This is a genomic window from Wolbachia endosymbiont (group A) of Trypoxylon clavicerum, from assembly GCF_947251665.1.
In the GTDB taxonomy this organism is placed as follows: domain Bacteria; phylum Pseudomonadota; class Alphaproteobacteria; order Rickettsiales; family Anaplasmataceae; genus Wolbachia; species Wolbachia pipientis.
This window is the reverse complement of sequence record NZ_OX366374.1, coordinates 346,030-403,700: the sequence shown is the minus strand read 5'-3', so window position 1 is coordinate 403,700 and position 57,671 is coordinate 346,030. Positions and strand designations below refer to the sequence as shown.

Annotated in this window: 55 protein-coding genes, 1 tRNA gene and 4 pseudogenes (2 of these 60 only partly in view); 37 read left to right on the top strand and 23 right to left on the bottom strand. The window is 34.4% G+C overall.

Translation table 11 applies throughout. The annotated features are described in order from the left end of the window. The 4 genes from OPR60_RS02070 to OPR60_RS02055 all read left to right on the top strand — a co-directional run. Positions 1-245: the end of an IS5 family transposase gene (locus OPR60_RS02070; RefSeq protein WP_265039632.1), read on the top strand. Its footprint begins 508 nt before the window's first position; 245 of the gene's 753 nt are visible here — the last part of the coding sequence; its start codon lies beyond the left edge, outside the window; its stop codon occupies positions 243-245. A gap of 495 nt (positions 246-740) precedes the next feature. Next, positions 741-1,100, top strand: coding sequence for a ferredoxin family 2Fe-2S iron-sulfur cluster binding protein (locus tag OPR60_RS02065; RefSeq protein WP_265039884.1), 360 nt, complete (start codon positions 741-743; stop codon positions 1,098-1,100). A 2-nt stretch (positions 1,101-1,102) separates the two neighbouring features. Next, positions 1,103-2,143, top strand: coding sequence for a hypothetical protein (locus tag OPR60_RS02060; RefSeq protein ID WP_065094400.1), 1,041 nt, complete (start codon positions 1,103-1,105; stop codon positions 2,141-2,143). Continuing rightward, a complete protein-coding gene (locus OPR60_RS02055; RefSeq protein ID WP_065094399.1) occupies positions 2,127-2,504 on the top strand; it encodes a cytochrome c-type biogenesis protein in 378 nt (125 codons plus the stop codon). Before OPR60_RS02060 ends, OPR60_RS02055 begins: the two co-directional genes overlap by 17 nt. Before the next feature lie 544 nt (positions 2,505-3,048). Here OPR60_RS02055 and OPR60_RS02050 read toward each other — a convergent pair. Beyond that, positions 3,049-3,861, bottom strand: coding sequence for a transposase (locus OPR60_RS02050; protein WP_265040287.1), 813 nt, complete (start codon positions 3,859-3,861; stop codon positions 3,049-3,051). Between the two features lie 283 nt (positions 3,862-4,144). Here OPR60_RS02050 and OPR60_RS02045 point away from each other — a divergent pair, with 283 nt between their 5' ends. Together OPR60_RS02045 and OPR60_RS02040 are read left to right on the top strand one after the other, a co-directional pair. Continuing rightward, positions 4,145-4,897: an IS5 family transposase gene (locus OPR60_RS02045; protein WP_265039632.1), complete on the top strand. Its 753-nt coding sequence runs from the start codon at positions 4,145-4,147 to the stop codon at positions 4,895-4,897. Between the two features lie 19 nt (positions 4,898-4,916). Next, positions 4,917-5,105: pseudogene (locus OPR60_RS02040) on the top strand (IS110 family transposase); the annotation flags it as partial. 23 nt (positions 5,106-5,128) lie between these two features. On the opposite strand, the gene OPR60_RS02035 reads toward OPR60_RS02040, so the two are convergent. From OPR60_RS02035 to OPR60_RS02020, 4 genes and pseudogenes are all read right to left on the bottom strand, one after another. Continuing rightward, positions 5,129-5,500, bottom strand: a complete 372-nt coding sequence (locus OPR60_RS02035) for a phage tail protein (RefSeq protein WP_065095214.1) — start codon at positions 5,498-5,500, stop codon at positions 5,129-5,131. Between the two features lie 36 nt (positions 5,501-5,536). Beyond that, a pseudogene (locus OPR60_RS02030) lies at positions 5,537-5,668 on the bottom strand (MFS transporter); the annotation flags it as partial. Between the two features lie 135 nt (positions 5,669-5,803). Further along, positions 5,804-7,045, bottom strand: coding sequence for an MFS transporter (locus OPR60_RS02025; protein ID WP_265039881.1), 1,242 nt, complete (start codon positions 7,043-7,045; stop codon positions 5,804-5,806). Between the two features lie 75 nt (positions 7,046-7,120). Next, entirely contained in the window at positions 7,121-8,335 is a 1,215-nt protein-coding gene (locus OPR60_RS02020; RefSeq protein WP_065094844.1) for an MFS transporter, read from the bottom strand. A 234-nt stretch (positions 8,336-8,569) separates the two neighbouring features. Here OPR60_RS02020 and OPR60_RS02015 point away from each other — a divergent pair, with 234 nt between their 5' ends. Further along, positions 8,570-9,322, top strand: coding sequence for an IS5 family transposase (locus OPR60_RS02015; RefSeq protein WP_265039632.1), 753 nt, complete (start codon positions 8,570-8,572; stop codon positions 9,320-9,322). Then, positions 9,310-9,750: a hypothetical protein gene (locus OPR60_RS02010; protein WP_265039879.1), complete on the top strand. Its 441-nt coding sequence runs from the start codon at positions 9,310-9,312 to the stop codon at positions 9,748-9,750. The genes OPR60_RS02015 and OPR60_RS02010 overlap by 13 nt, the downstream gene beginning before the upstream one ends. 45 nt (positions 9,751-9,795) lie before the next feature. On the opposite strand, the gene OPR60_RS02005 is transcribed toward OPR60_RS02010, so the two are convergent. From OPR60_RS02005 to hemE, 3 genes are all read right to left on the bottom strand, one after another. Then, positions 9,796-10,989: a pyridoxal phosphate-dependent aminotransferase gene (locus OPR60_RS02005; protein ID WP_065094841.1), complete on the bottom strand. Its 1,194-nt coding sequence runs from the start codon at positions 10,987-10,989 to the stop codon at positions 9,796-9,798. A 120-nt stretch (positions 10,990-11,109) separates the two neighbouring features. Beyond that, positions 11,110-11,811: an IS5 family transposase gene (locus OPR60_RS02000; RefSeq protein WP_265039835.1), complete on the bottom strand. Its 702-nt coding sequence runs from the start codon at positions 11,809-11,811 to the stop codon at positions 11,110-11,112. Between the two features lie 100 nt (positions 11,812-11,911). Continuing rightward, on the bottom strand, positions 11,912-12,928 hold the full coding sequence (gene hemE, locus OPR60_RS01995) for a uroporphyrinogen decarboxylase (protein WP_265039877.1): 1,017 nt from the start codon (positions 12,926-12,928) through the stop codon (positions 11,912-11,914). A gap of 402 nt (positions 12,929-13,330) precedes the next feature. On the opposite strand from hemE, the gene OPR60_RS01990 reads away from it, so the two are divergent. Beyond that, entirely contained in the window at positions 13,331-14,149 is an 819-nt protein-coding gene (locus OPR60_RS01990) for a transporter associated domain-containing protein (protein ID WP_007549273.1), read from the top strand. A 71-nt stretch (positions 14,150-14,220) separates the two neighbouring features. On the opposite strand, the gene OPR60_RS01985 is transcribed toward OPR60_RS01990, so the two are convergent. Further along, positions 14,221-14,565, bottom strand: a complete 345-nt coding sequence (locus OPR60_RS01985; RefSeq protein ID WP_233395610.1) for a hypothetical protein — start codon at positions 14,563-14,565, stop codon at positions 14,221-14,223. Between the two features lie 14 nt (positions 14,566-14,579). Continuing rightward, the gene (locus OPR60_RS01980) at positions 14,580-14,873 is read right to left on the bottom strand and encodes a hypothetical protein (protein ID WP_065094839.1); all 294 of its coding nucleotides are present in this window, start codon (positions 14,871-14,873) and stop codon (positions 14,580-14,582) included. A 133-nt stretch (positions 14,874-15,006) separates the two neighbouring features. Here OPR60_RS01980 and purM point away from each other — a divergent pair, with 133 nt between their 5' ends. Continuing rightward, positions 15,007-16,044 (top strand): phosphoribosylformylglycinamidine cyclo-ligase, encoded by a 1,038-nt coding sequence (gene purM / locus OPR60_RS01975; protein ID WP_065094838.1) that lies wholly within the window; start codon positions 15,007-15,009, stop codon positions 16,042-16,044. Here purM and purC read toward each other — a convergent pair. Continuing rightward, positions 16,041-16,763, bottom strand: coding sequence for a phosphoribosylaminoimidazolesuccinocarboxamide synthase (gene purC, locus OPR60_RS01970; protein ID WP_265039874.1), 723 nt, complete (start codon positions 16,761-16,763; stop codon positions 16,041-16,043). The two genes, purM and purC, sit on opposite strands and share 4 nt — an antisense overlap. Before the next feature lie 74 nt (positions 16,764-16,837). On the opposite strand from purC, the gene trmD reads away from it, so the two are divergent. The 8 genes from trmD to OPR60_RS01930 all read left to right on the top strand — a co-directional run bounded on the left by trmD (position 16,838) and on the right by OPR60_RS01930 (position 25,605). Beyond that, on the top strand, positions 16,838-17,548 hold the full coding sequence (trmD, locus tag OPR60_RS01965; RefSeq protein ID WP_065094837.1) for a tRNA (guanosine(37)-N1)-methyltransferase TrmD: 711 nt from the start codon (positions 16,838-16,840) through the stop codon (positions 17,546-17,548). Then, on the top strand, positions 17,532-17,909 hold the full coding sequence (gene rplS / locus OPR60_RS01960) for a 50S ribosomal protein L19 (RefSeq protein ID WP_006279489.1): 378 nt from the start codon (positions 17,532-17,534) through the stop codon (positions 17,907-17,909). Before trmD ends, rplS begins: the two co-directional genes overlap by 17 nt. 221 nt (positions 17,910-18,130) lie before the next feature. Next, positions 18,131-19,381, top strand: coding sequence for a phosphate ABC transporter permease PstA (pstA, locus tag OPR60_RS01955; RefSeq protein ID WP_065094835.1), 1,251 nt, complete (start codon positions 18,131-18,133; stop codon positions 19,379-19,381). Between the two features lie 6 nt (positions 19,382-19,387). Next, the gene (locus tag OPR60_RS01950; protein ID WP_265039871.1) at positions 19,388-20,185 is read left to right on the top strand and encodes a phosphoribosylformylglycinamidine synthase subunit PurQ; all 798 of its coding nucleotides are present in this window, start codon (positions 19,388-19,390) and stop codon (positions 20,183-20,185) included. Positions 20,186-20,560: 375 nt separating this feature from the next. Next, entirely contained in the window at positions 20,561-21,313 is a 753-nt protein-coding gene (locus OPR60_RS01945) for an IS5 family transposase (protein ID WP_265039632.1), read from the top strand. Beyond that, positions 21,301-21,624 (top strand): TomO hydrophobic C-terminal domain-containing protein, encoded by a 324-nt coding sequence (locus tag OPR60_RS01940; protein WP_265039869.1) that lies wholly within the window; start codon positions 21,301-21,303, stop codon positions 21,622-21,624. The genes OPR60_RS01945 and OPR60_RS01940 overlap by 13 nt, the downstream gene beginning before the upstream one ends. 87 nt (positions 21,625-21,711) lie before the next feature. Next, positions 21,712-24,162, top strand: coding sequence for a type I DNA topoisomerase (topA, locus tag OPR60_RS01935; RefSeq protein ID WP_065094633.1), 2,451 nt, complete (start codon positions 21,712-21,714; stop codon positions 24,160-24,162). A gap of 138 nt (positions 24,163-24,300) precedes the next feature. Continuing rightward, positions 24,301-25,605: an ankyrin repeat domain-containing protein gene (locus tag OPR60_RS01930; RefSeq protein WP_265039867.1), complete on the top strand. Its 1,305-nt coding sequence runs from the start codon at positions 24,301-24,303 to the stop codon at positions 25,603-25,605. A gap of 70 nt (positions 25,606-25,675) precedes the next feature. On the opposite strand, the gene OPR60_RS01925 is transcribed toward OPR60_RS01930, so the two are convergent. After that, the gene (locus tag OPR60_RS01925; protein ID WP_265039632.1) at positions 25,676-26,428 is read right to left on the bottom strand and encodes an IS5 family transposase; all 753 of its coding nucleotides are present in this window, start codon (positions 26,426-26,428) and stop codon (positions 25,676-25,678) included. 66 nt (positions 26,429-26,494) lie between these two features. On the opposite strand from OPR60_RS01925, the gene OPR60_RS01920 reads away from it, so the two are divergent. From OPR60_RS01920 to OPR60_RS01910, 3 genes are all read left to right on the top strand, one after another. Beyond that, a complete protein-coding gene (locus OPR60_RS01920) occupies positions 26,495-28,414 on the top strand; it encodes a TomO hydrophobic C-terminal domain-containing protein (protein ID WP_265039865.1) in 1,920 nt (639 codons plus the stop codon). Between the two features lie 218 nt (positions 28,415-28,632). Beyond that, positions 28,633-29,385 carry an IS5 family transposase gene (locus OPR60_RS01915; protein ID WP_265039632.1) on the top strand — a complete coding sequence of 251 codons (753 nt, stop codon included), beginning with the start codon at positions 28,633-28,635 and terminating at the stop codon, positions 29,383-29,385. Then, entirely contained in the window at positions 29,373-29,531 is a 159-nt protein-coding gene (locus OPR60_RS01910; RefSeq protein WP_265039863.1) for a hypothetical protein, read from the top strand. The genes OPR60_RS01915 and OPR60_RS01910 overlap by 13 nt, the downstream gene beginning before the upstream one ends. A gap of 12 nt (positions 29,532-29,543) precedes the next feature. Here the strand turns inward: OPR60_RS01910 and trhO are convergent, their stop codons facing one another. Next, positions 29,544-30,371, bottom strand: coding sequence for an oxygen-dependent tRNA uridine(34) hydroxylase TrhO (gene trhO, locus OPR60_RS01905; protein ID WP_265039861.1), 828 nt, complete (start codon positions 30,369-30,371; stop codon positions 29,544-29,546). Positions 30,372-30,881: 510 nt separating this feature from the next. On the opposite strand from trhO, the gene OPR60_RS01900 reads away from it, so the two are divergent. Then, positions 30,882-32,480 (top strand): ABC transporter permease, encoded by a 1,599-nt coding sequence (locus tag OPR60_RS01900; protein WP_065095330.1) that lies wholly within the window; start codon positions 30,882-30,884, stop codon positions 32,478-32,480. Positions 32,481-32,493: 13 nt separating this feature from the next. Here the strand turns inward: OPR60_RS01900 and apaG are convergent, their stop codons facing one another. Beyond that, the gene (apaG, locus tag OPR60_RS01895) at positions 32,494-32,895 is read right to left on the bottom strand and encodes a Co2+/Mg2+ efflux protein ApaG (RefSeq protein ID WP_174525404.1); all 402 of its coding nucleotides are present in this window, start codon (positions 32,893-32,895) and stop codon (positions 32,494-32,496) included. A 99-nt stretch (positions 32,896-32,994) separates the two neighbouring features. On the opposite strand from apaG, the gene OPR60_RS01890 reads away from it, so the two are divergent. The 3 genes from OPR60_RS01890 to OPR60_RS01885 all read left to right on the top strand — a co-directional run bounded on the left by OPR60_RS01890 (position 32,995) and on the right by OPR60_RS01885 (position 35,306). Further along, positions 32,995-34,068, top strand: coding sequence for a 5-(carboxyamino)imidazole ribonucleotide synthase (locus OPR60_RS01890; RefSeq protein ID WP_065094629.1), 1,074 nt, complete (start codon positions 32,995-32,997; stop codon positions 34,066-34,068). A 486-nt stretch (positions 34,069-34,554) separates the two neighbouring features. Then, the gene (locus OPR60_RS06755) at positions 34,555-34,815 is read left to right on the top strand and encodes a hypothetical protein (protein ID WP_406829629.1); all 261 of its coding nucleotides are present in this window, start codon (positions 34,555-34,557) and stop codon (positions 34,813-34,815) included. Further along, positions 34,734-35,306 carry an IS5 family transposase gene (locus OPR60_RS01885; RefSeq protein ID WP_406829825.1) on the top strand — a complete coding sequence of 191 codons (573 nt, stop codon included), beginning with the start codon at positions 34,734-34,736 and terminating at the stop codon, positions 35,304-35,306. Before OPR60_RS06755 ends, OPR60_RS01885 begins: the two co-directional genes overlap by 82 nt. A 374-nt stretch (positions 35,307-35,680) precedes the next feature. Here OPR60_RS01885 and ispF read toward each other — a convergent pair whose 3' ends face one another. After that, entirely contained in the window at positions 35,681-37,000 is a 1,320-nt protein-coding gene (gene ispF, locus OPR60_RS01880) for a 2-C-methyl-D-erythritol 2,4-cyclodiphosphate synthase (RefSeq protein ID WP_265039857.1), read from the bottom strand. 86 nt (positions 37,001-37,086) lie between these two features. Between ispF and OPR60_RS01875 the strand changes: the two genes are divergently transcribed. The 7 genes from OPR60_RS01875 (at position 37,087) to OPR60_RS01845 (ending at position 43,656) form a co-directional block, all read left to right on the top strand. Beyond that, positions 37,087-37,983, top strand: a complete 897-nt coding sequence (locus OPR60_RS01875; RefSeq protein WP_265039855.1) for a PGAP1-like alpha/beta domain-containing protein — start codon at positions 37,087-37,089, stop codon at positions 37,981-37,983. A 49-nt stretch (positions 37,984-38,032) separates the two neighbouring features. Next, entirely contained in the window at positions 38,033-39,106 is a 1,074-nt protein-coding gene (locus tag OPR60_RS01870) for an AI-2E family transporter (protein WP_065094626.1), read from the top strand. Between the two features lie 129 nt (positions 39,107-39,235). Beyond that, the gene (locus tag OPR60_RS01865; RefSeq protein ID WP_065094625.1) at positions 39,236-39,871 is read left to right on the top strand and encodes a DnaA ATPase domain-containing protein; all 636 of its coding nucleotides are present in this window, start codon (positions 39,236-39,238) and stop codon (positions 39,869-39,871) included. 365 nt (positions 39,872-40,236) lie between these two features. Then, the gene (locus tag OPR60_RS01860) at positions 40,237-41,223 is read left to right on the top strand and encodes a tyrosine recombinase (RefSeq protein WP_265039851.1); all 987 of its coding nucleotides are present in this window, start codon (positions 40,237-40,239) and stop codon (positions 41,221-41,223) included. A gap of 55 nt (positions 41,224-41,278) precedes the next feature. After that, positions 41,279-42,004, top strand: a complete 726-nt coding sequence (locus OPR60_RS01855) for a lysophospholipid acyltransferase family protein (RefSeq protein WP_065094623.1) — start codon at positions 41,279-41,281, stop codon at positions 42,002-42,004. A gap of 51 nt (positions 42,005-42,055) precedes the next feature. After that, a complete protein-coding gene (rpsT, locus tag OPR60_RS01850) occupies positions 42,056-42,325 on the top strand; it encodes a 30S ribosomal protein S20 (RefSeq protein WP_012673338.1) in 270 nt (89 codons plus the stop codon). 80 nt (positions 42,326-42,405) lie between these two features. Beyond that, positions 42,406-43,656 carry a citrate synthase gene (locus tag OPR60_RS01845; RefSeq protein ID WP_065094622.1) on the top strand — a complete coding sequence of 417 codons (1,251 nt, stop codon included), beginning with the start codon at positions 42,406-42,408 and terminating at the stop codon, positions 43,654-43,656. A gap of 189 nt (positions 43,657-43,845) precedes the next feature. Here the strand turns inward: OPR60_RS01845 and OPR60_RS01840 are convergent. The 3 genes and pseudogenes from OPR60_RS01840 to OPR60_RS01830 form a co-directional block, all read right to left on the bottom strand. Beyond that, positions 43,846-44,310, bottom strand: a pseudogene (locus OPR60_RS01840) (IS4-like element ISWosp8 family transposase); the annotation flags it as partial. 17 nt (positions 44,311-44,327) lie between these two features. Then, complete coding sequence (locus OPR60_RS01835) at positions 44,328-45,080, bottom strand: IS5 family transposase (RefSeq protein WP_265039632.1); 753 nt, start codon at positions 45,078-45,080, stop codon at positions 44,328-44,330. Between the two features lie 1,155 nt (positions 45,081-46,235). Further along, positions 46,236-47,048 (bottom strand): transposase, encoded by an 813-nt coding sequence (locus OPR60_RS01830; RefSeq protein WP_265040287.1) that lies wholly within the window; start codon positions 47,046-47,048, stop codon positions 46,236-46,238. A gap of 403 nt (positions 47,049-47,451) precedes the next feature. Here OPR60_RS01830 and polA point away from each other — a divergent pair, with 403 nt between their 5' ends. After that, positions 47,452-50,028: a DNA polymerase I gene (polA, locus tag OPR60_RS01825; protein ID WP_065094661.1), complete on the top strand. Its 2,577-nt coding sequence runs from the start codon at positions 47,452-47,454 to the stop codon at positions 50,026-50,028. A gap of 49 nt (positions 50,029-50,077) precedes the next feature. Continuing rightward, entirely contained in the window at positions 50,078-51,208 is a 1,131-nt protein-coding gene (locus OPR60_RS01820; RefSeq protein WP_065094660.1) for a hypothetical protein, read from the top strand. A gap of 36 nt (positions 51,209-51,244) precedes the next feature. On the opposite strand, the gene OPR60_RS01815 is transcribed toward OPR60_RS01820, so the two are convergent. The 4 genes from OPR60_RS01815 to OPR60_RS01800 all read right to left on the bottom strand — a co-directional run bounded on the left by OPR60_RS01815 (position 51,245) and on the right by OPR60_RS01800 (position 53,610). Further along, positions 51,245-52,024: an exodeoxyribonuclease III gene (locus OPR60_RS01815; protein ID WP_065094659.1), complete on the bottom strand. Its 780-nt coding sequence runs from the start codon at positions 52,022-52,024 to the stop codon at positions 51,245-51,247. Then, positions 52,024-52,731 carry a uroporphyrinogen-III synthase gene (locus tag OPR60_RS01810; protein ID WP_182319620.1) on the bottom strand — a complete coding sequence of 236 codons (708 nt, stop codon included), beginning with the start codon at positions 52,729-52,731 and terminating at the stop codon, positions 52,024-52,026. The genes OPR60_RS01815 and OPR60_RS01810 overlap by 1 nt, the downstream gene beginning before the upstream one ends. A 253-nt stretch (positions 52,732-52,984) precedes the next feature. Then, on the bottom strand, positions 52,985-53,455 hold the full coding sequence (locus OPR60_RS01805) for a hypothetical protein (RefSeq protein ID WP_065095286.1): 471 nt from the start codon (positions 53,453-53,455) through the stop codon (positions 52,985-52,987). 70 nt (positions 53,456-53,525) lie between these two features. Continuing rightward, a tRNA-Leu gene (locus OPR60_RS01800) sits at positions 53,526-53,610 on the bottom strand. Positions 53,611-53,672: 62 nt separating this feature from the next. On the opposite strand from OPR60_RS01800, the gene tldD reads away from it, so the two are divergent. Further along, positions 53,673-55,091, top strand: coding sequence for a metalloprotease TldD (gene tldD, locus OPR60_RS01795; protein ID WP_265039845.1), 1,419 nt, complete (start codon positions 53,673-53,675; stop codon positions 55,089-55,091). Positions 55,092-55,377: 286 nt separating this feature from the next. Beyond that, on the top strand, positions 55,378-56,625 hold the full coding sequence (locus tag OPR60_RS01790) for an IscS subfamily cysteine desulfurase (protein ID WP_265039843.1): 1,248 nt from the start codon (positions 55,378-55,380) through the stop codon (positions 56,623-56,625). 55 nt (positions 56,626-56,680) lie between these two features. Here OPR60_RS01790 and OPR60_RS01785 read toward each other — a convergent pair. Then, positions 56,681-57,085: pseudogene (locus tag OPR60_RS01785) on the bottom strand (Rpn family recombination-promoting nuclease/putative transposase); the annotation flags it as partial. A gap of 73 nt (positions 57,086-57,158) precedes the next feature. Here OPR60_RS01785 and OPR60_RS01780 point away from each other — a divergent pair. After that, positions 57,159-57,671 carry the 5' portion of an IS5 family transposase gene (locus OPR60_RS01780; RefSeq protein ID WP_265039632.1) on the top strand. The gene runs 240 nt beyond the window's last position, so 513 of the gene's 753 nt are visible here — the first part of the coding sequence; the start codon lies at positions 57,159-57,161; its stop codon lies beyond the right edge, outside the window.

Below are 57,671 nucleotides of genomic sequence, written 5' to 3'. Positions count from 1 at the left end.
GCTACGATAGCAATGCCTTTGTTACAAGTCTTGAAGACAAGGGATGTACAGTAGTTATTCCGCCAAAACGGAATCGAAAAGTGCAAAGGTATTACGATGAGCATATCTACAAAGAACGTCATTTGATTGAGTGTTTTTTTGGTAAAATTAAAAATTTTAGGCGCATTTTTTCCAGATTTGATAAAACTGCTGAGGTTTTTATTGGTTTTCTCAATTTTGTTGGAGCTCTTGTATGGCTTCTCTAAAATTTTGTCCACAGAGCCTAGGGTTTCTTTTGCCTTTTTTTTTATTTGGTAAATTTCTTAATGTTTGTAGCTAAAGCAACTTAAGAGACCGAAAATGGTCAGTGCTCCTTTTTTTGTCATCCCAGTGCTCCTATGATGTCATTCCAGTGCTTGACACTGGAATCCAGTTTTCCATATAATCTCATTGAAAATGTTGTAACCACTTTCTGTGCTAGTTTGCTTGCTTACAAGCAAACTTTCCTGGATCCCAGTGTCAAGCACTGGGATGACATCATAGGGGCGTTGCCATCATAAAGGAACCAGTGTCAGCTACTTGGATGACAGGAGAAGGCACTAGCCTGACAACCGTCATCCCGCTGCTTGTTAGCGGGATCTATGCTAAAGGAGATACTTGGATAACAAGAAATATAGGTACTGGAATTGCAAAGAGTTTGCAAATATTAGTTATTACCTGTAGGATATAGAGAAATTAGTAAGGATTTTAATGGGGATAATATGCCATCTGTTACTTTTATTTTACCTGATGGGAGTAAGAAAAGCTATGAAGCTGCAGAGGGAGAAACTCTGCTTAATTTAGCCCACAGAAGTGATCCAGATCTGCTTGAAGGTGCATGTGAAGGCTCTCTTGCTTGTTCTACATGCCACGTGATTGTTGATCCAAAGTTTTATAATGCTGTAGAAACGCATAATCCCATATCTGATGAGGAAAACGATATGTTAGATCTAGCCTTCGGCTTAACGGAGACATCAAGACTTGGGTGCCAAATAAAAATCACAAAAGATATCGACGGCTTGTATGTAACCATACCAAGGGGTACAAGAAATATATCATTGGATAAACAGGGGAGTGATTAGCTATGCGTAAGATTTTTATCTATATTATCATCTCTTTACTTTTGTTTATTCCTGTAGCGTATAGTGGTTTTTGGTATTTTTCTGCATGTAAGGTAAAAAATCTTTTAGCTGAAACAATACTATACATTAACGACGAAAAGTTTGATATTTTACATGATTTTAGTGGACTTCCTTCTAACCTAATTTTCCGTGTGACAAACCCAAAATTTTCCAATGAGCAATTAACCATCTCATCTGATGCTTTATTGATAAAAAATAGATTGTTTGATAAATCAGTATATATCTACATACCAAGCAATGAAGTCAACATTGTTGTTCATGGTGATGAGAAAAAGAATATAAAATGCCACACAAATGATAGCAGCCACTTTGTTGTTAGACTAAATGATTTACCATCTTCATTGCGATTCAACAGAAATAGTACCGTGATAGACTATATAGATACACTTCGTTACGAAGATTATGGATTAAAATGTGATGTTTCAGAAAATCAGCAAAGTGTTATAACTGAAGTGAATGATAAAAGTAATTACATTCAATTTCACCTCGATAAAGAACCAAGTGGAAATACTAAACTAGGATTTGATTTTTATACTTATCGGTATAAAAATACTGCAAGTCCTGAAAGTTACCTTAGTATCGACACTAAATTTGATTACGAATTTGTAAACCACATCTCAGCTTCCAGAATTAATTTCAACATAGAGAAATTTTTAATTCAAAGTAATAATTTTTCTCTTGCTGCAGATGGTGGAGTGCAAAATTATAATTTGGTTACGTCTTCATTTAAAGACAAAATCAACGTGGCTATATCAAATTATAAAGAATTAATCTCGTTTATGATTGGTGACTCAAAAACTTCAGATGCGTTTGAAAAATTAATGTCTTCCTTATCAGAAAAAACAACTGATGACGGCATTCAATTTTCAATAAAGTACGATGATGATGTAGGGTCAAGCTTTATTGGAAAGTTATCCACTACTGATTTTATGAACCAACTCAGTAAAATAACCCAATTAACCAAGGATGAGAGCAGTAGTTAGTTTACTTTTCATATTGATATTTCACTCAGGCGTAAACGCTTTTACTCTGGATAATAAACTCAGAGATAAAAGCATGGAAAAACGAGCAACAAGTTTATTTGAAATAATAAGGTGTCCAATATGTTCTGGCGAATCATTGTCTGAATCTGGATCTCAGATCGCGTATGATATGCGAGGAGCAATTCGTAAAAAAATCAATGATGGATACACTGATGAAGAGATAATCTCAGAGTTAAAAAATTCTTACGGCAATTCAATTATAATCGTACCACCTAGCACTTACATTTTGTGGTTTATTCCACTTACAACTCTGCTTATTGGGTGTTTTTTAATACAAAGATACATCAATACAACCACTTAAACCTTTTATATATAGCTAAAGTGACTTAGGTTCTCTAATTGCACATAAGTCAACAATAATTTTCACACAAATCAAAACAGCATATCTTCTCCATAATCCTTGGTAATTTTACATAAGTTAAAAGTAGCATATGGTTTTCTCCGCGGTCTGAGATGACAATAAATTTGTCAAGCCGCATTATACTTGTTAGGCGGAAGTGGACGGCAACATATTTACCACGAAGTCTAACTAAGTTCTTGCTTGTCCCTTCCATCGGCATTGCTATCTTTATTTTCAATAAAATTATTGTCCTATGCTCTTTTGATGTTTATTGATAATAAAATTCTGTTTTATCAACCAACATCCTATGCATAATTACAGCTAATTTTCTTGCTACTGCTACAATTGCTTTTTTCATTCCTTTTTTCTTCGCAACCCCAGTTTTTTAATTTAAATGTCCTCTTGGTAACTGTAAGCATTGTTTGTGCAGCTTCATATAACATAAGACCTGCTGCGAATCAAGCGATAAAAAAAAGGAAAGGAGGGTGAATAAAATCAAGGTTAACTAAAAGGCGTGCTTAAGATTTACAATACCAGCAATAATATTGAACCTCAAGTTATATTTTTTCTGAAAATTGCGATAAACATTCGACATAATCTTAAATATCTTTATCTCTCGGATCTTATTTTCTACTCTCATTCTAAATGATGCTAACCTTCTATTATGCTCTTTCTGCTCTGGAGTTAATGGCTTTTTACGATACTTTTTATATGGAATTATAACATTGCTTTGCAATTTTTGCCAACCTTGATATCCAGAATCAGCATGTTTTATGCTATCAAGTGGTAAATATTTTTCTTGTTTCCTTATGCGAAAATCACTAATTCTACCACGGTATGACTTTGACACTGATAAAATTCTTCCTCCTTCTTCGATAATAATCTCAGTTTTCATAGTGTTGGTTCTTTTTTTTCCTGAATATGATTTCTTCCGTTTTTTACTATCTTCTGGCCTCTGTATTTGCTGTTCTGTAACATCAGCCAAAATCTTCAGTATTTTTTCTGGCGTCATACTTCTATCTTTTGTTATAGTCACTTTTTTGGCGAGTAATGGCTCTATTCTCTTAAGTAACCTACATACATTTGCGTTGTGCACATTGAATAGGCATCCTAAAAATCTATGTGTTATGTAAGTGCGATAGTACAAAATTACGCAAAACAACTTATCTTCCAGAGTTGGTAGTTTTGATCTTCTACCATGACACTTTTTCTGTTTTTCAAGTTTTTTCCATCCAGACCTCACTTTTTCTACTACTTTTTCGAACTCCTCTATACTTAAACCTGTTATATTACGAAAGTTTCTTGGGTGTTTTTTCATATTATAGTAACTAAAGCTCATTTTTTTTCCTTACTTGATCTGCTTATTCTTCTTCTACCCCTCTCACATCATTTTTTCAATCACCTTTTGCAGCAGGTCTATAATCTTTTTAAAAATAAATCAGCAAGAGAGTGAAAACAATGTGAAAGCTTTAACGGAAAACATGGATGAATTTAGAATGTTGCTTGAAGTTAATCAATCTAGGCTCTGTGGACAAAAAATATGAAAAGAGAGAAAAAGATGGTAGTTTAGCCTAATAGGTAAAAAATGGAGAAACTACCATATGCAATATTACATCAAAGAGGAAAATTGGAAACAAATTTTAGAGTTCATAAAAAGCGTAAAAGGAATGCACAGCAAAGATGAAAAACGTTTAAGAATATTCATAGAGGCAGTGTGGTACATAGTGCGAAGTGGTTGCCAATGGAGACTTTTACCAAAAACTTATGGTAATTACAGGAGTATACATAAGCGATTTAAAAGATGGTGTGAAAGAGATGTCTGGAAAAAATTGCTTGAATATACTAAACAAGAGCCTGATTTAGAAGTTGCTATAATCGACGGTACGATCATCCGAGCCCATCCATGTTCATCTGGATATACAAAAAACTCCAAGGATCAAGAAGCTTTAGGGAGGAGCAAAGGTGGCTTTACAACTAAAATACATGCGCTTGTCGATGCACTTGGAAATCCACTTAAATTTACTCTGACTCCTGGTCAAAGAAATGAAATTACGCAGGCACAAGTGTTGACCGAAAGTATCTATAACTCTACTGTAGTAGCTGACAAGGGCTACGATAGCAATGCCTTTGTTACAAGTCTTGAAGACAAGGGATGTACAGTAGTTATTCCGCCAAAACGGAATCGAAAAGTGCAAAGGTATTACGATGAGCATATCTACAAAGAACGTCATTTGATTGAGTGTTTTTTTGGTAAAATTAAAAATTTTAGGCGCATTTTTTCCAGATTTGATAAAACTGCTGAGGTTTTTATTGGTTTTCTCAATTTTGTTGGAGCTCTTGTATGGCTTCTCTAAAATTTTGTCCACAGAGCCTAAAAATCACAACCCTATTATTGTGATTTATTGCGAGAGGTTAAAAGAGAAAGGCAAGCATAATATGGCAATTGTGGGAGCTGCAATGCGTAAGTTACTTCATGTAGTTTTTGGTGTTTTAAGTTCAAAAAAGGCCTTTGATCCAGATCATATCAAGAACTATAGAACTAGGAGGTTGACTGAAGTTTAAAATCAAAAATTGAATGTAGTTGGTTAGTGAATATGTGTACCACTATAACTCTTTAAACTTAAACTAAATTCAACTTTTTTCGGCAGCCCACCAGGAAAAAAAGATATCTGTCTTTCCTCTAATTGTGTAATCACAAACTGTCCTAAAAAATTACCTAAACTATCTACTAAAGTGTGTGGGATCTGATCTTTTTCAGCTTCTTTCATATTCTTTAGTTGATTTAGCCCCTTAAGACTATTAAGGTAAATGGTTATTTCTAGCTCTATATTTTCTACTCCTTGTCCTATGTTTTGAAGTGACGGCATTACATCAATACATTCAATTACGCTCCAGCGATTCTTTTTGTTATACTTTAAACTTGTTGGAACAAACTTATATGGACCAAAAGATAACATTTTTATATTTTTCTCGTTGACTTACAAGACGGTATCTAAATCTGCAATGCTTATATTAAATTTTGTTATTAATACAGGCGCAATTATGTTTGGCATGACACGTAACACATACTGGTATGCATAGAAAAGAGATACTATCAACCATACAAAAAAATTACTTTTCGACATACCTACCACCTAATAAAACCCAATTACAATTAAAACAAAAATATCAAAGTAAAATAAAGTATTATATTTCATAATAACAAGAGCCTTAAATTAGTACATCTAACGATTTTATCATACGAGCCTTCGATAAATTATCTACTTATTACAATCAACTTCTCTAAAATCTTTATTTTTTAACCATAAGAGCCCAAAAACAGCCACCAGCAAACATACAGGAATAACTGATGTTGCTTTTATCAGCAATTCAGCACTATACACAGGATTTCCTTGTATCACTGTCCTATCCCAACACAAATCTATTATTTTTGCGATCCCAGTGTGAAAAAAATAGCCAAAAACCATGACTATCATATTTGACACAGCTGTAGCCAGACCTACCAAGTTATTATTCACATAACTTATCGCTTTGTAAATGGTAACCACCTGATATCCAGATGCGAAACCAATAACAAGGAGTGCCGGCAACGCAATATACAGACCGCCAACCTGCGTGAAAAGCAAGAGGAAACTGGCAATCATTGCAAAAGAACATGTAATAATTGCCTCGTAATGTTTATTTGGATATTTCTCTAGAAAGTAAGCCAAAAAGAATGATCCAGCTCCCATGCCTACAAACATGAGAGAAGGAAGTAAAGATGCTAGATCTGTGGTTATTTGATATACTTCATACAAGAACGTTTTTGCCCAAGCATCAGCAAAACCCTGCAATGGACCAACCATCAAGCCACCAAAAAAGCCGATTAGAATGACATGTTTGTTGAAAAGTACAGTTTTTAAATCCTGAAACATATTATCATTTACACTTACTTCTTTCTGGTCATTACTGCTTGGCGTTATAAAGAATAACAGTAAGGCAAGTAAACAACCAAATGCTGAGAAAGTGTAAATAACATAGTCCCAACCAAATTTATCGAGTAAGAAGTCCAGGGGTAATCCACCACAAGTAGCTCCTAATAACCCTATTATTATAGATAAGCTGGCCATTCTTGCTGATTTTTCTTGCGCAAAATACATGCTTGCAACTTTAAAAAGCCCAATTGCTGAAGCGGATGACCCAATTCCAACGACTATTCTGCCAAGTATTGAATAATACCACTCATCAAAGCATATAAGTGGTAATGTTCCGGTAAATGTTAAGATAATACAAATAGGCAAAACAAATTTTGGCCCGAATTTGTCAAGAGCAAGACCAATAGGTATGTGAGCCAGCGTATAGCCTACATAGTATAACCCGCCAAACTGGCCAACATCTGCAATACTTATATTAAATTTTGTTATTAATTCAGGTGCAATTATGTTTGGAATTACGCGTAATATATATTGGTATGCATAAAATAGTGACGCCAACAACCAGATTAAAAAATTCCTCTGCAACATGAATCTCAGCTAAAATTTAGGATTATAGATACTTTAGTTATAAAAAACAATACTATATTAATCATCTAAATCTGCTTAGCTCTTTTTACAGCTTATAACTTTAAGTAACCAAAAGCCTATCATTCCTATTAGTAGGCATATAGGTATTATTAACATAGACTTAACCATTACATCAGTTCCATAAAATGGCTTTCCATCAATAATTTCACCGTTCCAATAAAAATTCATTATATTTGCAATAATGACGTGAAAAAGATAACCAAAACTCATAACTATGGAATTACCTACAGATCCTGCACTTGCTACTGCTTCGTTTTTTACACAACTTACAACTTTAGCAGTAAAAACAATTTGGTATGCAGAAGCAAGGCCAATAATGAATAGTAATATACATGCCAGGAGTTCACTAATATTGCATATAAAAAGTAATAAGAACACAATTATCATGGCCATAGCACAAGAAATTATTATTTCATAGTGCTTGGTTGGATTTTTTGCTAATATGTAAGGAAGTAATAAATGCCCAAAGCCAAAGCCTATTAGTATCCATTTTGAAATGCTATATGCAATGTGTCTATCTATAGCGTACATCTCATGCAAGAATGTTGCGGACCACGCATCTGCAAAGCCTTCTAATGGTCCAACCATAAAACCGCCAAACAAACCTATCAATAAAATATCTTTATTAAATATAACTTTGCTTAAATTTTTAATATTTAATTCTTCGTCTGAGGTGCCAACTTTAGGTATAGATATAAAGGTAGTTAAAGCAAGCAATAATCCAAGCATTATACACACAGTAAATAAATAATCCCACCCAAACTTATCAAGTAAGACATGTAATGGTTTGGTGGCAAATACACCACCTGAAATGCCAATAATAACCGATATGCTGAACATCATGGCAAATTTTTCTCTATGGTAATAGATTCTTATTATTTTAAAGAGTCCAAGTACTGAAGCAGAGGATCCAATACCAGTAATTATTCTTCCAATAATAGAATAACTCCAATCATTAGAACTGACTAAAGGTAAAGCACCTAAAGATGTTAATGCAATACAAATCGGTATAACAACTTTAGAACCAAATCTATCTAAAAGAATACCTACAGGAATATGTGCTAACACATAACCTACATAATACAGTCCACAAAATTGTCCTATTTCTGTTGTTCCTATATTAAACCTTACTACCAATTCAGGAATTATAATATTTGGGATTACGCGTAATATATATTGGTATGCATAAAACAGTGACGCCAACAACCAGATTAAAAAATTCCTCTGCAACATGAATCTCAGCTAAAATTTAGGATTATAGATACTTTAGTTATAAAAAACAAAATAAATATTTATCAAAATTTAATAAATATTTATTTCGATCCATTGAAATTTAATATAGATAACTAGTGTAAGCAACTATACATATTAACTAAATCCTCTAGGCTCTGTGGACAAAAAATATGAAAAGAGAGAAAAAGATGGTAGTTTAGCCTAATAGGTAAAAAATGGAGAAACTACCATATGCAATATTACATCAAAGAGGAAAATTGGAAACAAATTTTAGAGTTCATAAAAAGCGTAAAAGGAATGCACAGCAAAGATGAAAAACGTTTAAGAATATTCATAGAGGCAGTGTGGTACATAGTGCGAAGTGGTTGCCAATGGAGACTTTTACCAAAAACTTATGGTAATTACAGGAGTATACATAAGCGATTTAAAAGATGGTGTGAAAGAGATGTCTGGAAAAAATTGCTTGAATATACTAAACAAGAGCCTGATTTAGAAGTTGCTATAATCGACGGTACGATCATCCGAGCCCATCCATGTTCATCTGGATATACAAAAAACTCCAAGGATCAAGAAGCTTTAGGGAGGAGCAAAGGTGGCTTTACAACTAAAATACATGCGCTTGTCGATGCACTTGGAAATCCACTTAAATTTACTCTGACTCCTGGTCAAAGAAATGAAATTACGCAGGCACAAGTGTTGACCGAAAGTATCTATAACTCTACTGTAGTAGCTGACAAGGGCTACGATAGCAATGCCTTTGTTACAAGTCTTGAAGACAAGGGATGTACAGTAGTTATTCCGCCAAAACGGAATCGAAAAGTGCAAAGGTATTACGATGAGCATATCTACAAAGAACGTCATTTGATTGAGTGTTTTTTTGGTAAAATTAAAAATTTTAGGCGCATTTTTTCCAGATTTGATAAAACTGCTGAGGTTTTTATTGGTTTTCTCAATTTTGTTGGAGCTCTTGTATGGCTTCTCTAAAATTTTGTCCACAGAGCCTAGGCAATAGATACGACAAATTGTATAGGAAACTTCTAAGTGGTATAGAAGAGATAATAAAGCTTGCTGTAAACGAAGCAAAACACTACGATGAAAATTTAGAAGATCTATATAACGATTCAAGATTTAATAAGAAATTTATTCAAGCTGTTGTTAAACATCAGGTGTCGGAATTTTTAAATACTCACCCGAAAAGAAAAGAAATTGTTGCAGAATTTTACAACGAACATCACATTAACGAAAGTGATTTAAAGACTCTGGAAAAGGGGAAAGATTTAGTAAATAAAATAAATAATATTAACCTACTGCAACGAAGTGAAAAAAATGAGGAATTCAATATTAGAAAGACACTTGCTCAATCAATAAAAATGCCTTCCATAGAAAAACACAAGTTAGAACATTCAAAATAACCTTGGCGAAGTATGGCAAAATATACAACTTATGGATAGTCTATTTCATTTTAACTCCTGGCACGCTTTAGTAATACTATCACATCCAATTTCTAATTGTTCCTGAGAGGTTGCATAAGAAATTCTGATAAAATTTTCTAGACCAAATGCAATTCCTGGAACCACAGCAACCAAATGATCTCCCAGTAAGTATTCAGTAAAATCTAAATCATTATTTATTATCTTACCACTTTTTGTGCTTTTACTGAGCAATCCTTCACATGAGACAAATAAATAAAACGCACCTTGTGGAACAGATGCTGATAATCCCGGGGCAGAATTTAGCTCTTTCACCATAAAATCTCTACGACTCTTAAAAATTCTTGTTCTTTCTTTCAAAAAACTATGATCACCGTTTAATGCTGCTGCTGCTGCTGCTTGTGCTATCGAATTTGGATTAGAAGTGCTTTGGGACTGCAGCGTAGAGATAGCTTTTACCACATCACTTCTACCTGCAATATACCCTATTCTCCAGCCTGTCATTGCATAGGCTTTTGATACTCCATTGACCACAAAAACTCTATCATAAAGCTTCGGCTCAACCTGAGCGATAGTAAAAAATTTTTCGTCGTATATTATATGCTCATAAATATCATCTGTAACGACATTCACATGTGGATATTCAAGCAATATTTGTGCTATGTCTTTCAATTCATTATACGTGTACACAGCTCCTGCAGGGTTGTTCGGTGAGTTAAGAATTAACCATTTAGTTTTTTTAGTTATTTTGCTTTTCAATAATTCCGCTGTCAGTTTAAAATTTTGTTTGCATTCTACTACAACTGGCAAGCCGCCAAAAAGACTTACCATATCAACATATGAAACCCAATAAGGAGCTGGAATAATAACTTCATCTCCAGAGTTAATTGTTGCCATGAACAAATTGAATAACACCTGCTTAGCACCTGTACCAACACAGATTTGGTTAAGCGTGTACTCGAGGTTATTATCCTTTCTTAACTTATTAATTATTGCTTCTTTCAGCTCACGCGTTCCATCAACAGCAGTATATTTAGTCTTACCTTCACTTATTGCTTGAATAGCTGCTTTTTTTATATGATCTGGAGTATCAAAATCCGGTTCTCCTGCAGCTAAAACACAGATCTTTTTTCCTTCATTTTTCAACTTATTTGCCTTATCAGTTACAGCAATCGTAGGTGATGGTTTTATTAGGAACATTCTTTTTGCAAGGTCTGACATATTTTACTGAAGCTAAATTTAAATGATAAACCCCGTACAACAAAAAAGCTAGGCTCTGTGGACAAAATTTTAGAGAAGCCATACAAGAGCTCCAACAAAATTGAGAAAACCAATAAAAACCTAAGCAGTTTTATCAAATCTGGAAAAAATGCGCCTAAAATTTTTAATTTTACCAAAAAAACACTCAATCAAATGACGTTCTTTGTAGATATGCTCATCGTAATACCTTTGCACTTTTCGATTCCGTTTTGGCGGAATAACTACTGTACATCCCTTGTCTTCAAGACTTGTAACAAAGGCATTGCTATCGTAGCCCTTGTCAGCTACTACAGTAGAGTTATAGATACTTTCGGTCAACACTTGTGCCTGCGTAATTTCATTTCTTTGACCAGGAGTCAGAGTAAATTTAAGTGGATTTCCAAGTGCATCGACAAGCGCATGTATTTTAGTTGTAAAGCCACCTTTGCTCCTCCCTAAAGCTTCTTGATCCTTGGAGTTTTTTGTATATCCAGATGAACATGGATGGGCTCGGATGATCGTACCGTCGATTATAGCAACTTCTAAATCAGGCTCTTGTTTAGTATATTCAAGCAATTTTTTCCAGACATCTCTTTCACACCATCTTTTAAATCGCTTATGTATACTCCTGTAATTACCATAAGTTTTTGGTAAAAGTCTCCATTGGCAACCACTTCGCACTATGTACCACACTGCCTCTATGAATATTCTTAAACGTTTTTCATCTTTGCTGTGCATTCCTTTTACGCTTTTTATGAACTCTAAAATTTGTTTCCAATTTTCCTCTTTGATGTAATATTGCATATGGTAGTTTCTCCATTTTTTACCTATTAGGCTAAACTACCATCTTTTTCTCTCTTTTCATATTTTTTGTCCACAGAGCCTAGGAATTTTGTGTATTGTATTAGTAGCTTTTTACCAGGTTTACCAACGCAGCAATATTTTCAACTGGAGTATCAGGGAGTACTCCATGTCCGAGATTAAATATGAAGGGTAAATCTCTAAAGCAATCTATTATACGTTTTGCTTCTTTGATTGCTTCCGTTTTATTATAGGCTAAAAGATTAGGATCAAGGTTTCCTTGTAGAGGGATGTTTAGATTCGCTTTCGCCCATTTTATTGGAACATTATAATCTATACTTACTGCAGATACACCTGTTTGTTCGCAGTAATCCTTATAAAGATTTCCAGCAGACCTTGGAAAACCTATTATTGGAAAATCAGAAAATCTATCCTTTATTGCCAAGATAATTCTCTTTGTTGGTTCGATAACATATTCTTTAAACAATGGTTCCGATAACGCACCAGCATTACTGTCAAATAGCTGAATAACATCTGCTCCAAATTCTATCTGTTTAATTAGATAAATAATCGTTGCTTCCGTTATTCGTTCAATTATTTCCTTCAAACACGAAGGATAAAAATTTAATACTTTGGAAAAAGTTTTGCTGCTCCCACCTTCTATGATGTATGAGGCTACTGTCCATGGTCCACCAGCAAATCCTATGAGAGATTTTTCTTTTGGTAATTGGCTTCTGACTTTTTTTATAGCGTTTAGAATTGGTAAGGTTTTAGTTTCAATTTCTTGTGGACCCTTCAATTCCTTAGGACTTTCCACGGGTTTTATTATTGGACCTACACCGCGTACGAAATTCACGTCACAACCCAAAACATCAGCTATTATTAAAATGTCTGAAAAAATTATCGCCGCATCCATGTCAAATCTTGTCACCGGCTGTAACGTTAATTCTGTCACTAAATCTGTGTTGTAGCATATCTCCATAAAATTATTCATATTTTCTACTGCTTTGCGGTACTCAGGAAGAGACCTGCCAGCCTGACGCATTAGCCAGATAGGCACTCTTCCACCCGGCTCATTTCTCTTAATAATTCTCGTTATTGTTGTTTTGCTGCTTTTCAATCTATTCTATTTATTCTTTTGTATATTAAAGTATAGCAGTAATAATAGTTCTATCAATAACTTGTTACTAACTTAAAATTCAGTAAAAATTGGCGTTGTTCAACTTGTGGATAAATATGTGAGTAACTTTCGTATATTATTGATTTTCTGTTATGATTTATGTGTATAAGTAAGGTGTTTAGAGTGTTAGTAATTTTCTTTTATGGAAAATACTTTGCCATCATGCATTGTTACACAACTATGTATATGTTGTTGAAAAAGTTGTTGATCAATTGTTGGTATTTTATATCAACAAATAATTCACAAATTAATTTGACATTATTCACATGCTTATTAAACATTTAATAACAGTTTTCTTGATAAATCTAATCTGAAAACGTTTTTGCCATTACAGGGAATAAATTGAGTAAAAAAAGAACCTTAGTAGAAAAAATAGCATATAGAATTTTTCTCTTCCTTTTCAAAAAAGCTTCTGTGTTGAAAAAGTGTGCGACTGAGGCATTAATGAAAGATCTGCCAGACCTTAATATATTTAATGGTCTATTAAAATTCCGCGATTGTGGTATAATGGATATAATGACTCCACGTACAGAGATATGCGCAGTAGACATTGAGTCAAGCGAGCGTGAAATAATAAAGAAGATAAAAAACACTTGCCACACTAAAATACCAATTTATAAAAATAACTTTGATAACGTAATAGGCTTTTTTTATGTAAAAGATGTTATTTTTAATAGGGATAAAAATTTTAATCTGAAACATATTATACAAAGCGTAATATTTGTTCCACCCTCGATGAAGACAACTAATCTTTTTGTTAGGATGAACTCTTCTAAATCATGCTTAGCTATCGTATTGGATGAATATGGTGGAACTGATGGTTTAATTTCAATGACTGATCTTATAGAGGAACTAATACCAAACATTGATAGTGAAAACGAAATAAATTCAGAATATACCATTACTGAATTGTCTCAAAATAAGTTTGAAGTATCAGCAAGGGCTCTTATAAAAGATATAGAAGAGGATCTAAAAATAGAATTACGTGACCCTGAAGAAGACTATGTTACACTTGGTGGTTTGATTCTTTCGATTGCTGGTAAAGTGCCTTCTGTAGATGAAGTCATTAAATATAAAAATGGTATGAAGTTTATCATCAAAGATGCAAATGAGCGCTACATTAATAAAATAGTACTAGACTTAAGTGATTACAAAAATTAGATTTGGTACCCTTTATCGGGGAATGCCTTGCCTTGACACGAAGAAAAAGTTGTAATAACCAAATATGCAACTCAAGTTATAGTTAAACCTATTTCCAGCAAATTATTTTCGCAAGTATAATGCATTTCAGTGTTATAGTACTCTAATAATAAAGAGGTCATATAGATATTAATATCTTTTGTATTTAAATTAGTGTCATTTTTTTTGATTAATTTGTCTACTAATGATTTGCTTATTGGTTTGTGTTCATTTAGAATTTTTATAGTTAATAGCATTTTATCTTCTGTTTGACTCAGTAAAACAGATACTAGTTCAACTTCCGCCACTGCACTGGCTATAGTTAGCACCATATTAGAAATTATCTTATTTATCTTTTCAATTAAATCTTCCTTGTTTTTTGCAGAGTATGCGTCTATTTTCCACGTAAGCTTTACTTTTTTTTTAATAAATAATTTTCGATATTAGATTTGGTCTTATCAAAGCTATAATTATCCATTGAAGAAGAATATGCCTGCTTCATAACTTTATGTTTATATATTAAATCATCGGAGCTTTCTTTAAGAAACAACAACGCTTCCTTCTGCGTATCAGCATCATTCTTATCTATTACTTCAAGCTCTTCTACGCCAAACGTTATTCCATTCATAGAGTTAGCAAAGTCATGAAGCAGCCGTCCTGATAGCAGTTCCGTTATTAATAGTATGTTTTTGGTATTTTCGTTCATTGGATAATTATAAATGATTTAAGTTACCCTATATTGGTAAGTATATAATAGTCAATTAAGAGAAAGTTTCGTTGCACTTTTTATATCAAGGCATTAATATAGTATTAACAATTTTAAAATTTATAAAAGGATTATGAATACTTATACTAGATCAGGAATAGATATTGAACTATATAATAAGTTAATAAAAGAAGTCAAGCCTATTGCTCAAGAAACTACTAGAGAAGAAGTAATCAGCGAAATAGGTTCATTTTCTGCGTTATTTGATTTTGCTGCACTAAGTAAGAAGTATGACCATCCAGTACTCGTTTCCTCAACTGATGGAGTAGGTACGAAACTGTTGATAGCTCAAGAAGTGAATAAACATGATACTATAGGTATAGATTTAGTTGCAATGTGTGTAAATGACTTACTTGCACAAGGAGCAACGCCTTTATTTTTCCTTGATTACTTTGCAACAGGTGTTTTGAGCAAGGACGTTTTATTATCTGTGGTCCAAGGCATTGCAAAGGGGTGCAAGCAAGCTAAAATAGCATTGGTTGGTGGGGAAACTGCAGAAATGCCTGGAATGTATGGTAATAATCACTATGACCTTGCAGGGTTTGTGGTTGGTGTAGTTGATCGAAAGCAAATTCTTCCAAACTGTAGTATGATGAAAGCAGGTGATTATATAGTTGGCTTAGAGTCAAGTGGAATTCACTCAAATGGGTTTTCTTTAGTGCGCCATGTTTTCAAAAGCTTAGATATAAATTATAACGATACATCTCTATGGAATAATAAATCTTGGAGTGAAATACTACTTGAACCAACAAAAATATATGTTAATTCTTTGCTGCCTATCATGTCACAAGTAAAAGGTATTGCGCACATCACGGGTGGTGGTTTGGTAGACAATATTCCGCGAATTCTTCCAAAAAACTTATTTGCAAACATAGACATTAATTCCTGGAAATGGCCAGATATATTTTTATGGCTAACAAAGGAGGGTAAAATAGAGAAGAAAGAAATGCTAAAAACATTTAATTGTGGTATTGGTATGGTATTGATCGTAAGTTCTGAGAATATGCAAAACGTGAAAAATCATTTCCAAAAACGTGGAGAAAAAATTGAAATTATTGGAAAACTTGATGAGGCATGTAACCCTCCACTTGATAGAGTAGTATTTAGTTAACCTAACTCTACTGACAATCTTTCCGCAACTTCTAAGTATGCTTTTTTCAAGTTGCCTAAATTCAAACGAAAGACGTCTTTATCTAGCTTTTTATAAGTATTTTTATCCCATAACCTGCAGTTATCAGGGCTGATTTCATCGGCTAAAATGATTTTAGTACTGTCATTTATCAATCTGCCAAATTCCAATTTAAGGTCAACTAGATCTATGCTTGCATTTGAGAATAAATCAATTAGGATTTCGTTGATCTTTAAAGTTGTAGTTTTTACTTCATCCATTTCTTTGCTAGATAGCCAATCAAAATACAGTATGTGATTTTCATTTACCATTGGGTCGGCTAGGTCATCATTTTTGTAAAAAAACTCGATTATAGGAGATGCAAGCCTCTCACCTTCTTTGATATTAAAACGTTTGCAAAAGCTGCCAGCTGCAACGTTCCTTACTACTACTTCAAGAGGTATGATTTTGAGTTTTTTGACTAGCTGCTCTCTTTCATTCAGAGTTTTTATAAAGTGTGTGCTAATTCCTGCTTTCTCAAGCTTTTCCATGATAAAAGCACTAACATGATTATTAATTATTCCTTTGCTCTCAATAATTTCATATTTTTCCTTATTGAATGCTGTAACATCATCTTTAAAGTGCTGTATAACAGTTGATGAGTCTTCAGTTTCAATAATGGCTTTCGCTTTACCTTCGTATATCGTTTTATTCAGTGACATGCTTAATTTAACTATATATTATATCAATTTACTGTTCTTAGAGTATAGCCCCAAATAACTTAAAATAAACCTTAATGGCATTCAATGTTACAATATTAACCATATTTCCAGAAATGTTCCCCGGGTTTTTGAACTATTCTCTTGCCGGAAAAGCGTTAGAAAAAGAAATATGGAACCTTGAAGTAATAAATATTCGTTCTTTTGCGAAAGATAAACATTCAACTGTGGATGATGTTCCATATGGAGGTGGAGCAGGAATGGTTATGCGTTCTGATGTAGTTGGTGATGCAGTAGATAGTATGCTCTCTGTTCATAAAAACACTAAGTTTATTTACATGACTCCATCTGGAACTAAGTTTAATCAGAATATTGCCAGAGAATTATTAGAGTTTCCTCATATAACAATATTGTGTGGTCGATTTGAAGGTATTGACCAAAGGATAATTGATGCGTATACTCCTTATGAGTTAAGTATTGGAGATTATATACTTTCAGGAGGTGAGCCAGCTGCAATGGTGGTTCTTGATGCGTGCATTAGACTTCTTCCAGGTGTAGTAAATAATACCGATAGTATTACTGAAGAAAGTTTTAATTATGGTGGTGGTGTACTTGAATATCCTCAATATACTAGACCTGAGCAGTGGAAGGGATATAAAGTACCTGAGGTTTTGTTATCTGGCAATCACAAAAAAATAAGTGATTGGAGGCAGAAGCAGTCTCATGTTATAACAAAAAAGCGTAGGCCTGAATTATTGAATGGAGAGATAAATGACAAATTTACTTAAAAAATTTAACGAACAGCAAATGCAAGTGTTAGCTAAAGAAATACCAGAATTTCGTCCTGGCGATGATTTGAAGGTCACTTTTAAAGTAGTTGACGGTACAAGTGAACGTATACAGATATTTGAAGGTGTATGTATATCAAAAAGGAACCGCGGGTTACATTCTTCTTTTGCAGTCAGAAAAGTGAGCCATGGAGAAAGTATAGTGTCTCAGTTTTTTGTTTATTCTCCTGCACTGGTTTCAGTGCAAGTGACAAGAAAAGGAAAGGTTCGTAGAGCAAAACTGTATTATCTGTGCAAACTATTTGGAAAAGCTGCAAGGATCAAAGAGCGTACTACTTATGTTAAAAAGAAATCTAAGTAGATACAATAGGGAGTGATGTCAATTGTGTCATCTCAGAACTCTCTCTTGTCATCCCAGTGCTCCGACACTGGGATCCAGCATTCATTATTCTCCTTTTGGTTTGTGCTTTCATGGAAAGTGTAAAAATTATTTGCAGGCAAAGCCTGCTGGATCCCAGTGTCAGCTACTTGCATGACAAAAAAGGGGAAAGTTTTTTCAAATCCTCGTGTAAAGAAAAGTAAATGAGTATAAAGAAAAAATTCCTTAAATTACTTCAGTCAAGGCGTGTACATGCTCGTATAAAAAGGAAAAATAAAAAGAACAGAGCGCTACGCTTTTGTTCTTTCACGGCACTAGTTATCTCACTTGGCTGTCCTGTGTGTATATTGTTGAGTATATTAGTTAACTCTTACAGTGCCTTAACAGTAACGAAAATTTTATTGCCAGTTGAAATAAATGCTGATCTTACTTTGGCGAGTAATCCTAGTGATTTGCGGTATAAGTCCATTGGCTTACTCAACGATTCTTTACGTAAGGTGTTTGGAGGAACTGATTTTAAAGACGGTGACGAAATTTTAAGTCGTAATTCTTACAAAGAACTAGAGGAATTTTTTCGTAAGAAAGTAAAAGATAGTGGTGAATATGAGATCTGGTTTACCGCGTCAAGTATAATTAATTCAATAAATAAAGATAAACATTTGAATGATCGTTATGCTAAATTACTTGATTGGCTAAAAGAAAAGAGGAGAGTGAAAAAATTTTTTAATAAGTCTTTATTCCTTAAATCTGACTCTCGTGAACCTGAGAATGCAGGGATTTTAGGGGCATTTATCGGTTCATTAATGACAATTATAGTGTGCCTAGCATTAGCATTACCAATAGGAATTATGTCGGGCATCTGTCTTTACGAATTTATGCCTAAAAATAGGCTAATGACTAATATTGTAGAAATTAGCATGAATAATCTTGCTGCAGTGCCTTCAATAATATTTGGTGTAGTGGGCTTAACTCTCTATCTTGGCATATTTGGGCTACCACGCTCTTCACCACTTGTTGGTGGAATGACTCTTTCATTTATGATGTTACCTAATATTATAATTGCAACAAAAAATGCCTTTGCGAATGTTCCTATTACGATAAAAGATGCAGCGTTTGCGCTCGGTGCACCTCACATCAAGGTGATATTAGATCACTCTTTACCGATTGCGTTACCAAGAATAATACATGGTACTGTGCTTGCAATTGCAAGGATTTTAGGTGAATCTTCTCCTTTACTTATGATGGGTATGGTGGCATTTATTGCTGATACACCTACGTCCTTTTTCGATCCGGCAACTGTTCTACCTGTGCAAATATACATATGGTCAAGCAATCCTGAAATTGCATTTGTTGAACTTGCTGCTATCGCAATTATAGCTTTATTATTGGTGTTATTTGCGTTAAATTTAGTAGCAAATTTTGTAAAAAGGAAATTCGAATTTTTTAATTTTTAGCAATTCATGAAAATCACAGTCCTATCTGGTTATGGCTTAAATTGCGAAAAAGAAACTGCATTTGCATTTATGGAATGCAGCAGAAAACTTGGTATTGGTAATATTGAAGTAAAAATCGTTCACATTAACGATATCATAGATAATCCAGGTGAACTGAAATTAAGCAATATACTTGCAATTCCAGGGGGTTTTTCCTATGGTGATGACACTGATGCTGGTAATGCGTTTGCTTTACGTATTAAAAACAACTTGTTGGATGAGTTTCAAGAGTTTTTATCTCAGGACAAGCTGATTATAGGAATATGTAATGGTTGTCAAATATTAGTAAAATTAATTCCAGAGTTCTCTAATCTAGCTTTAATCCATAATGATATAGGCAATTACCAATGCCGCTGGATTAGAGTGAGAGTTAATCCGCAGAGTAATTCTGTTTGGCTACGGGGCCTGAGTGAACTATATCTCCCTATTGCTCATGGGGAAGGCAAATTTTTTATGGATCAAGATATTTTGAACCAATTGATTGAGAGCAATTCCACTGCATTACGTTACATTGATAAAAATGGCAACTATGCTAACCTACAATTTCCTTACAATCCGAATGGATCTACATACGACCTAGCAGCTTTATCAGATAAAAGTGGAAGAGTGCTAGCTTTAATGCCCCATCCAGAAAGGGGAATATTTTTTACCCAGCAAGATAATTGGCCCCTTGAAAAAGAAAAGAGCAAGCGTTTAGGTGTTGCTGTGCCAAAATATGGCGATGGAATGCTTATATTTGAAAATGCACTGAAGTATTTTTGTTAAAATTTATTGATAGGGGTTTATGGTCGAAATTATCCTCTGATATTATAAAAACTTACTTGACACCCTTTGCCAGCCCTCTTATCATGAAACTGAAGGTATTCATTTATCTTCAATCTGTGTAGATTAAACGACAACAGTATTACGTAATTGGCGTCTTATTTTTAATTTTTTGCACTATGCGCACCCTACGTCTTCACAACATTTCTGGGTTTTTACCTATATAAGCTGAAACGCGCTTATAAAGCGTTTAAGACAGTATAGCACGCCAATTTGCAGGATTAGAGAGTGACAACTAGGCTCTGTGGACAAAAAATATGAAAAGAGAGAAAAAGATGGTAGTTTAGCCTAATAGGTAAAAAATGGAGAAACTACCATATGCAATATTACATCAAAGAGGAAAATTGGAAACAAATTTTAGAGTTCATAAAAAGCGTAAAAGGAATGCACAGCAAAGATGAAAAACGTTTAAGAATATTCATAGAGGCAGTGTGGTACATAGTGCGAAGTGGTTGCCAATGGAGACTTTTACCAAAAACTTATGGTAATTACAGGAGTATACATAAGCGATTTAAAAGATGGTGTGAAAGAGATGTCTGGAAAAAATTGCTTGAATATACTAAACAAGAGCCTGATTTAGAAGTTGCTATAATCGACGGTACGATCATCCGAGCCCATCCATGTTCATCTGGATATACAAAAAACTCCAAGGATCAAGAAGCTTTAGGGAGGAGCAAAGGTGGCTTTACAACTAAAATACATGCGCTTGTCGATGCACTTGGAAATCCACTTAAATTTACTCTGACTCCTGGTCAAAGAAATGAAATTACGCAGGCACAAGTGTTGACCGAAAGTATCTATAACTCTACTGTAGTAGCTGACAAGGGCTACGATAGCAATGCCTTTGTTACAAGTCTTGAAGACAAGGGATGTACAGTAGTTATTCCGCCAAAACGGAATCGAAAAGTGCAAAGGTATTACGATGAGCATATCTACAAAGAACGTCATTTGATTGAGTGTTTTTTTGGTAAAATTAAAAATTTTAGGCGCATTTTTTCCAGATTTGATAAAACTGCTGAGGTTTTTATTGGTTTTCTCAATTTTGTTGGAGCTCTTGTATGGCTTCTCTAAAATTTTGTCCACAGAGCCTAGTTTCAGATCAAGAAAATGACATCCAGAACAATAATATACAACCAAGTTCACGAAGTGAAAAGAGAAGTAAACTGCCTGGTGTGGCTGCTTCTGCACTGGCAGTGGCTGGAGTTGCTTTAGGAATAACTATTGCAGTTCATTTGGAAATGTTAGCAGTGGGAATAGCAGTTGGAGCAATTTGTTGTCTTGTTGCTGCTGCAATCGTATATTACTGTAATAAGCCTTCAAATTCACTTGAAAATAGCAATGTCCAAGGGTTTTCTGAAAAGGTTCCACAACCCATTGTGTAAAATTCACAAGACCTATTAAAATATTTTTTTACTTTTCATCGTATATTTCTCAACATATTATCTGTAAGTACTAAAATAATTAACAATATGGCATTATTAATAGTTGAATCACCTGCGAAAGCAAAGACAATAGGTAAATATTTGAGTAAAGAGTTCAAAGTAGCTGCATCCTTTGGACATGTGAGGGATCTTCCAGCAAAAAACGGTTCTGTCGATCCGGATAATGATTTTGCTATAAAGTATGAAACCATTGAAAAAGCAGAAAAGTATATAAAAGAGTTAGTAAAAGCCGCAAGCAAAACATCAGATATATATCTTGCAACAGACCCAGACAGAGAAGGGGAAGCAATGGCTTGGCATGTGATAGAGACATTAAAAGAAAAGAAAGCAATCAATGATAAAAGCAACATTCATAGAGTAGTCTTTAATGAGATAACAAAGAGAGCAGTTCAAGAAGCAATAAAGAATCCACGTGAAATAAATATGGATTTAGTGCGTGCACAACAAGCACGTAGAGCTTTGGATTATCTAGTTGGATTTAGCTTGTCACCACTGCTGTGGACAAAATTGTCGGGGAGCAAGTCTGCAGGGCGAGTGCAGTCTGTTGCATTAAAGATTATATGCGAACGAGAAGATGAAATTAGTAAATTTATAACACAGGAGTATTGGAGCATAAAGGCAGAAATGCAAAATAGCAAAGATGAGGCTTTTTTTGCTATGCTAAGCCACTATGACAATAAAAAGCTAGAAAAATTTGATATTAAGAATGAAGAAGAAGCAAAGAACTTAGTCAGGGAGATTGAATCAAGGCAATATGCTGTAAGCACAGTAGAACGCAAGCAAGTTAAGAGAAACCCGCTTCCTCCGTTTATTACTTCAAGTCTTCAGCAAGATGCAGTAAATAAGCTGTATTTTAACGTGAAAAATGTTATGCGAGTAGCGCAAAATTTATACGAAGGTATCGATATTGGTGGTGAAACTGTAGGGTTGATAACTTACATGCGTACAGATGGGTTTCATATTGCAGATGAGGCTATAAACTCAATTAGAGGGTCAATTAAGTCATTATATGGTGATAAATATTTACCGCAGTCCCCTCGTAAATATGTAAAAAAGGTCAAAAATGCTCAAGAAGCACATGAAGCAATTCGTCCAACTGATATCAATAGAACGCCGGGTAGTATTAAGGATTACTTAACGCCAGAGCAATTTAAATTGTATGATTTAATCTGGAAAAGGACCATTGTAAGTCAAATGGAGTCGGCGATTCTTGATCAAGTGGTAGTTGAAATTAGCTCTACTGATCAGAAAGTGATTCTGCGAGCAAGTGGGTCGAGTATATTCTTTGATGGTTTTTATAGAGTCTACCAAGATAATATAGAAGCCGAAAATGAAGGCCTGCTACCTGCCATGAAGGAAGGGGAAGCGTGTAAGCTGATTTCAGTTGAGCCAAAACAGCATTTCACTCAACCGCCACCTCGTTATAGTGAAGCAAGTATCGTTAAAAAAATGGAAGAAATCGGTATAGGTCGACCATCAACTTATGCAACAATTATTTCGGTATTACAAGATCGTGAGTACGTTTCATTGGATAGCAAAAGGTTTATTCCAAGCAGTCGTGGTAAAATCGTTACTATATTTTTAGAAACTTTTTTTCAGCGTTGTGTAGAGTATGATTTCACAGCACAAATGGAAGAAAAGCTTGATTTAATTTCAAATGGACATGCAGATTGGAAAAAAGAATTAGGCCACTTTTGGGTGCCATTTTTTGGTCATGTAAACTCTGTTAAGCAAATGACGCATGATGAAGTTTTCAGCGGTATTCACGATTTGGTAATCGATTGGTTTTGTTCAGAAGAAGGAAGAAAAGAGGTGAATACGAAATGTCCTATTTGCTCTGATGGCATATTGAAATTGAACTTTGGGCGAACAGGAGTGTTCCTTGGATGTTCTAACTATCCTGAATGCAGCCATACAAAAGAAATTACGGGCAGTAACGACAATTCAGAATATCCAAAAAGTTTAGGTATAGATGATATAACAAACCAAGAAGTGATGATCAAAAAGGGTCCTTTTGGACTTTATCTGGAGTTTAATAACGAGTTAAAAAAGAAAAAAACGGTTTCCATACCAAAAGATATAAATGTTAATGAGATTGATCTGAGCACCGCTACTCAGTTACTTTCCTTGCCGAAAGTAATCGGAGAACACCCTGAAACCGGAAAGGAAGTAAAAATAGGCCTTGGACGATTTGGGTACTATATTTTCTATGATGGTAGATACTTTTCTCTTAAGAAAAGCTCCAAAGAGGTGCTGAATACAGAATTGAGCGAAGCTGTACAAATTATTGCAAACAGTCCACGCAAAGAGTTAAAATCTCTCGGGCTTAATGAAAAAGGAAAAGAAGTTTTTATCTGCAACGGTAGGTACGGATTCTATATAAAATGCGGTAAAACAAACGTTGCTTTGGGCAAGAGTGCAGATATTGAAAGCATAGATTTGAAGAAGGCTTTAGAGCTGATTAAGGGTAAGAAGTAAATACTTAAAAGGTATATATTTATAACTTTTTTATAAATAAAATAAGTTGAGGTATTGTATCTTATAATTGAAAAAAACACTTGTAAGTTCTATTTTTAGTACATACATTAGCCTTTTTATAATTTGCGAAGTAAAATTATGTTAAATAACATTGAACATTATGATTTATATAAAATTTTTGAGAAATATAGTAAGAACAATGATGAATTAGCAGACTATGAGCGTTTAATAGGTAAGTATATTGAGAAGGCGATTGAAAAAGGTAATAATTGCTTTGAAGAAAGTGGTCTGCTTTGCCCGATAACAGGAGAACTAATATTAGAGCCTGTTAGAATAATATATGATGATGATTCAAAGTCGCAAAATGTGTTTGAGTACCATGAGATTTTTAAGTGGTGGGAAAAAGAAGGGGATAACGCAACAGACCCATGTACCAAAAGGCCTGTAAAAGCTCTTTATCTAGATGAGGAAATAAGACGAGCAATAGAGGATAAGTTATGGGAATGCTTCAATGAATATTATTATGAGTTACTGGATAATGAAAAAAGAGGTATTAATGAGGCGGTAAGCTTTCTAAAGTTAATGCGATTTATTGAGTGTGGTGATTACTATCAGGTGTTACAATGTCTTAATGGTGGTGTTAATATTAATGCTCAAAACGATAGTAGTCAAACCCCATTACACATTGCTTCCTTCAAAGGTGTGGCTAGTGTAGTAAAACTTCTTTTAGAGAGAGGTGCTAAAATCGATACCCGGGATAATCAAGATGAAACTGCATTACACTATGCTTCTTATTATGGTCACCGTGCTACAGCAGAAATTCTTTTAAAGAAAGGTGCTAAAATCAATACCCGGGGTAATCTAGGTAAAACTGCATTACATCATGCTGCTTCTGCTAATAATGCTGATATGACTAAATTTCTTCTGGAGGCAGGAGCCAAAGTTAATGCGAAAGATAGCTTTGATAGAACACCACTTTTCTTTACTGACAATGAAGAAATAATTACTTTACTTAGAAATAAACAAATTATTGAGTTGGTTATTGAGGATAATTATGATCAGGTGTTACGGTGTCTTAACGATGGTGCTGATGTTAATGCTAAAAACGATAATAAGGAAGCCATGTTACACATGGCTTCCTTAAGAGGTATGACTAGTATAGTAAAACTTCTTTTGGAAAAAGGTGCTAACATTAATATCCAGAATAATCTGGGTAGAACTGCATTACACCATGCCACTTCTACTAATAATGCTGATATGGTTGAATTTCTTCTGAAGGCAGGAGCCAAAGCTAATATAAAGGATAATAATGGTAGAAAACCATCTTCTTTTACTGAAAATAAAAAAATAATAGGTTTACTTAAAAATCCACCAGCTAGATGCCTTTCTGATGTTATGGTTAGCTGTCTTTCAACGCCCACTTCTGTTTTTTGTGGAAAGTAATATGGATTGATGTATTAGTCAATAGATGTACTTCAGGTTATTTAATTTGCTAGGCTCTGTGGACAAAATTTTAGAGAAGCCATACAAGAGCTCCAACAAAATTGAGAAAACCAATAAAAACCTCAGCAGTTTTATCAAATCTGGAAAAAATGCGCCTAAAATTTTTAATTTTACCAAAAAAACACTCAATCAAATGACGTTCTTTGTAGATATGCTCATCGTAATACCTTTGCACTTTTCGATTCCGTTTTGGCGGAATAACTACTGTACATCCCTTGTCTTCAAGACTTGTAACAAAGGCATTGCTATCGTAGCCCTTGTCAGCTACTACAGTAGAGTTATAGATACTTTCGGTCAACACTTGTGCCTGCGTAATTTCATTTCTTTGACCAGGAGTCAGAGTAAATTTAAGTGGATTTCCAAGTGCATCGACAAGCGCATGTATTTTAGTTGTAAAGCCACCTTTGCTCCTCCCTAAAGCTTCTTGATCCTTGGAGTTTTTTGTATATCCAGATGAACATGGATGGGCTCGGATGATCGTACCGTCGATTATAGCAACTTCTAAATCAGGCTCTTGTTTAGTATATTCAAGCAATTTTTTCCAGACATCTCTTTCACACCATCTTTTAAATCGCTTATGTATACTCCTGTAATTACCATAAGTTTTTGGTAAAAGTCTCCATTGGCAACCACTTCGCACTATGTACCACACTGCCTCTATGAATATTCTTAAACGTTTTTCATCTTTGCTGTGCATTCCTTTTACGCTTTTTATGAACTCTAAAATTTGTTTCCAATTTTCCTCTTTGATGTAATATTGCATATGGTAGTTTCTCCATTTTTTACCTATTAGGCTAAACTACCATCTTTTTCTCTCTTTTCATATTTTTTGTCCACAGAGCCTAAGTGGGTTTTAACTTCGCCCTTAAGTTCTGTTCAGCAGTATCTGTTAGTGTTAGGTAAGGTTATGGTTGTAAATACAAAATCCGATCAGCAGAGGGCTGAAGATGATCTATATACTGTTTTGAGATTCAAAGGAAAAGGAGATTTTGAAAGACGGATAAGAGAACTGCTTGTTAACGATTATAAGAAACTTAAAAAACCACTGAGCAAACTCCTTGGTAAGTTAGAAAGTAAAATAAGGACTGATAAAGAGAACAACCAAGCAGCCAGAAACGTTTATGATCAAATCAAAAAATCTAAAACTAATGAAGATAAATTAAGTAATTTATTGAACTTTAAAAAACAGCTAAAAGCTTTCCTAAAAAATCAAGATGATCGCGGTATTGTGTTAAATGCAATTGACTCTGCAAGTGTTAGTCCTGTTATTGAAGTTGATGTTGTGCACCCAAAAGAGAGTGAGATTAAAAAATTTAAAAAAGCTCAACCTCTCACCTCTAACAGGCAAGACTTTGAAGACGCTCTGAGATACATAGAATCACAAGAAAAAGTTATGGGGATTACATTAGAGAAGCTTAGGGAATACAAGCAACACTCTGTTAAGATTTTTCTACTGAACCGTGTTAATTCATGCAAAAATGGGCATTCTCAATTGCATCCTGATGTAAAAGAAGCTATAGCAATATTATCAAATGATAAGCTGAGAGCTTTCTACGATGAAGAAGTAAAGAAGAAGACGCTACAACCAATATTATCCTACAAAGAATGTGAACAATTATATGACAAAATTAACTACGAAAAAAACGAATCTCATATTGTAATTGAAAGAGGAGAACTTATGGAGAATGTTGAAAAGGTAATGAATAAGCACTGCTTTACTAGTGGAAGCAGTAAAAATGCTCAAGAGAGTGTTACTAGTCCAACAGAAATTTCTGTGTGTCAGAGGCAAGAGCAAGTTGCTTCTAGCAATAATGAGACATTTGGGAATAGAGATGCGATTTCGGATAGCTCGATTATTGAGAGTATATTCAACGACACAGGAATATCGGCTAACCTCAATGAGGATCGGATTTATACGAGCACTCCTACTAAAAAGGGTAACAGAATCCTCACAGATAAGGATTCAACTGATCAGGAAGGTTTTGACAGCCTGAGCATTATAGAAGAAGTGTTATGTGATAGTAGTAGGGCTTGCCACAAAAATGAGTCTAAAGGCAACTCTAAAGATTTGTTACAAGAAATTCATGAACTTAAAGTAGCATTAAAAATAAAAGAAGAAATTAATTGTTTTCTGAAACAAGCAAATCTTCGATTGACCGAAGAAAAACTTCAGTTTGTGGAAGAAAAAAAAGATCTTCTAAATAGAAATAGTATACTGGAGAATAAGCTGTTCAACGTATCCAAAGAAAGAACAGAGAACGTAAGTAGATTTGGAGAAATTACTCAATCCAGTGATGAGTGTTCCTGGAAATTAGAGAGTGAGCAAGGACTGACACAAAGGATTGATGAATTGGGGAGAGCCGTTAACGAATTGATATTAGCAAACATTACACAAGAGGGCCTAATCAATATAAAGCAAGGTTATAGTAGAAGGGCTAGCAGCCCAAGTCAACCTCCTGAGCAGTTCAAAGCAGTAAAATCTCAATTCTCAGAAGCAAGCGCTCATGGTAGAAAGCAAATAATTTATGCCTCTGCTTCTCTTATATTATCTGGAGCATTTGCTGTTGGTACAAGTTTAACAATGTCTCATTTAGGAATATCTATTGCACTTGCTTTGACTGCATTAACTTTCCTTACATTGGGATGTTATTGTTCGTATAAGGCAAGTACGACGCTTAGGAATATTGAACTTGATCAAACTTTTAAAATGGCTAATCATGAAGCTGTTTTTATGGTTCCTAGTTTATAACTGTTTGGAAAAATATATTGTTTTACCCCCCAAAAGATTTAGTGAAAAAGAGGTAGAGAGAAAGATGAAAGGGTCTATCAGCTCTCGGTGCGGCAAATTAGTTGCTGACAGTGATATAGAACATTACTTGGTGCTCTAGGCTCTGTGGACAAAAAATATGAAAAGAGAGAAAAAGATGGTAGTTTAGCCTAATAGGTAAAAAATGGAGAAACTACCATATGCAATATTACATCAAAGAGGAAAATTGGAAACAAATTTTAGAGTTCATAAAAAGCGTAAAAGGAATGCACAGCAAAGATGAAAAACGTTTAAGAATATTCATAGAGGCAGTGTGGTACATAGTGCGAAGTGGTTGCCAATGGAGACTTTTACCAAAAACTTATGGTAATTACAGGAGTATACATAAGCGATTTAAAAGATGGTGTGAAAGAGATGTCTGGAAAAAATTGCTTGAATATACTAAACAAGAGCCTGATTTAGAAGTTGCTATAATCGACGGTACGATCATCCGAGCCCATCCATGTTCATCTGGATATACAAAAAACTCCAAGGATCAAGAAGCTTTAGGGAGGAGCAAAGGTGGCTTTACAACTAAAATACATGCGCTTGTCGATGCACTTGGAAATCCACTTAAATTTACTCTGACTCCTGGTCAAAGAAATGAAATTACGCAGGCACAAGTGTTGACCGAAAGTATCTATAACTCTACTGTAGTAGCTGACAAGGGCTACGATAGCAATGCCTTTGTTACAAGTCTTGAAGACAAGGGATGTACAGTAGTTATTCCGCCAAAACGGAATCGAAAAGTGCAAAGGTATTACGATGAGCATATCTACAAAGAACGTCATTTGATTGAGTGTTTTTTTGGTAAAATTAAAAATTTTAGGCGCATTTTTTCCAGATTTGATAAAACTGCTGAGGTTTTTATTGGTTTTCTCAATTTTGTTGGAGCTCTTGTATGGCTTCTCTAAAATTTTGTCCACAGAGCCTAGAAAAATGTTGTAGAATGGCTTTTGCCATTCTACTTTTTGAAGTGCAACTTTCCAATTCTATAGCTAACATAAGACTATCTCAAGACCTCGTCATCTCGCTGTTTGTTAGCGCCGCGGCGGTATGACGTAGAGAGATCTTATTTATTATAGCTATAACACTGAAGTTTACAATCAGAACAAACCACCTGGGCACGTGGAACTGATTTCAGTTTATCAGTTGAAACTTGATTTGAGCAGAATATGCATTTTATTGTGTTGCTTGGAGTAAGTGAGTTATCAACAGCAACTCTATCATCAAAAACAAAACACTCACCTTCCCAATTACCATTTTTATTATAAGTTTTTTCAAGGTAAGAAAGAATGCCGCCTTTAAGATGGTAAACATCACTAAATCCAAGGCTTTTCATATATGCTGTAGATTTTTCGCATCTAATTCCACCAGTGCAGTACATAGCCACTTTCAGGTCTTTACTCTCAGAAAATGACTCTGTCCACTGAGGAAACTCACGGAAACATTGTGTGTGTGGATTAATTGCATTTTTAAACTTGCCTAATTTCACTTCATACTCATTTCGTGTATCTATTACTAAAACGTCAGGTTGAGAAGTAAAATCATCCCAATGCTCTGGATCAACATATTTACCCTTAAGGGAAATATCAAGATTGCTTACACCAAGATTCACAATCTCTCTTTTTAATTTTACCTTCATCTTGCTAAATGGTTGATGTTCTGCTGCACTCTCTTTCCATGTAAGGTCCCTTAGCCTATAATCAGAACGTAGAAAATCAAATATTTTATCAATCGCGTTTCTTTCACCAGAGACGGTTGCATTAATACCCTCTTCTGCAAGGAGTATAGTACCCTTTAACTCAACGTTGTTGCATGCAGCTTTTATTTCGTCTTTCATGTCATAATAATTAGAGAGTTCTACAAAGTGATAGAAAGTTGCAATGACGAAGCTCATGATTATTCACTTATCAACTAAAAACATGATATACAAAATTATAAAGATATTCAATAGTACGGCTGTTATAGCTAAAGTGGCTCTACAATTTGAAAAACCGTCATTCCGCTACTCGTTAGCGGAATCTATACTGAGATACCGCGAATGAATCCATAACTGTACGAACATTGTGATTTGAGAGCAATTTCCACAAGGGAGGATGTCATCCCAGTGCTCCTTTTTTTGTCATCCAAGTAGCTAACACTGGGAGCCAGCTTTTTTGTAATTTTATTGAAAATGTTGTATAGTCGTTTGTTTACAATCAATTTTTCTGGATCCAAGTAGTCTGGGCACTGCCTTTGTGTTTGAGGCAAAACCTGCTATAACATTTAACACACTGCTTTCACAAACGAATGTTCGTACAGTTGTGGGCGGTATGACGTAGGGAAACCTTTCTTGGGTTAGCTATAATTACTGGATATCTTCAGTTTTTACATATAACATTTTAATATAAAATATAGATTCAAATTAATGTTTTTAAGAGTATTTAAAAATATATTCTTATTTCTAGTAAGTATATTATTCGTCTGCCCAATATTATCATTAATATCAATTCTATTTACAGAATCAGCAAGTTCTGGATGGGTAATTAGTACACTTTTCCCTGAATATATACTGAGTACGTTAATTTTGATGATAGGAGTGGGGGGAATATCTTTCATATTTGGAGTAATTCCAGCGTGGCTCACCACATTTTTTTCATTTCCTGGAAGTAAAATTTTTGAGATTGCTTTGTTCTTTCCGATATCGATTCCCGGATATATAGTAGCGTTCGTCTATGTAAATACACTAGAGTTTTCAGGTCCGGTGCAGAGCTCATTAAGAGACATTTTAGATTGGAGCAAAGGTGACTATTGGTTTCCTGAAATAAAATCTCTAGGTGGTGGAATATTAGTAATGGGATTTAGTTTATATCCATACGTTTATATGTTAGTCCGCTCAAGTCTAAAGAATGTTAGTAACTCAGTCACTATTGCATCAACACTTGGATTCTCCTCATTGAAGAGCCTGTTTTCTGTCATCATACCCTCCATACGCCCATCAATTATAGCAGGGTTATCCTTGGTACTAATGGAGGTAATTACAGATTTCGGCACACCACAGTTTCTTGCTATCGATACTTTTACGACAGGAATATATCGCACCTGGTTTTTACTGCATGACAAATATTCAACTACTGTTTTAGCAGTTGCAGAGTTGATTTTCGTTGCAACACTAATAGCTATCGAAAAAAAACTACAAAAAAAAGGAATATCCTACTCTTCAATCAATACCAATTCAGATTATCACAACAAACGGAGTATAAGTGGCGCTATACCGTTGATCTTTGCTTATCTTATGTGTGTATTGCCGATATTAATAGGTTTTATTTTGCCAATGATTCCGCTCATATATTGGAGCATAGAGAAGGGGTTTTTCATATACGAAGCAAGATTCTATAACATAATAGCAAATAGCGTTAGTTTATCATTTATCACCGCATTAATCTCAATTAGCATTGCAATAATGATTGGATATACGGCGCGTAAAAATAAGGTAATCAATAATGTAGCACGTCTCATTTCTTTAGGCTACGCAATTCCAAATGCAATTATCGCAATTAGCATAATAATATTTTTAAGCAGAATATCCTCTTTCATTACTCAATATATTGTGGAAATTAGCTTGGTAGGAACTATTGGCGCTTTAATTTACTCATATTTATTTCGTTTTTTTGCTATATCTTTCAAGGCGGTAGAGTCAGGGCTCAAAAAAACACCAAATGAAATTGAGTGGACTGCATATACCATGGGTCATGGGCCTATTTCCACATGTTTGAATGTTCATATCCCTCTCATCAAGAAGAGTATATTATCGGGATTTTTGCTCGTATTTATGGATACTATCAAAGAGCTCACAGCAACACTCATTATAAGACCATTTAATTTTGAAACTATATCAACTAGAATATATGAACTTGTAAGCGATGAGCGCTATAGAGAAGCTGCCCCATTTTCGTTAATGATAGTTATAATAGGCTTAATCTCTACAATAACCTTATTTACACTTGATGATAAGGATAAAAAATAAACTATTTTGATAGTTAATGGGGTCTAGTTTTGACGTATGGACTATCCAAAGAAAAGGGTGGTATCATAACCTCAAAAATTTTTATGCTTTCTTCATTTAGAAATTCATACTTACCCTGCATTATTCCTGACGGTGCATTTAAGTATGTTCCACTTGTGTATTTAAATACCTCTCCAGATTTTATCACAGGTTGTTCTCCGATAACACCAACTCCGGCAATTTCATTTATTTTTCCCTTATAATCTATTATTTGCCAATGACGACTTAATAATTGAATAGTTGATTGGCTTTTGTTTTTTATCTTAACGTTATACATCCATACATAGCAATTTTCATAAGGAATGGATTGCTCTTCAATATAAATTGGTAAAACTGTAACTTCAACAAAGTTGGTAGTTAGTGTGTATTCTAGAATCATTATAGAATATTCATGATAAAAAGATAACATTCTAATTATATACTTTTTTCATAGATTTTTCAAGTATACTCTAATTAGGAAATATCAATTTATAGTATGAATGAACCAGATGCGCTGAGCAAAAAAGTAATAGGAATAATAGGTGGTGGACAATTAGGTAAAATGGCTGCTATCGCTGCAACAAAACTTGGACAAAAAACACATGTTTTTGCCAGTGCTAAGGACGATCCGGCTTGCTCTGTTGCTGATGATTTCACAATAGCAGATTTCTCTGATAAGAAAGCGCTTGAATCTTTTGCACAGAGTGTGGATTTGGTCACTATTGAGTCTGAAAATATTCCATGTAGCGCAATTGATATCGTATCACAGCACGCAGATTTTTATCCAGGTAAAAAAGCATTACACATTGCGCAAAATAGGCTTAGAGAGAAAGATTTCATTAGAAGCTTGAGTATAAAAACTGCTGAATACAAAAGTATACAAAATTATAATGAGCTACTGAAAAGCAGCAGAGCTTTTGGCTATCCAACAAGACTGAAAACAACAGAAATGGGTTATGATGGAAAAGGGCAATATGTGCTTAAGAATGATTCTGAAGTGAAGCAATTTGCTTCCTTTGATTGGAATACAGAGTACATTCTTGAAGCAAGTGTTGATTTACTGAAAGAGGTTTCAATAGTCGTTGCAAGAGATAAAAACGGTAAAGTAGCTTTTTTTCCTATAGCAGAAAATTACCACGTTGATGGAATACTTGATACTTCAACAGTGCCAGCTAAAATAGATAGCAAATTAACTCAAGAGGTACAACGAGCTGCAAAGAAAATAGCAAATGCGCTCGATGTAATAGGAATTCTGGCTATTGAATTTTTTGTTACTAAGGATAACGAATTGTTAGTTAATGAACTAGCTCCAAGACCTCACAATTCTTGCCACTGGAGCTTGGATGCATGTAACGTTAGTCAATTTGAACAGCTGGTTAGGATAATATGCGGGCTACCTATGCAGGAAGTAGTATTACGCTTTCCTTGTATGACGAAAAATATAATAGGTAATGATATATATGATTCTCATAAGTATTTGAGCAACGAAAAAGCTAGTTTAACCATATATGGGAAAAAAGAGGTTAGGGATAAGCGTAAAATGGGACATGTCAATATAGATTTAAGTTAACAGTTTTTCTACGTTATACCGCCACAACTGTACGAACATTGTGATATGATGAGATGTTACATAGTAAACGATGTCATGAAAGTAGCTGATACTGGAATTCAGAAAAAAGGATGATGTCATGCAAGTAGCCTCCTGTCATCCCAGTGCTCAGACACTGGGATCCAGAAAAAAGAATGGTGTCATCCAAGTAGCTGACACTGGTTCACTCTATAATAGCAGTGCCCCTATAATGTCATCCGAGTAGCCTGACTACTTGGATCCAGGAATTTTATTAAGTTGGTAAGCATAAAAGTGGCTGATCTTATGTTAAAACACAACGTTCTTGATGAGATTACAGCAAGGCTGGATTCCAGCGTCAGCTACTTGAATGACAGCAGTCCTACGTCATGCCGCCGCGGTATCTCTAGGCTCTGTGGACAAAAAATATGAAAAGAGAGAAAAAGATGGTAGTTTAGCCTAATAGGTAAAAAATGGAGAAACTACCATATGCAATATTACTTCAAAGAGGAAAATTGGAAACAAATTTTAGAGTTCATAAAAAGCGTAAAAGGAATGCACAGCAAAGATGAAAAACGTTTAAGAATATTCATAGAGGCAGTGTGGTACATAGTGCGAAGTGGTTGCCAATGGAGACTTTATCAAAAACTTATGGTAATTACAGGAGTATACATAAGCGATTTAAAAGATGGTGTGAAAGAGATGTCTGGAAAAAATTGCTTGAATATACTAAACAAGAGCCTGATTTAGAAGTTGCTATAATCGACGGTACGATCATCCGAGCCCATCCATGTTCATCTGGATATACAAAAAACTCCAAGGATCAAGAAGCTTTAGGGAGGAGCAAAGGTGGCTTTACAACTAAAATACATGCGCTTGTCGATGCACTTGGAAATCCACTTAAATTTACTCTGACTCCTGGTCAAAGAAATGAAATTACGCAGGCACAAGTGTTGACCGAAAGTATCTATAACTCTACTGTAGTAGCTGACAAGGGCTACGATAGCAATGCCTTTGTTACAAGTCTTGAAGACAAGGGATGTACAGTAGTTATTCCGCCAAAACGGAATCGAAAAGTGCAAAGGTATTACGATGAGCATATCTACAAAGAACGTCATTTGATTGAGTGTTTTTTTGGTAAAATTAAAAATTTTAGGCGCATTTTTTCCAGATTTGATAAAACTGCTGAGGTTTTTATTGGTTTTCTCAATTTTGTTGGAGCTCTTGTATGGCTTCTCTAAAATTTTGTCCACAGAGCCTAGATCCCGCTAACAAGTAGCTGGATGACGATTGTCGTTTAGCCATAAATATTAAGAAATTTACTAAGCAGGAAAAAAGGCAAAGAAACCCCGTAGTAGCTAGCATTCAAATTCTCCCTTGTCAATTTGACGTTTTTTGCTGTCTTAAACGCTTTGTAAGCGCGTTTCGGCTTATATAGGTAAAAACCTAAAAATTTTTAAAGACATGCGATGCACGTAGTGCGAAAAATTAAACATGAGACACCAAATACCCTAAGTTTTTTGTCATTAACCTGCACAGATTGCGAAGATAAATAAATAGCTTCAGTTTCATGATAAGGGGACTGGCGAAGGGTGTCAAGTAAGTTTTTTCGTTTCTATTCCCAATAAAAGTTTGTATGCAATAACACAGAAGCATGTACGGCTATTCCTTCATTTCTTCCAAGAGAACCTAATTTTTCTGCAGTGGTTGCTTTGATATTTACAAATTCATCATCAATTTCTAATGCTTTTGATATGAATTTTTTCATTTCTACCTTGTAAGGCGATATTTTAGGCTCCTCACAAACTATAGTAATATCTAAATTAGATACGCTGTACCCTTTTTCTTTTGCTTTTTTAGCAGCAAAGTCAAGGAAGTGAGATGAATTGCAATCTTTCCATTCAGAGGAACTAGGAGGAAAATGCTCTCCTATGTCGCCACATCCTAGTGCTCCGAGTATTGCATCAACGATTGCGTGTATTGCAACATCACCATCTGAATGTGCTCCTATTACCATGTTGTGCTCAATTTCTACACTGCAAATCTTTATAAGGCACTTAGTGCTATCTTGAATTTTTATAAATCTGTGTATGTCATAACCAGTGCCGACACGAAATTTTGGCTCTTCAAAAAGGAGTTTTGCCATATTGATATCCTCTTTTGTGGTTAACTTAAAATTGCTTTTTTCACCTTTAATAATCGCAACATGTTTTTTATGCTCTATCATTAGTGATGAATCATCAGTAAATTCTTTGGTTGATTGGTGACATGATAATAGTTCTTTAAAGTTAAAAATTTGAGGAGTTTGTATGGCTCTGAGTTTTCCTCTTGAAATCGTAGATTCAACAAAATTATTACTCACCAATGACATAGTATCTTCAACATCTATTGCTGGAACTACTCCTATATATTGATCATTAATCATAGATTCAACCAAGTTATCTATCAGAACATTTGACACAAAAGGTCTACAAGCATCGTGTATAATTACAAAATCTGGGTTAACTTTTTGTAAGCTTTCAAGCCCTAGTTTAACTGAATTTTGCCTGCTTTCTCCTCCGTATATTGGACTTAGTAATTTAGTGTCTACACCTCCTGTCATCCAAGTAGCTTGACTACTTGTTTCTTTTTTTCTAGATTCCAGCGTCACGCGCTGGAAGGAGTGTACCGCTGATTTTTCACTTAAGTAATGGTTGTACAAGAGCTTCATCGCTTCCCTATAAAAACTTTCATGGTCTCTATTAATTGCTATTCTTATATAATCTATATATTGGTTAGCTAAAAATTTTCTAATTGTATGAAATAAAACAGATTTACCTGCCAGTTTTATATATTGCTTAGGAAGCGTAGAATTGCATCTACTGCCTACTCCCGCTGCAACTATTAATGCTGCTATTTTGTATTTCTTAAGTCTGTTAGTGTGCATATTTATCATTTTCAGCGTAAGTGTATAGTAACAGGTTATTTACAGTTTTAAAAAAAGAGTGTATTATCTTAATGAAGATATAATACGATGCTAGAATGCACATTACTAAGTGTAATAAAGAAAATGAGATACACCTTATATTCTTTCATGGAATAGGGGATAACTATAAAAGTGCTTACAATTATGTACAAGATTTAAAAGTATTGAATAATAGCCATGCACATAAATATCCAAGCGCATTTCAGAACTACATAACTTATGCTGCAGTTAGCTTTTTGTTCCTCGTGGCATCTGTACCAGTGCCCATTGCAATATTACTACTTATAAGCCCCATAACAGCTGGAGTAGTTGGTTTAGCAAGCTTAGCTGCTTTAATTTGCATTTTTTTATCCGTAATGCTTATTGTTATTCCCTTTATAAATAGAGATCAAAGTTTGCTTAAGCCCTCGATAGAAAAAATCAATGAATTAATGGACAAGGATGTGAGGCCTGAAAACATTATACTTTTTGGCCATTCCTTTGGAGGAGCAGTTACATCGGCAGTTTTGAAGCACTTTGCAGACAAAAACGTTAAACTTGGAGGTGTTATTTTTACTAGCACTTTCAGCTCTTTTCATACAGCAATAGAGCATTTTCCGATCCCTCAAGCAAAAATTTTAAGTATGTTGCCCCCATCCATTTTTAAAAAATTGCTAAAGGCTTTAGATCTAGATTTTGATTTAGTGAACGATATACGAAAGTTGCAAGATGAGGGAAAATTGAATATGCCAGTAATAGTTATTAATAGCAAAGGAGATCACTTAATACCACAACCTGCACAATTGGTGCACGCAATAGAAAATGATGTATTGCTACGTGGAAAATTGATCAAGACTGTTAATTCGAAAAGGTGTGAAGATGATCCACATAACGAAGTTTTATTCAGTCAAGAATTGGGTAAAAATTTGACTGATCTAATACTTAATAAAATTGATAAAACAATGAATAGATAGTATTTACAATAAACTGTATATTTTTCAGTAAATTGACTATGCTAAAAGCATGCAAAAACGTCATATAACTATTTGTTTTACACTGCTTTTTATAATAGGGATGTTATTCCTGATGCGTCCTATGATTTTTCCATGTTTAATATCTATTGTTATTGCATATTTGTTTAATCCGCTAGTAGTCAAATTTGAAAAGTATAGAATACCGCGTTCATGTTCTGTAATTTTTATAATACTTGTTTTATTAATAGCTTTTATACTAGTTATAACATTTGTTTTACCTATTATATATGTTCAAATTACTTCAATATTAAATTTCTTAGTGAGTAAAGTGCCTTCATTAAAGCTTAAAGTAATCCCCTCTGTATTAGAATTTCTTAATATAAAAATCGAGGATAGCTTATTTGATCACTTATCTAAAAATCTAGCAGAAAATTACAGCAACTATGTATCTTATTTCATGAATGCTCTTGATATTGCTAGTAACTTTATAATCCAAGTGTTAAGTTCAAGCTTTAGCTTGATTCACACAGTATCATTAATGGTGATTACTCCTGTAGTGTTTTTCTATATATTACGTGATTGGCCTTTAATTATAGAAAAAGCTAATAAATTAATTCCTATTCCTTATAGAGAAAAAGTTGCAAATTATTTTTCCAAAGTGGATTTCATTATATCTAATTATCTAAAGGGGCAGGTAAATGTATGTATTGTCATGATGGTCTTTTACTCTGTGAGCCTGAGCATAATCGGATTGAAACACTCTATTGTTATTGGAATTTTATCAGGAATATTAACATTCATACCTTACGTAGGGCCACTATTATATACCATTATTGGGTTCTTGAGCGCTATCACTCAATTTAGTGGATGGTTTGAAAGTGCTGCTGTTTTGCTATTATTTGGTGTTGGACAATTAATAGATTCAAACATATTAGTTCCTTTGTTAATAGGAAAAAAAGTTCATATACATCCAACTGTGATTATTCTGGGAATTACTATATGCGCTTCATATTTTGGATTTACAGGTATATTACTTTTTATTCCAATAATAGCAATGTTCAATGTATCAGTAGAATATGCAATCAATAAATATTTTAAAAGTGAGCTTTATAAAAACGGCTAACAGACCTTTTGCATAATCAATTTATGGTAAGAGGAGAAATGAGCCCAGAATACCTGAGATATTTGAGGAGCGTAAGTAAATTTCTGCGCAAAAATTACTACCAGAAAGAGGTTACGTAAGAGGTTCAACGTGCAATTAAATTTATTTAACAACAATCAAGATGATTATAGTCGGCAAAATTACATCGTCTTAGATGAAAATAAGCACGTGTATAATTCGGTAGTTAATGATTTATCTTGGAAATGTCTGATTCTTTTTGGACCTAAAAGCTCCGGTAAAACTCATCTTGCTCATATTTGGCAATCAATAAACGATGCAATTTTTATCAATGTGAATAACTTCGTAAGCGAGATTAGGTATAGCGATGCTTTTATTTTAGAAGACGTACAAAACATTAAAGATGAAGCAATGTTATTACATTGTTACAATTACATGAAAGAAAGTGACAAGAGGCTGCTAATCACTTCTTCAATTTCACCAAAAAAGCTTAACTTCAAATTAAGAGATTTAAGTTCTCGAATATTATCAACTATCAGCGTAAAAATTTTGCCTGCAAGCGAGGAATTATTAAGAATTATGCTAATAAAACGATTTTCAGATAAACAGTTAAAAATTGATTTAAAAGTGATTAATTATATTTTAGCAAGAATAGAACGTTCTTTCTATAGCATTGATAAAATTATAGAGAAGATAGATAATGAATCTATAGGGTCGAATGTGACCGTTCCTTTTATTAGCACTTTATTAAAAAAAGATGCCATTTGATTTCTTCTTTTGTAAAGGTGTATATTAAAAATTTATTAACACCCATAACACTAACGTAATTGAAATCTCTATCTGTCCATGTTAGAATCATAATCAATGTTATGTTATAATAAATATAGATAGATACAGCTAAGAAGTATTCTATATTTATAGTAGAGCTCACTTTATGAGGTGTTTTTTATAGATTTAACGTTATAATTTAACTATGATAAGAGTAAGATTAAATTTAAGAAAAAGGTTAAAGCAAAAGTTTGTGATGTTCACTCTATTGATAAATGCTTTATTTGTCTCATATTTTCTCATAAGAAACACAGGGAACACTTCTAATCAAATTATAGCCAAAGAAATGAATATAGGAGCTGATAATGAAAAATAAACAGTCGCAAAATAAAAAAGAAAATCTTTACATAACATATTACATAGATGCTTTAGCTTCAGAGAGGTCCGCTACACAAAATACTCTGGAAAGTTATCGTTCGGATTTACACCAGTTTGAAGAATTTTTATTGGAAAGCGGCACTACCTTGGTTGGTGTAAACAAAACCAATATTAAAGATTATGTGAAATCTTTATGTACACAAGAAAAATATAAAAGTAGCTCTATATCAAGAAAAATATCCGCTATGAAAAATTTTTACAAGTGTCTATTTAATGACGGAATAATAGATTTTAATCCAGCACCGGCTAATGATGCTGAATTAAAGAATCCAAAAGTTTCTCGTCCTTTGCCTAAGTATTTAAGTGTCGAAGAAATATTTTTGCTAATGGACGCAGTGAGAAAATCAGCAAGCGAATCGAATAAAGAGATAAGCAGTAAAAGGCTATGTGCGATTTTAGATATCCTTTACTCTTCTGGAATGCGTGTTTCTGAACTAATTAGTATGAAATTATGTGAAGTGTCGCATTTAATAAACAGTAATAACAAAGAATGCTATATAATAATAAAAGGAAAAAGTGGTAGAGAGAGGCAAGTTCTTTTTAATGAACAAGCATTGCAGAGCCTTAGAAATTATTTATCAGTTCGTGACAATCTGCTCTCTAACAGAAAGGAGTCTGATTGGCTATTCCCAGGTGATAAACCTAATAAACCAATTACAAGGCAGAGGGTCGGTCAATTAATGAAGGAGTTAGCAAGAAAATGCAATATTGATGAAAATAAAATCTCTCCACACGTGATTAGGCATTCTTTTGCTACCCATCTACTAAATAGCGGAGCAAATATTGTGTTGATACAGAAAGTTCTTGGCCATACTAACCTTTCTACAACACAAATATATACTCATATTGCTAACGAAAAGTTAAAGGACAAATTAGCTGATTCGCATCCTATTACTCAGATGATCAATAATTAAATTTATTGTTTTTAATTTGTAATAAAGTTAAATTTAAATAAATTTATGTGAGTTTGTGATTTCAAGTTTATTGTTTAATTTCTTTCTTATATTATGGGAGGTATTCTATACTTTCATTACTCTCCCTGTAATTTTCTTTTCTGAGTGTGTAATAACCATTTTCCTCGTCTGTTCGGTGAGAGTTGTATTATTCATGCTGCGTTTATTATGTGGCATTAAATATGAAGTGAGGGGAACGGAAAACATCCCTAAGCAACCTTTTATCATTGCATCTAAACACCAATCTCCATTTGAAACATTTATTTTTATACTACTATTTAGAAAAGCGGTTTTTATTTTAAAACGTGAATTGAAATGGATTCCATTCATTGGTTTGCATCTTATAGCGCTGAAAATGATTTTTATTAACCGTTCAGATGGTATCAGTTCTATACGCCATATAATCAAACTAGCAAAAATGCGTATAAAAGAAAATAGAAGCATAATAATATTTCCTGAAGGTACAAGAACAACTATAAACCAAAATATAAAATATCAACCAGGTATTGCTGCTTTATATAGCGTATTATCTGTTCCTGTGTTACCGGTTGCTTTAAACACTGGTTTGTTTTGGCCAAAAAGCATACTTTCTCTGAGAAAGAATCCCGGAAAGGCAGTAATAGAAATATTGCCCCCAATATATCCTGGGTTAAACAAAAATGAATTCTTGCAAAGTTTAGAAAAAATTATTGAAGAGAGAAGCAGTAGATTAACCATAGGAAAAACTGATATTGCAAATTAACAAAAAAACTTTATAATTAAAAGAAAAGTACAGTATTTTAGGTATTAATATATGGCAAATCATAAGAGTGCTAAAAAAATGATAAAGGTAATAGCAAAGCGCACTTTAATAAATAAGATGCGGAAAAGTAAAACTCGCACCTCTATTAGAAAATTGGTTGATATAATCAAGTCTGGCGACAAAGAAAATGTTGTTCTGGCATTTCGGAATGCTGAATCTAATTTACACAAGTGTGTGAATAAAGGTGTTATTCATAGGAATACTGCTGCGCGTAAAATAAGTCGCTTAAATGCAAAAGTAAAAGCATTGATGACCGCTTAATACGGTTAATGTAAAGTTAACTGTATTAATATATACTCTTCAGTTTGTATATTCTGTATAAAATTTAAGTAGCTTAAGTGATGGATAAAAAAGTGCTGTTAGAACTAAGTAATGGATTAAAAATCGAGCTACCTGTATTAAGTGGAACAATAGGTCCTGACGTGTTAAATATCAAGGATTTATATAAGACGACAGGATTATTCACTTATGATCCGGGGTTTGTTTCTACAGCTTCATGCTCTTCCACAATTACATTCATTGATGGAGATGAAGGAGTTCTTAAATATAGGGGACATGATATAGCTGATTTGGCAGAGAATAATAGTTTTACTGCTGTGATTTATTTATTGCTCTATGGTGAATTACCCAGTTCAGAGCAACACAAAAAATTTCTTCTCAAAATACAAAAATTATCCAAAGTATCAGAGCAAGTTACAAATGTAATCAAAGCATTTCCAAAGACTGCTCACCCTATGTCGATTTTAATTGCATGTTTTGCAAGTTTGTCAGCATCTTACCATGAAAAGCATGGCAACAATATCAATGGTGAAGATCTAGATTTTGGAATTTCTGCAATAGCACAAGTTCCTGCAATTGTTGCAATGATTTATAGGCATATCAACAATCAGGAATTCATAAATGCTAACAATGAATTAAGTTACAGTGAAAATTTCTTAAAGATGATATTTGGCGATGCTGTTGATAATGATAAAAGCGCCCTTTTTGCAAAAGCTCTGGATAAAATATTTACTCTCCATGCTGATCATGAACAGAATGCTTCTACGGCGGCTGTCAGATTGGTGGGATCGGCTGGTTCTAATCTGTTTGCAAGCCTCTCTGCAGGAGTTGCTACACTTTGGGGACCAGCACATGGTGGAGCTAATGAGGCAGTTATAAATATGCTAAAAGAGATAGAGCAAAGTGGAGATATAGATAAATTCATCGAAAAAGCTAAAGATGATAAGGATCCATTTAAATTGATGGGATTTGGACATCGTGTTTATAAAAATTATGATCCGCGCGCGCGCATATTGAAAGACGCTTGCCATGAGGTTCTAAGTAAACTAGAACAAAATAATGAATTGCTCAAAATTGCAAAAAAACTTGAAGAAATAGCTTTAAAGGATGAATATTTTATTGTGCGTAAGTTATATCCAAATGTTGATTTTTACTCAGGTATAATAATGAATGCTATCGATATTCCCTCAAATATGTTCACGCCTATTTTTGCACTTGCAAGAACCACTGGTTGGGTTACTCAGTGGTATGAAATGATAAATGATAAAGAAACTAAGATCTGTAGACCAAGGCAACTCTATTTTGGTAAATAAATTTATTTTCACTTCATTAGACTTCTTGCATAACCCAAACTAAGTAGAAAAAAGGTGTCATCCGAGTAGCTGACACTGGTTCCTTTACGACGGAAGTGTCCAGAGGTGTCATTCCAGTCTGGAATCCAAAAAAAAGGATGGTGTCATTCCGTATCCGTTCAGCCAATGGCGTCAACTTAAGAACTTTCATTAGCAAACTCTCCTAAAGACATGATGGCGTTTAGGCTTATCTACTTTATTGCGGCTGTCCCGGTCGGATTTTAACTTTAGCGCGTATACTTAAAAAGGGCTTGAAAGTTTTTTGGCGCAATAAGTACCTGATAGAGTTTCTGCCTCATTACACCAAATAAAACTGAAAAATTTAAACGATACTCAGTAATTTGATCTGGGTTCCAAGGCCCTTGTGCATCACACATATGAAGCGATAATATATTGCACATGACCAAGTTTGCCCAAAATTCTTGTATACAGCCTCTCCAGAAAAATTCTCTAACTCTGCTCCTACTTTGAGTCGTTTCCTCTATGTGCCACCTTAACACATCAGCTTTGCTCCAAAGTCTCGGTCAAAAGCTCTGTTTCTCAGTTGGCTAATGTCAGCACTATAACTCTTACTTTCTGTCCTTTCATTTTATTTTTTAGCTTTTCATTTTCTAGGCTCTGTGGACAAAATTTTAGAGAAGCCATACAAGAGCTCCAACAAAATTGAGAAAACCAATAAAAACCTCAGCAGTTTTATCAAATCTGGAAAAAATGCGCCTAAAATTTTTAATTTTACCAAAAAAACACTCAATCAAATGACGTTCTTTGTAGATATGCTCATCGTAATACCTTTGCACTTTTCGATTCCGTTTTGGCGGAATAACTACTGTACATCCCTTGTCTTCAAGACTTGTAACAAAGGCATTGCTATCATAGCCCTTGTCAGCTACTACAGTAGAGTTATAGATACTTTCGGTCAACACTTGTGCCTGCGTAATTTCATTTCTTTGACCAGGAGTCAGAGTAAATTTAAGTGGATTTCCAAGTGCATCGACAAGCGCATGTATTTTAGTTGTAAAGCCACCTTTGCTCCTCCCTAAAGCTTCTTGATCCTTGGAGTTTTTTGTATATCCAGATGAACATGGATGGGCTCGGATGATCGTACCGTCGATTATAGCAACTTCTAAATCAGGCTCTTGTTTAGTATATTCAAGCAATTTTTTCCAGACATCTCTTTCACACCATCTTTTAAATCGCTTATGTATACTCCTGTAATTACCATAAGTTTTTGGTAAAAGTCTCCATTGGCAACCACTTCGCACTATGTACCACACTGCCTCTATGAATATTCTTAAACGTTTTTCATCTTTGCTGTGCATTCCTTTTACGCTTTTTATGAACTCTAAAATTTGTTTCCAATTTTCCTCTTTGATGTAATATTGCATATGGTAGTTTCTCCATTTTTTACCTATTAGGCTAAACTACCATCTTTTTCTCTCTTTTCATATTTTTTGTCCACAGAGCCTAAATAACTCTTTTACTATATGTAATGTTTATTTAGAATGAATGTATGTTATTAATTTTGGGTAGGTAATTATGTCTATTTTATCGATACTCCTGTTTATCAGTCTTTCTTTACTCAACACTTCAAATAAATTGATGATATGTGCTGCCTTATTTGTGGGAGCTGCTTTAGTTGTAAATTCAATAGTTGAATTTTATGGCAAAAGTAAAGCTACGTACAGTTTAATAGTGTGTACAGTGCTATGTTGTGTTTTTAAATTGCAAAGTTTTAGTTTGATGATATTGATTTCATATACTGCAATTTTAGTCTCTCTTCTCTCAAGCATAATTATTTTTGAAAAATTGAGGTCCAAGTTGAATTTTCATATGGCAAATTTCATTACTTTAATTATAGCATCAGTGGTTGATAGTGCCGTTGTATGTGTTGGATTACTATATAAATTTTCTGCAGGTAAATGCTTATCAATATATATTAGAGATTTAATTTTTAAGTTTTCTTATGTGTCAATATTGAGCATCTGTTTGTTTGTAGGAATGTATTTATTTTGCTTGACAAGCAAGAAATATTTTAAGATTTCCACATAACCTGTTTTCTGATATAGCTAAACTGACTTTGGGTCCTGGGGGTGTATTTGGTGGTCCTAATACGTAACAACAGTTTAGAATTTATAGGTAGCCTAAACCCACAACTGTACAAACATTATGATTTGAGCCTATCAGGGGGGTGTCATTCCAGTCTGGAATCCAGAAAAAAGAATGGTGTCATCCCAGTGCTTGACACATAGCTGTACGAACATTCATTTTTGAAGACAGCAAATGGTGTCATTCCAGTCTGGAATCCAGAAATTTTGCTTATAACTGAGCTGATGAGCTAAAGGTAGTTGTCTTACGCTAAAACAAACGTTTTTAATTAAGTTGCATAGAACCAGTGTCTGGGCACTGGCCCACTGGTGGGAATTGCTCCCAAACTACAACGTTCGTACAGCTATGTGCTTGACACTGGGATGACATCATAAGACCTGCTGCGAATCAAGCGATAAAAAAAAGAAAAGGAGGGTGAATAAAATCAAGGTTAACTAAAAGGCGTGCTTAAGATTTACAATACCAGCAATAATATTGAACCTCAAGTTATATTTTTTCTGAAAATTGCGATAAACATTCGACATAATCTTAAATATCTTTATCTCTCGGATCTTATTTTCTACTCTCATTCTAAATGATGCTAACCTTCTATTATGCTCTTTCTGCTCTGGAGTTAATGGCTTTTTACGATACTTTTTATATGGAATTATAACATTGCTTTGCAATTTTTGCCAACCTTGATATCCAGAATCAGCATGTTTTATGCTATCAAGTGGTAAATATTTTTCTTGTTTCCTTATGCGAAAATCACTAATTCTACCACGGTATGACTTTGACACTGATAAAATTCTTCCTCCTTCTTCGATAATAATCTCAGTTTTCATAGTGTTGGTTCTTTTTTTTCCTGAATATGATTTCTTCCGTTTTTTACTATCTTCTGGCCTCTGTATTTGCTGTTCTGTAACATCAGCCAAAATCTTCAGTATTTTTTCTGGCGTCATACTTCTATCTTTTGTTATAGTCACTTTTTTGGCGAGTAATGGCTCTATTCTCTTAAGTAACCTACATACATTTGCGTTGTGCACATTGAATAGGCATCCTAAAAATCTATGTGTTATGTAAGTGCGATAGTACAAAATTACGCAAAACAACTTATCTTCCAGAGTTGGTAGTTTTGATCTTCTACCATGACACTTTTTCTGTTTTTCAAGTTTTTTCCATCCAGACCTCACTTTTTCTACTACTTTTTCGAACTCCTCTATACTTAAACCTGTTATATTACGAAAGTTTCTTGGGTGTTTTTTCATATTATAGTAACTAAAGCTCATTTTTTTTCCTTACTTGATCTGCTTATTCTTCTTCTACCCCTCTCACATCATTTTTTCAATCACCTTTTGCAGCAGGTCTTTTGCTGTGCATTCCTTTTACGCTTTTTATGAACTCTAAAATTTGTTTCCAATTTTCCTCTTTGATGTAATATTGCATATGGTAGTTTCTCCATTTTTTACCTATTAGGCTAAACTACCATCTTTTTCTCTCTTTTCATATTTTTTGTCCACAGAGCCTAGGTTTTGATATTACATATGTGTACATCCCCATCATGAATGCTATTTTCGGTAAAATCTCTTGCAACGCTCAAAAGCAGAAAAACAAAAACTTGATTTTCTCAGCTAAATAGTGGACCATCAAAAGCACGCATAAATATCTACAATGAAAGAAAAAACTTTCACAATCATCGATGGCTATGGTTTTCTTTTCAGAGCTTACTATGTACTACCTCACTTAATTACCACAACAGGAATGCCAATAGGTGGTGTATATGGCTTTCTGAATATGGTTCTTAAGTACATTGCCCATTCGGACTACTTAACTATAGCACTTGATGCAGGGAAAAAGAATTTTAGGCACAATTTATATCCTGAGTACAAAGCGAACAGAGTAACGCCTCCTGAGGATCTAACTCCACAGTTCACCATACTGAGGGAAGCGGTAGAAGCTTTTAACCTCAGCTATGAAGAAATTGAAGGTTATGAAGCAGATGACATAATCGCAACACTAGCTGCAAAATACGCCAACCACCAAGACTTTAAAGTGGTAGTCGTTTCATCAGATAAAGATTTGTTTCAACTCTTGAACCACAATATTTTAATATTCGACCCCATTAAAAATATATATATAGATGAAAAACAAATAGTAGAAAAATTTGGTGTAAACTCACACAAGCTTCTTGATTTATTTTCTCTAACTGGTGATGCATCCGATAACATTCCAGGCGTTCCGGGAATAGGTCCAAAAACTGCCACTAAATTATTAGATGAATTTGATTCATTGAATAATATTATAGAGAACATTGATAACATCGAGCAAACGAGGATTCGTAATATTCTTACCGAACATAAGGAAAAAGCATTAATTTCAAGAGAACTTTTATCACTATGCGAAAAAGTAGACCTTCAACATGATATTGCAAAATATGAAGTCCATTCTCCAAATATGGAGAAACTATTATCCTTTTTAAAGAAGTATGAATTCAATTCCTTAATAGGGAAAGTGGAAAAGCTTTTTTCTTACAATGGATCTAGCACAGAAAAGAAAACAGAATATAGTAGTGAAGAGTTAGAGAAATTTTTAGAGCATTGTAGATACGAAGGCAGAATTGCAATTCATTACCACCTTGAAAACAATGTATTAAGTCTATCTTATAGCGAAAGTAATATTTTTTATATAGAGCAAGACAGCATACAAGATGCACTCATTACAATTAACTCAACTTTACTCTCAAATGGGGTGCTTAAAATAATACATAACATTAAAGAGATCAGGAAAATCTTTCCTGTAGTAGAGAAGATGCTAGATTCAGTTGATGATTTGATGATAATGTCGTATAGCTTGGATACAGGAAAGCATGATCACAGTATTCCAAACATAGTTGCGCATAATTTGAGTGAAAATGCAGAAATTTTCTCGGCAAAAACTTTAATAGCGATTCATGAAAAGCTGAAACAAAGATTATTTCAGGAAAAATTGTTCACAATTTACGAGCGCTTCGATAAGCCACTTATGAAAGTAATATTTGATATGGAGAAAAATGGAATATTGCTAAATATTCAAAAACTACAGGAGCTATCCGATAAATTTCAGCAGGTAATTGCCGTGCTTGAAGATGAGATATATAACTTAGCAGAGGAAAGATTTAATATTGCGTCGCCAAAACAATTAAGTGATGTTTTATTTAATAAAATGGGGCTTAATAAAAAGAAAAAGTCAAAAAAATCTGGATCGTATAGCACCAATTATGAAGTTCTAGAGGCACTCGAAGAAGAAGGGGTAGAAATCGCAAGTAAAATCTTAAATTGGCGACATTTAAGTAAATTAAAAGGCACCTACACTGATGCACTAATAAAGCAAGTTGATTCCATTGATGGTAGGATACACACAAACTTTTCAACGACTGCAACTGCAACTGGAAGGCTGAGCTCCAGCAATCCTAATTTACAGAACATTCCTATCAGAAGCGAAGAAGGAAATCTCATTAGACAAGCATTCATTGCGCCAAAAGGGCATAAGATAATTTCTGCTGACTATTCACAAATAGAATTGAGACTCCTGGCACACGTTGCAAACGTTGCAGCATTTAAAGAAGCTTTTGCAAACGAACAAGATATTCACGATATCACCGCTAGGCAAGTTTTTGGAGTGCAAGAAATAGATGAGCAATTAAGACGCAAAGCAAAATCCATTAATTTTGGAATTATATATGGCATTAGCCCATTTGGTCTTGCAAAACGGCTTGGAATTACCATTGCGGAAGCTGCTGAATACATTAATTACTATTTTTCCTGTTACCCAGAAATAAAGGCCTATATGGAAAAAGCAGTGTCTATCGCAAGATTGCATGGTTATGTAGAAACTTTGTTTGGCAGGAGATGCTTTGTAAGAGACATAAACAATACAATTCCTTATATAAGACAATTTGCAGAAAGGGCAGCAATAAACGCACCACTGCAAGGCACCGCCGCTGATATAATAAAACGTGCGACGATTCAGCTTTTTGACCAATTAAAAGTAGGTAAAATAATCCTCCAGGTTCACGATGAACTACTGGTTGAAGTAGAAGACGAAAAGGTACAAGAAACAGCAAAACTTATGAAAGATATAATGGAAAATGCAATAGAAATTTCTATACCACTTGAAGTAGAAATAAAAGTTGGCGACAACTGGGGTCTAAATTCCCTTAATTATGACTTAAACATCGTGAATTCTAGGAGTATAAATCATTTGAACTAATACGAAAAATATGTTAGAATAGAACATAGTAAATGCAAATAGGTCAGCCATGACAGGCCCACAAGTAAAAAGTTCAAAACCTCCAAAGTTACCTAATGAAGGTGAGAAAACTTTTGAAAAAGAGGAACATCAGTTAATCTATCGTGCTTTCTTAGATATTTTAGAAAATCCAGAAACTCTAGAAAAGCAAACGAAACAGGAAATAGAAAAGAAGAAACAGAAATTGAAAGAAGAACTTTCAGATAAAGAAAAACAAAAATTACATCGTGATCTGGAGTCATTAAACAAACAATTAAAGCGATTACAGAATGGAAATGAAAAGAAAATTTTTACTTTTATATCAAAAAATCATGAAGGTATATTCAAGAAAATCAATCATGAAGATATAAAGTTACTAAGTGAAGAGAATTTTTCTCAGTTTTTACTTTCCGTATTTGAGAAAATTAGAGAGAAAAAATTAGCTAATGAGGAGAATCTCAAGAATGGTAAAATAAAAAAAGTAGTAGATGACTGTGTAGCTGATATACGCGGTACAGAAGCTAAAGATTCATTCATAAAGCTTCCCGGGTGGCTGTTTGGAATAAAGGTAGATCCTAAAAACTTTCTTGGCTCTTTTAAAGATGGGTTATTAGAGAATATACCATTCTTAGGTAAAGACAAAAAAGAGGAAGATGAACCACCACTTAGTGATGAAGAGATGGTAACAACGTTCTTAAGCAAGATCTTTTTTCCTGTCCTTCTTTCCACTATTCCAATGTTAATTTTTGGTCCTACTACACTCGGAGTAGTTCTTACTGCTATCGGCACAATATTTGTCGTAAAGAGAGGAGTTGAAGTTCTTTTTTCAAATAACAAAAAAGGTACTTTGTATGACCCTAGCTCACAAGATAAAGATGATACAGAAAAGAGAGCAAAATTGAATAAAAAAATTTGCGATGGTATCAATAAAATTTTAGGAACCCCAGTCGAGAAGGCTAAAGGGAGTGAGCAACCCATTTCTGTTTCTGAACAAATTTCCCAAGGAAAAGAAAAGAGTGAACAACAACCTGTTCCTGAGCAAATTTCCCAGGAAAACAACAGGGGAAACGAAGAAAGCAAACAGCAAGATCAACCTTGGACAAGAAAGGAAAACAAACGAAGGGAAGAAAACACAAGCAACAAACAAGCAGGGATTACCTAAGTTTGCCAAAAAGTGAGTTGTGTAAGAGGTCTGCTATTATTCTATAACGCATACAACAGGAGTATGATCAGACGGGTTTTCTAGCTTACGCAATCTATCATCTACGTAGCATGTTTCCAATTTATCTACAGCTTGTGGTGATAACAGCATATAATCTATTCGCATTCCTTGATTATTTCTGAGTGAATTGCCTTGATAATGCCACCAAGTAAATTGTTGCAAATTTGGGTGAGATATTCTAAACGCGTCTTTAAACCCAAGATTCAAGACTGCTCTTAACTTCTCACGTTCTTTTATATGAAAGCACACTTGGCCATTCAATAAATTTGAATCAAAGACATCAATTTCATCCGGTGCAACATTATAATCGCCAGCTATAATAGTTAACTCTTCATTCTTTAACAAAGTGCTCATCCTTTCATATAGATTATCAAAAAACTTGAGTTTATATTCAAATGCTTGAGAGTCCAGGCTTTGACCATTTGGCACGTATACACTTCCCACCCTTATCTTACTATTGGTATACTTTATCACACACTCTATATAACGTGCTTCTTGATAACCTTCTACGATATCAATCTTAAACTTCTCCAATATTGGATATTTAGATAAAACACAAACGCCATTTCTTGCAACTTGTCCATAGATAGCATATTCATATCCTAACTTTTCTATCTCTGCATAAGGAAATTGCTCTTCCGTACATTTTATCTCTTGCAGCAAAACTATATCTATCTGACTATCAACTATAAAACTACAAAGTTGGTTAACTCTTTTACGTATGGAGTTTACATTCCAAGTTGCAATCTTTAGCATCAGCAATCCTTATTAATTATATCAATTAAACTCTCCCCAGTAGGCAACCTCGATGTTATAATTTTTTTCCATTTGATTAACTTTAAACTATCAGCAATGTTCTTACTCATGGTATATGCAACTGCATTATTCATCACATGAGATAGCCCACTTTTTAGAACTAATGAACAAAATATCCTTGCTGTCTGTGAGGAAAAAAAAGCAACACTATCAATTTTACCATCCAATAGTAAATTTTTACACCTATTAGTTAGATTCCTTTTTATAATTGTTTTATAGAGTACAACTTCTCTTACGTTGAAATCTTCTTCAGATAATCTCTTTTTTAGGTCACATGATACTTCTTGTCCCCTTATATATAAGAACTTTATTGCGTTTGAATAATGAGCTTTTATAAATGATATCAGACCATCAACGTTGCTGTCTGCTGAGATTATATCAGAAAATCCCAAATTTTTTGCAGCCTGCATGGTTGAATTACCAACTGTAATAATCGGAAAGTCATCCTCTTTGCATATTTGACTAAAAGCCTTTACACTGTTTTTACTTGTAGATATCACAACGTCAAATTCGTACGCAGATATATCAGGATTTAAGTACTTTATTGTGAATACTGGTTCTATAAAAACTTTGTATCCATACTTTCTCAATATATTTCTTGTATTGAACGAGTCCAATAAAGGCCTCGTTAATAAAATAGACTTCATTCTGATTTATTTCACTACTAGTAAAATAGTACCCTTTATACACAAATTACTGAATAAAAACTTTTATTTTGATAGCTTGAGCAATTATTCAAGTAATTGATGTGGAAGTAGGAGTACTAAGCGCTCCTACCCCAATAAGCCCACAATTTCTGCTTACACTTTTTTGACGCTAATTACGTTGAACTCTTTTGAATGGCTTCCTTCAGTGGAATTATATAGCTAATATTCCTGTATGAGTTAAATAAGTTAATACTTAAGCTGCTCCTGCAACTAGGGAGTGGTCATCAGTAGGTTTTTCTGCCTGTGGTTCGCTAATCATAGTTCGAACGATATTAGCTGCCATAATAGCACAGCCTAGAATAAAAAAAGGCGTAGAAACAAAATAAATAACAGAAGACTCAAAAAGCGACATAGATGCAATACCTCCTATTAGAAATGAAGCACTGGATGCTATATCAAGACAGATCTTTGTTGGTTTTTTTTGTCCTGCTACACCAAGTTGCTTCTGTAGAAAATGATCCTTTAATGACCATATATTTAAAGCAAACGAAAGTGCACTTAATATAGTGCCGGCAATACTAAAATACAGACTTAAGACAGGAATATTCAAGACCAATGCCGCTATGTATCCAATGAAAGAGATAGTAGATAGTGTAGTAACTAAGCGTTTTGAATAAGTTCGTACCTTCTTTCTGTGGGCTAACTTATTTTTTTCATCATACATAGCATAAATATTACCTAATATGTTATATTATAGCATTAATTAATTCAACAAGCAATATAGAAGCTAAGAGTGCCCGAGAGAAGACTTGAACTTCCACAACTTAAAAAGTTACTAGCACCTGAAGCTAGCGCGTCTACCAATTCCGCCACCCGGGCTTTTTATAGTTTACTATGTTAAAGTTAAATAATATACTTAAACAATTTTTAGTTCAAAGGTAATGCCAAATCTAGATCAAATATTTTTTGCTCAAAACAATGTTAATATTAATAACGTATATAAAATAGTCAATAACGCTTTGAGCAATAGCGATGGTGGTGAGCTGTTTCTAGAATTTTGCCAGTCGGAGTCCTTGGTTTTTGAGGATAACATATTAAAACACATGGACTTGAATACTAGAAGGGGATTTGGTTTAAGGTCTTTTTGTGAAGATAGTACATCTTTCGTTTGTTCTTCTGAGATCAGCGAAAAAGAAATTAGTAATGCTGCTTCTATGGTAAAAAGCTCAGTGTCTTTAAACAAGACAAATTCAATAAATTTAAACGAAGAGACAAAAAGCCTATATTCGAGGATTAACCCTATAAATGAAATGGATCTGAATTCAAAGATTAAACTACTCAATGAGGTTAACGAATATATAAGATCTAAAAATAACTGCGTGAAGCAAGTAAAAATAACTTTAAGTGGAGAATGGCAAGTCGTACAAATAATAAAGGGTGATCACAGATTAAGCGATATCAGGCCTCTGGTACGTTTCAATGTGCTAGTCATTGTAGAAAAGGACGGCCGTACCGAAAGAGGTTCTGCAGGGCATGGTGGAAGGGACCCTTATAGTAAGTTTATTTCTGAGAAAAAGTGGAAAGAAGTTGCAAACCAAGCGTTAGAACAAGCACTGGTAAATCTTGAAGCAATTCCAACTCCAGCCGGAGAAATGACAGTCGTTTTAGGTCCAGGCTGGCCAGGAATATTGTTACACGAAGCCGTGGGTCATGGACTTGAGGGCGACTTCAATCGCAAAAAAGTCTCAGCATTTTCAAATTCTATGGGTAAACAAGTAGCAGCTAGTGACATCACAGTAGTTGATGACGGAACTCTGCCTAATTTGCGTGGCTCTATCAGCGTAGACGATGAAGGCACTCCACCCAGTTATAATATATTGATAGAGGATGGGATCCTCAAAGGATACATGCAGGATCATATGAACGCTAAACTCATGGGTGTGAATCCAACTGGTAATGGTAGAAGAGAAAGTTATAAAAAAGTTATTATGCCGCGCATGACAAACACCTATATGCTGCCTGGAAAACATACACCGGAGGAAATAATATCTAGCGTAAAGAAAGGTCTATATGCAGTAAACTTTGGTGGCGGGCAGGTTGATATAACGTCAGGAAAATTTGTTTTTTCGTCTTCGGAAGCTTACCTAATAGAAAATGGCAAAATTACACAGCCAGTAAAAGGAGCAACACTAATTGGTGATGGGCCAACAGTGCTAAAAAAAGTATCCATGGTTGGCAACGACTTAAAGTTGGACCCCGGTGTTGGCACATGCTCAAAAGATGGACAAAATGTGCCCGTTGGAGTTGGTCAACCAACACTCAAAGTCGACGCAATAACTGTTGGTGGAACTGAGATATAGATAAGGGCTAAAACGGATTCCAGCGCACGGCGCACAGCTGTACAAACATTGTGATTTGGAAGCAATTGCCACCAGTAGGGTGTCATCCCAGTGTCTGGGCACTGCCTTTGTGTTTGAGGCAAAACTGGCTATAACATTTAACACACTGCTTTCGCAAATAAATGTTCGTACAGTTATGTGTCAGCTACTTGGATGACACTTTTGTACTTGATGCAAGATTATATCTTGAAAAAATTAAGTTTTAATGCTATAAAATAATTGTAAATTTTGTCTCCGTGGTAGCTTTATGAATGTTGAAAGTAAAAAAATACATGATACTAAAATAAAATTACCAATATTTCTTGATTATCAATCTACTACTAAAGTGGATCCCCGTGTTTTAGAGGTGATGATACCTTACTTTGGTGAGTTCAGCAATGCACACTCTCGCAGCCATTCATTTGGTTGGACTGCTGAAGAAGCAGTGGAAAAAGCAAGGAAACACATCGCTGATCTGGTGAACGCAGATAGCAAAGAAATTATCTTTACCTCAGGTGCAACTGAGTCAAATAATACAGCAATCAAGGGCGTTGCTCACTTTTATAAAAATAAAGGAAATCATATAATAACTGTCTGCACGGAGCATAAGTGTGTTCTGGATTCTTGTCGGCATCTGGAAAATGAAGGCTTTAAAGTTACATATTTGCCTGTTAAGCAAAACGGAATTATAGATTTATCAAAGCTTGAGGAAGCAATTACTGATAAAACAATCCTGGTTTCAGTGATGATGGTAAATAATGAAATCGGAGTAATTCAGCCTGTCAAAGAAATTGGTGTAATATGTAGAAAGCATAATATATTTTTCCACACAGATGCAGCTCAAAGCTTTGGAAAAGTTCCAATTGATGTTAATGAGATGTGCATTGATCTTATGAGTCTCTCTAGCCACAAAATTTATGGACCTATGGGAATAGGCGCATTATATGTACGTAGAAAGAATCCTCGTGTTAGGCTGATACCACTAATTAGTGGTGGTGGACAGGAAAGAGGCATGCGTTCTGGAACAGTTCCAACACCTCTTGCAGTTGGTTTTGGTGAAACGGCACGTATTGCTAGAGAAGAAATGAAAAAAGAAACAACTAGAGTGGAAAAATTAAGGGATATTTTGTATAATAAGATAAAAGAAGCGTTTCCTGATATCGTTTTAAATGGTGATTATGAAAATAGAATTCCTGGCAACCTAAACTTGAGCTTTCCCTATGTTGAGGGTGAGTCTCTCATCATGGCAATCAAGGATTTAGCAGTAAGTTCTGGCTCTGCGTGCACGTCTGCGTCTCTTGAGCCTTCCTATGTCGTACGGTCGCTAAATAATGGCCATGACCTTGAGCATTCATCAATTAGATTTGGCCTAGGCCGATTTACAACTAAAGAAGAAGTTTTGTATGCAGCAGATCTTGTTGCTAAAAATGTTGGCCGACTGAGAGAAATGAGCCCACTTTGGGAGATGGTACAAGAAGGAGTAGATTTGAACACCGTGAAATGGGACTCTCATTAAATGTATCCGTTCCAACTGCAAATGCACTTTGAAATTACTCTGTAACCGTTCACACTTAATTCTGCAATTCTTCAATCTCACTAATAGAAAGGCCAGTAAACTTAACAATAGTGGTAACATCAACATTATTAGCCAGCATTGCTTTTGCGACTTCAATTTTCCCTTCAATTTTGCCTTCCTCTTTACCGATTTTGATGCCTCTTTCTTCGCCAATTTGGATGCCTTTTTCAGTAGCAAGATCAAGTCTGTATTCAAGAATGGCTTCTTCTTTGCGTAGATCCATTATTCTTTCTTCATACGCTATTAGATCTTTTTCATTCCAGCTAAACCTGTCTCATTCATCGTAGGCTAACTTTATTATTGGTGCTTTTTCTGCTATTTTCCTTAAGTCTTCTTCCGTAGTTTCATCTGCATATTTGAAGAAAAATAACCAACGATCCACTATGCTTGCTAGGCTCTGTGGACAAAAAATATGAAAAGAGAGAAAAAGATGGTAGTTTAGCCTAATAGGTAAAAAATGGAGAAACTACCATATGCAATATTACATCAAAGAGGAAAATTGGAAACAAATTTTAGAGTTCATAAAAAGCGTAAAAGGAATGCACAGCAAAGATGAAAAACGTTTAAGAATATTCATAGAGGCAGTGTGGTACATAGTGCGAAGTGGTTGCCAATGGAGACTTTTACCAAAAACTTATGGTAATTACAGGAGTATACATAAGCGATTTAAAAGATGGTGTGAAAGAGATGTCTGGAAAAAATTGCTTGAATATACTAAACAAGAGCCTGATTTAGAAGTTGCTATAATCGACGGTACGATCATTCGAGCCCATCCATGTTCATCTGGATATACAAAAAACTCCAAGGATCAAGAAGCTTTAGGGAGGAGCAAAGGTGGCTTTACAACTAAAATACATGCGCTTGTCGATGCACTTGGAAATCCACTTAAATTTACTCTGACTCCTGGTCAAAGAAATGAAATTACGCAGGCACAAGTGTTGACCGAAAGTATCTATAACTCTACTGTAGTAGCTGACAAGGGCTAC

What these genes read in the sequence shown, in the direction of transcription:
- OPR60_RS02065 (WP_265039884.1), top strand. Translation starts at nt 741, where the DNA reads ATGCCATCTGTTACTTTTATTTTACCTGATGGGAGTAAGAAAAGCTAT.
- OPR60_RS01980 (WP_065094839.1), bottom strand. Translation starts at nt 14,873, where the DNA reads ATGAACGAAAATACCAAAAACATACTATTAATAACGGAACTGCTATCA.
- trmD (WP_065094837.1), top strand. Translation starts at nt 16,838, where the DNA reads ATGGCATTCAATGTTACAATATTAACCATATTTCCAGAAATGTTCCCC.
- purC (WP_265039874.1), bottom strand. Translation starts at nt 16,763, where the DNA reads ATGTCACTGAATAAAACGATATACGAAGGTAAAGCGAAAGCCATTATT.
- OPR60_RS01790 (WP_265039843.1), top strand. Translation starts at nt 55,378, where the DNA reads ATGAATGTTGAAAGTAAAAAAATACATGATACTAAAATAAAATTACCA.
- tldD (WP_265039845.1), top strand. Translation starts at nt 53,673, where the DNA reads ATGCCAAATCTAGATCAAATATTTTTTGCTCAAAACAATGTTAATATT.
- OPR60_RS02000 (WP_265039835.1), bottom strand. Translation starts at nt 11,811, where the DNA reads ATGCAATATTACATCAAAGAGGAAAATTGGAAACAAATTTTAGAGTTC.
- trhO (WP_265039861.1), bottom strand. Translation starts at nt 30,371, where the DNA reads ATGAGCTTCGTCATTGCAACTTTCTATCACTTTGTAGAACTCTCTAAT.
- rplS (WP_006279489.1), top strand. Translation starts at nt 17,532, where the DNA reads ATGACAAATTTACTTAAAAAATTTAACGAACAGCAAATGCAAGTGTTA.
- OPR60_RS02015 (WP_265039632.1), top strand. Translation starts at nt 8,570, where the DNA reads ATGCAATATTACATCAAAGAGGAAAATTGGAAACAAATTTTAGAGTTC.
- OPR60_RS01910 (WP_265039863.1), top strand. Translation starts at nt 29,373, where the DNA reads ATGGCTTCTCTAAAATTTTGTCCACAGAGCCTAGAAAAATGTTGTAGA.
- OPR60_RS06755 (WP_406829629.1), top strand. Translation starts at nt 34,555, where the DNA reads ATGCAATATTACTTCAAAGAGGAAAATTGGAAACAAATTTTAGAGTTC.
- OPR60_RS01860 (WP_265039851.1), top strand. Translation starts at nt 40,237, where the DNA reads ATGAAAAATAAACAGTCGCAAAATAAAAAAGAAAATCTTTACATAACA.
- topA (WP_065094633.1), top strand. Translation starts at nt 21,712, where the DNA reads ATGGCATTATTAATAGTTGAATCACCTGCGAAAGCAAAGACAATAGGT.
- OPR60_RS02025 (WP_265039881.1), bottom strand. Translation starts at nt 7,045, where the DNA reads ATGTTGCAGAGGAATTTTTTAATCTGGTTGTTGGCGTCACTATTTTAT.
- OPR60_RS01925 (WP_265039632.1), bottom strand. Translation starts at nt 26,428, where the DNA reads ATGCAATATTACATCAAAGAGGAAAATTGGAAACAAATTTTAGAGTTC.
- OPR60_RS02060 (WP_065094400.1), top strand. Translation starts at nt 1,103, where the DNA reads ATGCGTAAGATTTTTATCTATATTATCATCTCTTTACTTTTGTTTATT.
- OPR60_RS01930 (WP_265039867.1), top strand. Translation starts at nt 24,301, where the DNA reads ATGTTAAATAACATTGAACATTATGATTTATATAAAATTTTTGAGAAA.
- OPR60_RS01835 (WP_265039632.1), bottom strand. Translation starts at nt 45,080, where the DNA reads ATGCAATATTACATCAAAGAGGAAAATTGGAAACAAATTTTAGAGTTC.
- OPR60_RS01950 (WP_265039871.1), top strand. Translation starts at nt 19,388, where the DNA reads ATGAAAATCACAGTCCTATCTGGTTATGGCTTAAATTGCGAAAAAGAA.
- OPR60_RS01890 (WP_065094629.1), top strand. Translation starts at nt 32,995, where the DNA reads ATGAATGAACCAGATGCGCTGAGCAAAAAAGTAATAGGAATAATAGGT.
- OPR60_RS02050 (WP_265040287.1), bottom strand. Translation starts at nt 3,861, where the DNA reads ATGAAAAAACACCCAAGAAACTTTCGTAATATAACAGGTTTAAGTATA.
- OPR60_RS01940 (WP_265039869.1), top strand. Translation starts at nt 21,301, where the DNA reads ATGGCTTCTCTAAAATTTTGTCCACAGAGCCTAGTTTCAGATCAAGAA.
- OPR60_RS01900 (WP_065095330.1), top strand. Translation starts at nt 30,882, where the DNA reads ATGTTTTTAAGAGTATTTAAAAATATATTCTTATTTCTAGTAAGTATA.
- OPR60_RS01805 (WP_065095286.1), bottom strand. Translation starts at nt 53,455, where the DNA reads ATGTATGATGAAAAAAATAAGTTAGCCCACAGAAAGAAGGTACGAACT.
- OPR60_RS01845 (WP_065094622.1), top strand. Translation starts at nt 42,406, where the DNA reads ATGGATAAAAAAGTGCTGTTAGAACTAAGTAATGGATTAAAAATCGAG.
- OPR60_RS01810 (WP_182319620.1), bottom strand. Translation starts at nt 52,731, where the DNA reads ATGAAGTCTATTTTATTAACGAGGCCTTTATTGGACTCGTTCAATACA.
- OPR60_RS01830 (WP_265040287.1), bottom strand. Translation starts at nt 47,048, where the DNA reads ATGAAAAAACACCCAAGAAACTTTCGTAATATAACAGGTTTAAGTATA.
- OPR60_RS02035 (WP_065095214.1), bottom strand. Translation starts at nt 5,500, where the DNA reads ATGTTATCTTTTGGTCCATATAAGTTTGTTCCAACAAGTTTAAAGTAT.
- OPR60_RS02055 (WP_065094399.1), top strand. Translation starts at nt 2,127, where the DNA reads ATGAGAGCAGTAGTTAGTTTACTTTTCATATTGATATTTCACTCAGGC.
- OPR60_RS02045 (WP_265039632.1), top strand. Translation starts at nt 4,145, where the DNA reads ATGCAATATTACATCAAAGAGGAAAATTGGAAACAAATTTTAGAGTTC.
- pstA (WP_065094835.1), top strand. Translation starts at nt 18,131, where the DNA reads ATGAGTATAAAGAAAAAATTCCTTAAATTACTTCAGTCAAGGCGTGTA.
- purM (WP_065094838.1), top strand. Translation starts at nt 15,007, where the DNA reads ATGAATACTTATACTAGATCAGGAATAGATATTGAACTATATAATAAG.
- OPR60_RS01945 (WP_265039632.1), top strand. Translation starts at nt 20,561, where the DNA reads ATGCAATATTACATCAAAGAGGAAAATTGGAAACAAATTTTAGAGTTC.
- OPR60_RS01815 (WP_065094659.1), bottom strand. Translation starts at nt 52,024, where the DNA reads ATGCTAAAGATTGCAACTTGGAATGTAAACTCCATACGTAAAAGAGTT.
- OPR60_RS02010 (WP_265039879.1), top strand. Translation starts at nt 9,310, where the DNA reads ATGGCTTCTCTAAAATTTTGTCCACAGAGCCTAGGCAATAGATACGAC.
- OPR60_RS01870 (WP_065094626.1), top strand. Translation starts at nt 38,033, where the DNA reads ATGCAAAAACGTCATATAACTATTTGTTTTACACTGCTTTTTATAATA.
- rpsT (WP_012673338.1), top strand. Translation starts at nt 42,056, where the DNA reads ATGGCAAATCATAAGAGTGCTAAAAAAATGATAAAGGTAATAGCAAAG.
- OPR60_RS01915 (WP_265039632.1), top strand. Translation starts at nt 28,633, where the DNA reads ATGCAATATTACATCAAAGAGGAAAATTGGAAACAAATTTTAGAGTTC.
- ispF (WP_265039857.1), bottom strand. Translation starts at nt 37,000, where the DNA reads ATGATAAATATGCACACTAACAGACTTAAGAAATACAAAATAGCAGCA.
- polA (WP_065094661.1), top strand. Translation starts at nt 47,452, where the DNA reads ATGAAAGAAAAAACTTTCACAATCATCGATGGCTATGGTTTTCTTTTC.
- OPR60_RS01820 (WP_065094660.1), top strand. Translation starts at nt 50,078, where the DNA reads ATGACAGGCCCACAAGTAAAAAGTTCAAAACCTCCAAAGTTACCTAAT.
- OPR60_RS01875 (WP_265039855.1), top strand. Translation starts at nt 37,087, where the DNA reads ATGCACATTACTAAGTGTAATAAAGAAAATGAGATACACCTTATATTC.
- OPR60_RS02005 (WP_065094841.1), bottom strand. Translation starts at nt 10,989, where the DNA reads ATGTCAGACCTTGCAAAAAGAATGTTCCTAATAAAACCATCACCTACG.